At 68.2% G+C, this 53,072-nt stretch carries 64 protein-coding genes and 2 pseudogenes (1 of these 66 only partly in view); 39 read left to right on the top strand and 27 right to left on the bottom strand.

Features of this window, described 5'->3' with window-relative positions; genetic code table 11:
• Nucleotides 1-488: 488 nt before the first annotated feature.
• Entirely contained in the window at nt 489-815 is a 327-nt protein-coding gene (locus ACZ6DT_RS24230) for a hypothetical protein (protein WP_465599104.1), read from the bottom strand.
• A gap of 301 nt (nt 816-1,116) precedes the next feature.
• Between ACZ6DT_RS24230 and ACZ6DT_RS24225 the strand changes: the two genes are divergently transcribed.
• The 4 genes from ACZ6DT_RS24225 to ACZ6DT_RS24210 all read left to right on the top strand — a co-directional run bounded on the left by ACZ6DT_RS24225 (nt 1,117) and on the right by ACZ6DT_RS24210 (nt 3,873).
• Nucleotides 1,117-1,506, top strand: a complete 390-nt coding sequence (locus ACZ6DT_RS24225; RefSeq protein ID WP_465599102.1) for a hypothetical protein — start codon at nt 1,117-1,119, stop codon at nt 1,504-1,506.
• Nucleotides 1,503-2,087 carry a response regulator transcription factor gene (locus ACZ6DT_RS24220; RefSeq protein ID WP_465599100.1) on the top strand — a complete coding sequence of 195 codons (585 nt, stop codon included), beginning with the start codon at nt 1,503-1,505 and terminating at the stop codon, nt 2,085-2,087. Before ACZ6DT_RS24225 ends, ACZ6DT_RS24220 begins: the two co-directional genes overlap by 4 nt.
• Nucleotides 2,087-2,770, top strand: a complete 684-nt coding sequence (locus ACZ6DT_RS24215; protein WP_465599098.1) for a PAS and ANTAR domain-containing protein — start codon at nt 2,087-2,089, stop codon at nt 2,768-2,770. Before ACZ6DT_RS24220 ends, ACZ6DT_RS24215 begins: the two co-directional genes overlap by 1 nt.
• A gap of 110 nt (nt 2,771-2,880) precedes the next feature.
• Nucleotides 2,881-3,873 carry a phage baseplate protein gene (locus ACZ6DT_RS24210; RefSeq protein ID WP_465599096.1) on the top strand — a complete coding sequence of 331 codons (993 nt, stop codon included), beginning with the start codon at nt 2,881-2,883 and terminating at the stop codon, nt 3,871-3,873.
• Nucleotides 3,874-3,888: 15 nt separating this feature from the next.
• Here ACZ6DT_RS24210 and ACZ6DT_RS24205 read toward each other — a convergent pair whose 3' ends face one another.
• The gene (locus ACZ6DT_RS24205) at nt 3,889-4,521 is read right to left on the bottom strand and encodes an MBL fold metallo-hydrolase (protein ID WP_465599094.1); all 633 of its coding nucleotides are present in this window, start codon (nt 4,519-4,521) and stop codon (nt 3,889-3,891) included.
• Entirely contained in the window at nt 4,518-5,603 is a 1,086-nt protein-coding gene (locus ACZ6DT_RS24200) for an S-(hydroxymethyl)mycothiol dehydrogenase (protein WP_465599092.1), read from the bottom strand. Before ACZ6DT_RS24200 ends, ACZ6DT_RS24205 begins: the two co-directional genes overlap by 4 nt.
• A gap of 151 nt (nt 5,604-5,754) precedes the next feature.
• Here ACZ6DT_RS24200 and ACZ6DT_RS24195 point away from each other — a divergent pair, with 151 nt between their 5' ends.
• Together ACZ6DT_RS24195 and ACZ6DT_RS24190 are read left to right on the top strand one after the other, a co-directional pair.
• Entirely contained in the window at nt 5,755-7,005 is a 1,251-nt protein-coding gene (locus ACZ6DT_RS24195; protein WP_465599090.1) for a LuxR C-terminal-related transcriptional regulator, read from the top strand.
• A 211-nt stretch (nt 7,006-7,216) separates the two neighbouring features.
• Complete coding sequence (locus ACZ6DT_RS24190) at nt 7,217-7,984, top strand: AfsR/SARP family transcriptional regulator (RefSeq protein WP_465599088.1); 768 nt, start codon at nt 7,217-7,219, stop codon at nt 7,982-7,984.
• Between the two features lie 152 nt (nt 7,985-8,136).
• Here ACZ6DT_RS24190 and ACZ6DT_RS24185 read toward each other — a convergent pair whose 3' ends face one another.
• The 3 genes from ACZ6DT_RS24185 to ACZ6DT_RS24175 are packed head-to-tail and all read right to left on the bottom strand — an operon-like array spanning nt 8,137 to nt 10,084.
• Nucleotides 8,137-8,919: a hypothetical protein gene (locus ACZ6DT_RS24185; RefSeq protein WP_465599086.1), complete on the bottom strand. Its 783-nt coding sequence runs from the start codon at nt 8,917-8,919 to the stop codon at nt 8,137-8,139.
• 35 nt (nt 8,920-8,954) lie between these two features.
• A complete protein-coding gene (locus ACZ6DT_RS24180) occupies nt 8,955-9,356 on the bottom strand; it encodes a hypothetical protein (protein WP_465599084.1) in 402 nt (133 codons plus the stop codon).
• 5 nt (nt 9,357-9,361) lie between these two features.
• Nucleotides 9,362-10,084: a hypothetical protein gene (locus tag ACZ6DT_RS24175; protein WP_465599082.1), complete on the bottom strand. Its 723-nt coding sequence runs from the start codon at nt 10,082-10,084 to the stop codon at nt 9,362-9,364.
• Nucleotides 10,085-10,211: 127 nt separating this feature from the next.
• Here ACZ6DT_RS24175 and ACZ6DT_RS24170 point away from each other — a divergent pair, with 127 nt between their 5' ends.
• Nucleotides 10,212-11,447 (top strand): serine/threonine protein kinase, encoded by a 1,236-nt coding sequence (locus ACZ6DT_RS24170; protein WP_465599080.1) that lies wholly within the window; start codon nt 10,212-10,214, stop codon nt 11,445-11,447.
• A 54-nt stretch (nt 11,448-11,501) separates the two neighbouring features.
• Nucleotides 11,502-11,915 (top strand): annotated as a pseudogene (locus ACZ6DT_RS24165) (DUF58 domain-containing protein); the annotation flags it as partial.
• Nucleotides 11,916-12,047: 132 nt separating this feature from the next.
• Here the strand turns inward: ACZ6DT_RS24165 and ACZ6DT_RS24160 are convergent.
• The 3 genes from ACZ6DT_RS24160 to ACZ6DT_RS24150 are packed head-to-tail and all read right to left on the bottom strand — an operon-like array spanning nt 12,048 to nt 14,198.
• Nucleotides 12,048-12,203, bottom strand: a complete 156-nt coding sequence (locus tag ACZ6DT_RS24160) for a hypothetical protein (protein ID WP_465599182.1) — start codon at nt 12,201-12,203, stop codon at nt 12,048-12,050.
• Nucleotides 12,204-12,243: 40 nt separating this feature from the next.
• The gene (locus ACZ6DT_RS24155) at nt 12,244-13,530 is read right to left on the bottom strand and encodes a sensor histidine kinase (protein WP_465599078.1); all 1,287 of its coding nucleotides are present in this window, start codon (nt 13,528-13,530) and stop codon (nt 12,244-12,246) included.
• Complete coding sequence (locus ACZ6DT_RS24150) at nt 13,527-14,198, bottom strand: response regulator transcription factor (RefSeq protein ID WP_465599076.1); 672 nt, start codon at nt 14,196-14,198, stop codon at nt 13,527-13,529. The genes ACZ6DT_RS24155 and ACZ6DT_RS24150 overlap by 4 nt, the downstream gene beginning before the upstream one ends.
• Before the next feature lie 119 nt (nt 14,199-14,317).
• Here ACZ6DT_RS24150 and ACZ6DT_RS24145 point away from each other — a divergent pair, with 119 nt between their 5' ends.
• Both ACZ6DT_RS24145 and ACZ6DT_RS24140 read left to right on the top strand, forming a co-directional pair.
• Nucleotides 14,318-14,974: a response regulator transcription factor gene (locus tag ACZ6DT_RS24145; RefSeq protein WP_465599074.1), complete on the top strand. Its 657-nt coding sequence runs from the start codon at nt 14,318-14,320 to the stop codon at nt 14,972-14,974.
• Between the two features lie 335 nt (nt 14,975-15,309).
• Nucleotides 15,310-16,842, top strand: coding sequence for an MFS transporter (locus ACZ6DT_RS24140; protein ID WP_465599072.1), 1,533 nt, complete (start codon nt 15,310-15,312; stop codon nt 16,840-16,842).
• 29 nt (nt 16,843-16,871) lie between these two features.
• Here the strand turns inward: ACZ6DT_RS24140 and ACZ6DT_RS24135 are convergent, their stop codons facing one another.
• Nucleotides 16,872-18,059, bottom strand: coding sequence for a PP2C family protein-serine/threonine phosphatase (locus ACZ6DT_RS24135; RefSeq protein WP_465599070.1), 1,188 nt, complete (start codon nt 18,057-18,059; stop codon nt 16,872-16,874).
• A gap of 139 nt (nt 18,060-18,198) precedes the next feature.
• Here ACZ6DT_RS24135 and ACZ6DT_RS24130 point away from each other — a divergent pair, with 139 nt between their 5' ends.
• From ACZ6DT_RS24130 to ACZ6DT_RS24095, 8 genes are all read left to right on the top strand, one after another.
• On the top strand, nt 18,199-18,654 hold the full coding sequence (locus tag ACZ6DT_RS24130; RefSeq protein ID WP_465599068.1) for a MarR family winged helix-turn-helix transcriptional regulator: 456 nt from the start codon (nt 18,199-18,201) through the stop codon (nt 18,652-18,654).
• A 74-nt stretch (nt 18,655-18,728) separates the two neighbouring features.
• Nucleotides 18,729-19,619 carry an STAS domain-containing protein gene (locus ACZ6DT_RS24125; RefSeq protein WP_465599066.1) on the top strand — a complete coding sequence of 297 codons (891 nt, stop codon included), beginning with the start codon at nt 18,729-18,731 and terminating at the stop codon, nt 19,617-19,619.
• On the top strand, nt 19,616-20,014 hold the full coding sequence (locus ACZ6DT_RS24120) for an STAS domain-containing protein (RefSeq protein WP_465599064.1): 399 nt from the start codon (nt 19,616-19,618) through the stop codon (nt 20,012-20,014). The genes ACZ6DT_RS24125 and ACZ6DT_RS24120 overlap by 4 nt, the downstream gene beginning before the upstream one ends.
• Entirely contained in the window at nt 20,004-20,429 is a 426-nt protein-coding gene (locus tag ACZ6DT_RS24115) for an anti-sigma regulatory factor (RefSeq protein WP_465599062.1), read from the top strand. Before ACZ6DT_RS24120 ends, ACZ6DT_RS24115 begins: the two co-directional genes overlap by 11 nt.
• Nucleotides 20,426-21,424, top strand: coding sequence for an ATP-binding protein (locus tag ACZ6DT_RS24110; RefSeq protein ID WP_465599060.1), 999 nt, complete (start codon nt 20,426-20,428; stop codon nt 21,422-21,424). The genes ACZ6DT_RS24115 and ACZ6DT_RS24110 overlap by 4 nt, the downstream gene beginning before the upstream one ends.
• A complete protein-coding gene (locus ACZ6DT_RS24105; RefSeq protein WP_465599058.1) occupies nt 21,421-22,611 on the top strand; it encodes a PP2C family protein-serine/threonine phosphatase in 1,191 nt (396 codons plus the stop codon). The genes ACZ6DT_RS24110 and ACZ6DT_RS24105 overlap by 4 nt, the downstream gene beginning before the upstream one ends.
• 127 nt (nt 22,612-22,738) lie before the next feature.
• The gene (locus ACZ6DT_RS24100; RefSeq protein ID WP_465599056.1) at nt 22,739-23,212 is read left to right on the top strand and encodes an ATP-binding protein; all 474 of its coding nucleotides are present in this window, start codon (nt 22,739-22,741) and stop codon (nt 23,210-23,212) included.
• The gene (locus tag ACZ6DT_RS24095) at nt 23,209-23,685 is read left to right on the top strand and encodes an STAS domain-containing protein (RefSeq protein ID WP_465599054.1); all 477 of its coding nucleotides are present in this window, start codon (nt 23,209-23,211) and stop codon (nt 23,683-23,685) included. Before ACZ6DT_RS24100 ends, ACZ6DT_RS24095 begins: the two co-directional genes overlap by 4 nt.
• A gap of 22 nt (nt 23,686-23,707) precedes the next feature.
• Here ACZ6DT_RS24095 and ACZ6DT_RS24090 read toward each other — a convergent pair whose 3' ends face one another.
• Complete coding sequence (locus ACZ6DT_RS24090) at nt 23,708-23,854, bottom strand: alkaline phosphatase (protein WP_465599052.1); 147 nt, start codon at nt 23,852-23,854, stop codon at nt 23,708-23,710.
• A 212-nt stretch (nt 23,855-24,066) separates the two neighbouring features.
• On the opposite strand from ACZ6DT_RS24090, the gene ACZ6DT_RS24085 reads away from it, so the two are divergent.
• On the top strand, nt 24,067-24,531 hold the full coding sequence (locus tag ACZ6DT_RS24085; RefSeq protein ID WP_465599050.1) for an Asp23/Gls24 family envelope stress response protein: 465 nt from the start codon (nt 24,067-24,069) through the stop codon (nt 24,529-24,531).
• A 74-nt stretch (nt 24,532-24,605) separates the two neighbouring features.
• Here the strand turns inward: ACZ6DT_RS24085 and ACZ6DT_RS24080 are convergent, their stop codons facing one another.
• The 3 genes from ACZ6DT_RS24080 to ACZ6DT_RS24070 form a co-directional block, all read right to left on the bottom strand.
• Nucleotides 24,606-25,322 carry an anti-sigma factor gene (locus ACZ6DT_RS24080; RefSeq protein ID WP_465599048.1) on the bottom strand — a complete coding sequence of 239 codons (717 nt, stop codon included), beginning with the start codon at nt 25,320-25,322 and terminating at the stop codon, nt 24,606-24,608.
• Nucleotides 25,319-25,915, bottom strand: coding sequence for an ECF RNA polymerase sigma factor SigK (sigK, locus tag ACZ6DT_RS24075; protein WP_465599046.1), 597 nt, complete (start codon nt 25,913-25,915; stop codon nt 25,319-25,321). The genes ACZ6DT_RS24080 and sigK overlap by 4 nt, the downstream gene beginning before the upstream one ends.
• Nucleotides 25,916-26,031: 116 nt before the next feature.
• Entirely contained in the window at nt 26,032-26,487 is a 456-nt protein-coding gene (locus ACZ6DT_RS24070) for a MarR family winged helix-turn-helix transcriptional regulator (RefSeq protein ID WP_465599044.1), read from the bottom strand.
• 87 nt (nt 26,488-26,574) lie between these two features.
• Between ACZ6DT_RS24070 and ACZ6DT_RS24065 the strand changes: the two genes are divergently transcribed.
• On the top strand, nt 26,575-27,681 hold the full coding sequence (locus ACZ6DT_RS24065) for a cytochrome P450 family protein (protein ID WP_465599042.1): 1,107 nt from the start codon (nt 26,575-26,577) through the stop codon (nt 27,679-27,681).
• Between the two features lie 48 nt (nt 27,682-27,729).
• Here ACZ6DT_RS24065 and ACZ6DT_RS24060 read toward each other — a convergent pair whose 3' ends face one another.
• Genes ACZ6DT_RS24060 through ACZ6DT_RS24050 form a run of 3 tightly spaced genes read right to left on the bottom strand, consistent with a single transcriptional unit; the run spans nt 27,730 to nt 29,275 of the window.
• Complete coding sequence (locus tag ACZ6DT_RS24060; protein ID WP_465599040.1) at nt 27,730-27,894, bottom strand: CsbD family protein; 165 nt, start codon at nt 27,892-27,894, stop codon at nt 27,730-27,732.
• Nucleotides 27,891-28,775 carry an alpha/beta fold hydrolase gene (locus tag ACZ6DT_RS24055; protein WP_465599038.1) on the bottom strand — a complete coding sequence of 295 codons (885 nt, stop codon included), beginning with the start codon at nt 28,773-28,775 and terminating at the stop codon, nt 27,891-27,893. Before ACZ6DT_RS24055 ends, ACZ6DT_RS24060 begins: the two co-directional genes overlap by 4 nt.
• A complete protein-coding gene (locus tag ACZ6DT_RS24050; RefSeq protein WP_465599036.1) occupies nt 28,775-29,275 on the bottom strand; it encodes an ATP-binding protein in 501 nt (166 codons plus the stop codon). The genes ACZ6DT_RS24055 and ACZ6DT_RS24050 overlap by 1 nt, the downstream gene beginning before the upstream one ends.
• Nucleotides 29,276-29,424: 149 nt before the next feature.
• On the opposite strand from ACZ6DT_RS24050, the gene ACZ6DT_RS24045 reads away from it, so the two are divergent.
• Both ACZ6DT_RS24045 and ACZ6DT_RS24040 read left to right on the top strand, forming a co-directional pair.
• Nucleotides 29,425-30,036: a LysE family translocator gene (locus ACZ6DT_RS24045; protein WP_465599034.1), complete on the top strand. Its 612-nt coding sequence runs from the start codon at nt 29,425-29,427 to the stop codon at nt 30,034-30,036.
• Between the two features lie 10 nt (nt 30,037-30,046).
• On the top strand, nt 30,047-30,694 hold the full coding sequence (locus tag ACZ6DT_RS24040; RefSeq protein WP_465599032.1) for a B3/B4 domain-containing protein: 648 nt from the start codon (nt 30,047-30,049) through the stop codon (nt 30,692-30,694).
• Here ACZ6DT_RS24040 and ku read toward each other — a convergent pair.
• Nucleotides 30,681-31,625, bottom strand: a complete 945-nt coding sequence (gene ku / locus ACZ6DT_RS24035) for a non-homologous end joining protein Ku (RefSeq protein WP_465599030.1) — start codon at nt 31,623-31,625, stop codon at nt 30,681-30,683. The two genes, ACZ6DT_RS24040 and ku, sit on opposite strands and share 14 nt — an antisense overlap.
• A gap of 535 nt (nt 31,626-32,160) precedes the next feature.
• Between ku and ACZ6DT_RS24030 the strand changes: the two genes are divergently transcribed.
• From ACZ6DT_RS24030 to ACZ6DT_RS24020, 3 genes are all read left to right on the top strand, one after another.
• Nucleotides 32,161-35,073 carry an AfsR/SARP family transcriptional regulator gene (locus ACZ6DT_RS24030; protein WP_465599028.1) on the top strand — a complete coding sequence of 971 codons (2,913 nt, stop codon included), beginning with the start codon at nt 32,161-32,163 and terminating at the stop codon, nt 35,071-35,073.
• An 81-nt stretch (nt 35,074-35,154) separates the two neighbouring features.
• The gene (locus tag ACZ6DT_RS24025) at nt 35,155-35,277 is read left to right on the top strand and encodes a hypothetical protein (RefSeq protein WP_255431256.1); all 123 of its coding nucleotides are present in this window, start codon (nt 35,155-35,157) and stop codon (nt 35,275-35,277) included.
• 53 nt (nt 35,278-35,330) lie between these two features.
• Nucleotides 35,331-36,404 carry a SagB/ThcOx family dehydrogenase gene (locus tag ACZ6DT_RS24020; RefSeq protein WP_465599026.1) on the top strand — a complete coding sequence of 358 codons (1,074 nt, stop codon included), beginning with the start codon at nt 35,331-35,333 and terminating at the stop codon, nt 36,402-36,404.
• 106 nt (nt 36,405-36,510) lie between these two features.
• Here the strand turns inward: ACZ6DT_RS24020 and ACZ6DT_RS24015 are convergent.
• A pseudogene (locus ACZ6DT_RS24015) lies at nt 36,511-36,793 on the bottom strand (HNH endonuclease signature motif containing protein); the annotation flags it as partial.
• Nucleotides 36,794-36,842: 49 nt separating this feature from the next.
• Between ACZ6DT_RS24015 and ACZ6DT_RS24010 the strand changes: the two are divergent.
• Complete coding sequence (locus ACZ6DT_RS24010) at nt 36,843-37,058, top strand: hypothetical protein (protein ID WP_465599024.1); 216 nt, start codon at nt 36,843-36,845, stop codon at nt 37,056-37,058.
• 18 nt (nt 37,059-37,076) lie between these two features.
• Here the strand turns inward: ACZ6DT_RS24010 and ACZ6DT_RS24005 are convergent, their stop codons facing one another.
• The 3 genes from ACZ6DT_RS24005 to ACZ6DT_RS23995 are packed head-to-tail and all read right to left on the bottom strand — an operon-like array spanning nt 37,077 to nt 38,478.
• Complete coding sequence (locus ACZ6DT_RS24005) at nt 37,077-37,664, bottom strand: DUF305 domain-containing protein (protein ID WP_465599022.1); 588 nt, start codon at nt 37,662-37,664, stop codon at nt 37,077-37,079.
• Nucleotides 37,665-37,712: 48 nt separating this feature from the next.
• A complete protein-coding gene (locus tag ACZ6DT_RS24000; RefSeq protein ID WP_465599020.1) occupies nt 37,713-38,087 on the bottom strand; it encodes a DUF6153 family protein in 375 nt (124 codons plus the stop codon).
• Nucleotides 38,088-38,106: 19 nt separating this feature from the next.
• Nucleotides 38,107-38,478 (bottom strand): ArsR/SmtB family transcription factor, encoded by a 372-nt coding sequence (locus ACZ6DT_RS23995; RefSeq protein WP_192741235.1) that lies wholly within the window; start codon nt 38,476-38,478, stop codon nt 38,107-38,109.
• A gap of 75 nt (nt 38,479-38,553) precedes the next feature.
• On the opposite strand from ACZ6DT_RS23995, the gene ACZ6DT_RS23990 reads away from it, so the two are divergent.
• Both ACZ6DT_RS23990 and ACZ6DT_RS23985 read left to right on the top strand, forming a co-directional pair.
• Nucleotides 38,554-39,540, top strand: coding sequence for a cation diffusion facilitator family transporter (locus tag ACZ6DT_RS23990; protein WP_465599018.1), 987 nt, complete (start codon nt 38,554-38,556; stop codon nt 39,538-39,540).
• Complete coding sequence (locus ACZ6DT_RS23985) at nt 39,537-40,583, top strand: winged helix DNA-binding domain-containing protein (protein ID WP_465599016.1); 1,047 nt, start codon at nt 39,537-39,539, stop codon at nt 40,581-40,583. The genes ACZ6DT_RS23990 and ACZ6DT_RS23985 overlap by 4 nt, the downstream gene beginning before the upstream one ends.
• Here the strand turns inward: ACZ6DT_RS23985 and ACZ6DT_RS23980 are convergent.
• Entirely contained in the window at nt 40,576-41,733 is a 1,158-nt protein-coding gene (locus ACZ6DT_RS23980) for an epoxide hydrolase family protein (RefSeq protein ID WP_465599014.1), read from the bottom strand. The genes ACZ6DT_RS23985 and ACZ6DT_RS23980 overlap by 8 nt on opposite strands.
• Before the next feature lie 80 nt (nt 41,734-41,813).
• On the opposite strand from ACZ6DT_RS23980, the gene ACZ6DT_RS23975 reads away from it, so the two are divergent.
• The 5 genes from ACZ6DT_RS23975 (at nt 41,814) to ACZ6DT_RS23955 (ending at nt 45,017) form a co-directional block, all read left to right on the top strand.
• Nucleotides 41,814-42,206, top strand: coding sequence for an NUDIX hydrolase (locus ACZ6DT_RS23975; protein ID WP_465599012.1), 393 nt, complete (start codon nt 41,814-41,816; stop codon nt 42,204-42,206).
• Between the two features lie 188 nt (nt 42,207-42,394).
• Nucleotides 42,395-42,838 (top strand): single-stranded DNA-binding protein, encoded by a 444-nt coding sequence (locus ACZ6DT_RS23970; protein ID WP_276362406.1) that lies wholly within the window; start codon nt 42,395-42,397, stop codon nt 42,836-42,838.
• A gap of 85 nt (nt 42,839-42,923) precedes the next feature.
• Entirely contained in the window at nt 42,924-43,952 is a 1,029-nt protein-coding gene (locus ACZ6DT_RS23965) for a polyprenyl synthetase family protein (protein ID WP_465599010.1), read from the top strand.
• 36 nt (nt 43,953-43,988) lie between these two features.
• The gene (locus ACZ6DT_RS23960) at nt 43,989-44,297 is read left to right on the top strand and encodes a cupin domain-containing protein (RefSeq protein ID WP_465599008.1); all 309 of its coding nucleotides are present in this window, start codon (nt 43,989-43,991) and stop codon (nt 44,295-44,297) included.
• Nucleotides 44,298-44,390: 93 nt separating this feature from the next.
• The gene (locus ACZ6DT_RS23955; RefSeq protein WP_465599006.1) at nt 44,391-45,017 is read left to right on the top strand and encodes a TetR/AcrR family transcriptional regulator; all 627 of its coding nucleotides are present in this window, start codon (nt 44,391-44,393) and stop codon (nt 45,015-45,017) included.
• Here the strand turns inward: ACZ6DT_RS23955 and ACZ6DT_RS23950 are convergent.
• On the bottom strand, nt 45,007-45,957 hold the full coding sequence (locus ACZ6DT_RS23950; protein WP_465599004.1) for a hypothetical protein: 951 nt from the start codon (nt 45,955-45,957) through the stop codon (nt 45,007-45,009). The genes ACZ6DT_RS23955 and ACZ6DT_RS23950 overlap by 11 nt on opposite strands.
• Nucleotides 45,958-46,191: 234 nt before the next feature.
• Here ACZ6DT_RS23950 and ACZ6DT_RS23945 point away from each other — a divergent pair, with 234 nt between their 5' ends.
• Complete coding sequence (locus tag ACZ6DT_RS23945) at nt 46,192-47,061, top strand: hypothetical protein (RefSeq protein ID WP_465599176.1); 870 nt, start codon at nt 46,192-46,194, stop codon at nt 47,059-47,061.
• On the opposite strand, the gene ACZ6DT_RS23940 is transcribed toward ACZ6DT_RS23945, so the two are convergent.
• Together ACZ6DT_RS23940 and ACZ6DT_RS23935 are read right to left on the bottom strand one after the other, a co-directional pair.
• A complete protein-coding gene (locus tag ACZ6DT_RS23940) occupies nt 47,058-47,621 on the bottom strand; it encodes a hypothetical protein (RefSeq protein WP_465599002.1) in 564 nt (187 codons plus the stop codon). The genes ACZ6DT_RS23945 and ACZ6DT_RS23940 overlap by 4 nt on opposite strands.
• Nucleotides 47,622-47,678: 57 nt before the next feature.
• Nucleotides 47,679-48,191 carry a mycothiol transferase gene (locus ACZ6DT_RS23935; RefSeq protein WP_465599000.1) on the bottom strand — a complete coding sequence of 171 codons (513 nt, stop codon included), beginning with the start codon at nt 48,189-48,191 and terminating at the stop codon, nt 47,679-47,681.
• Between the two features lie 115 nt (nt 48,192-48,306).
• Between ACZ6DT_RS23935 and ACZ6DT_RS23930 the strand changes: the two genes are divergently transcribed.
• Genes ACZ6DT_RS23930 through recQ form a run of 3 tightly spaced genes read left to right on the top strand, consistent with a single transcriptional unit; the run spans nt 48,307 to nt 51,375 of the window.
• On the top strand, nt 48,307-48,654 hold the full coding sequence (locus ACZ6DT_RS23930) for an ArsR/SmtB family transcription factor (protein ID WP_465598998.1): 348 nt from the start codon (nt 48,307-48,309) through the stop codon (nt 48,652-48,654).
• Between the two features lie 9 nt (nt 48,655-48,663).
• Nucleotides 48,664-49,494: an SMI1/KNR4 family protein gene (locus ACZ6DT_RS23925; protein ID WP_465598996.1), complete on the top strand. Its 831-nt coding sequence runs from the start codon at nt 48,664-48,666 to the stop codon at nt 49,492-49,494.
• A gap of 48 nt (nt 49,495-49,542) precedes the next feature.
• Complete coding sequence (gene recQ, locus ACZ6DT_RS23920; protein ID WP_465598994.1) at nt 49,543-51,375, top strand: DNA helicase RecQ; 1,833 nt, start codon at nt 49,543-49,545, stop codon at nt 51,373-51,375.
• 1 nt (nt 51,376) lies between these two features.
• On the opposite strand, the gene ACZ6DT_RS23915 is transcribed toward recQ, so the two are convergent.
• On the bottom strand, nt 51,377-51,592 hold the full coding sequence (locus ACZ6DT_RS23915) for an antitoxin (protein WP_465598993.1): 216 nt from the start codon (nt 51,590-51,592) through the stop codon (nt 51,377-51,379).
• A gap of 160 nt (nt 51,593-51,752) precedes the next feature.
• Here ACZ6DT_RS23915 and add point away from each other — a divergent pair, with 160 nt between their 5' ends.
• Together add and ACZ6DT_RS23905 are read left to right on the top strand one after the other, a co-directional pair.
• Entirely contained in the window at nt 51,753-52,727 is a 975-nt protein-coding gene (gene add, locus ACZ6DT_RS23910; protein WP_465598991.1) for an adenosine deaminase, read from the top strand.
• A 134-nt stretch (nt 52,728-52,861) separates the two neighbouring features.
• A protein-coding gene (locus tag ACZ6DT_RS23905) for a lytic transglycosylase domain-containing protein (protein ID WP_465598989.1) crosses the window boundary here: on the top strand, nt 52,862-53,072 show its 5' portion. 611 nt of this gene lie beyond the right edge of the window; only the first 211 of its 822 coding nucleotides appear in the window; the start codon lies at nt 52,862-52,864; the stop codon falls past the right edge of the window.

Here is a 53,072-nt window from a genome sequence, read left to right as displayed (position 1 = left end):
TCAAACCAACAAGGGGGGGGGGGGGGGGGGCGGAACGGACGGTTGGGGTAGACCACAGCCAACCCCCCTGAACCACGTGGCACCACGGTGGGGAAACGGGGGGCGGGGACCGCGTGGGCGGCCCGCCCCACGTCGCGGGCCCCGCGTTCGCGGTGCCCGCTCAGTCGTGCCGGCTCGGACCACCGTCCAGCACGCTGCCGGCGGCACGGTGATACGGAGACTCCCCGCCGTCGGCCATGACCGCGGCGACGAGCCCGATCCTCCCTCACGTGCTTTGCCGGGAGCAGGACGACGGCCAAGATTCGTCCTGCGTGGGGGAACGTACTGACGGGGCCTCGGTGTTTCCACCCGGTTCCACCATCGTGTAGGTACCGCGGACCCGTGAGCGCACAACGCGTGGCCGATCGAGTCAGCGCGTTCTAGCCGGCAAGCATGCGAAACGCCATGGAAGCCCCGCGCCTGGCGAAGGACGGCCGGGCTTCGCGTGGTCAGTCGGGCCAGGCTTCGGCTTCCGCGGTCAAAGCCGTCGAGACCTCGACCTCTCCCGAGCGCACTTGCCACGCCAGCGAGCCCGGCCGAGGTTCGAGAAGCAGCCAGCCGGCGACATCTTCGTCCGCGTAACAAGGACTTTCGATGTCACCGATGCCGAGCGCCTCGAAGTACTGCCGGGCGGCCCAGGTCTCGGCAACCCATCTTCGAGCCCAGCGGACGACGATGCGGGCGAGGTCGTTGCGACCGTCGGCCGGATGAATGAGACGATCGCCTGCCAGACAGACCAGGCGCGAGGTGAAAGCCGCGCCCACGGGCGCGGCCATTAGTTGATCTTTCACGTTTTCCCTGGCTCCACCGGCGTGGGCCATATCTCCTTCCGGAGAATATGTCGGTGCGCGGACACGGAAGGCCGACCGGGTGACGGACCCGCATACGCGGCCCGCACTTCCACGGCTCCTGGCTGAACCGGTGCACACTTTAGGGAAGAAGGGCTTCACAGAGAACCCCCAACCCGCAGGATGTGGCGGTTCGAGCACCGATCCATTCTTATGGGTGTATTTTCGGTACGGAAGAACCCTATGTCCACCCAGTGAACCTGTCGAGAAACAACACTAACGAGTGGCGTTGCCGCGGCACGAGCCGCAGATCGACACTTTCCGTAGCGCCTCGGGCGGCAAGCGCGCCGTGTGGACAGAGAAACCGCCCGATACCCACACCGTCGAAGTCGCGGACGACGGCACGGGGCTCCGCCGGACGACGGCGTTGCGCGAAGTCGTCGATCGGCGTGCCGGAACAGGCCACGTGGCGGTAGGCCCACCGAACGAGATCATCCGTCTCTTCGGTACCTGCATCGTGCTCACCCGTCAGGATTGCTTTACCGGTAACGCGTTACCCGACCAGGCCCTGGTCTCCTACGATAGGACCATTCTGTGGTCGAGTACCGGGCCTCGCTTCTTCGAGTTGTCCGGGTCCATGGCGACCCATCACTTCGGCCCGCGGGGGACATCGCGATGAACATCCTGGTCTTGGACAGTCGACGCGAGCCGCGTGACCGCATGGCCCGCCTGCTCATGACCGTGCCGGGAGTGGCGCGTGTCGGTGCCGCCGCGAGCAGTACGGACCTCGTGGGCAAATTTCGCTTCCTGCCCGCGGACATGGTCTTCCTGAGCGTTCACATGCCATCCGAGGTGCTGGTGGAGACGATCCGGAAGCTGTCGACGACCCGACACGGGACAAGAGTGGTCGTGTACGGTCCGCCGGAGTCCGAGAATCTCGTCGCCACCGCGATCAAAGAGGGAGCCGTCGGATTCTTGTCCTGCGAAGCGAGCGCCACGAACGCGCTCGGCTTCGGCCGCGGACCGCATTCCCTGCCACTTCCGCGAGCCGCGTCGGAGCAGGGGTTCAGCTTGTCGAAACGCGAACTGGAAGTACTTCGTGGAATGAGTCTTGGAAAGACCAACGGCCAGATCGGCGGCGATCTGAAATTGTCCGAGGACACGGTGAAGACACATGCCCAGCGGTTGTTCCGCAAGCTTTCCGCGACCGACCGCGCCCACGCGGTCGTCCAAGGCATGCGACAGAACCTCATCGACTGATGAGTTTCGCCTCCTCGTGTCCGCCGGGCGCTTCGGGGGACACGTCACCTCCCGTACTGGACCAGATCATGGCCGGACGCCCGCACACCATCGGCACTTTCCGCTTCCACTTCGACGACCACTCGTGGGAATGGTCCGACGAAGTCGCTCTGCTCCACGGCTACCGGCCGGGAACCGTCAAGCCCACGACCGAATTGGTGTTGTCGCACAAACACCCCGAAGACCGTGCCGCGGTCGCCGGCACGCTCCGCGACGGCACTCCGTTCTGCAACCGCCACCGCGTCATCGACACCTACGGTATCGAGCACCATGTGCTGGTCGTCGGTGATCACCTCCACGACGACACCGGCGCCACCGTCGGCATCACCGGCTACTACGTCGACCTCGACGCCGACCGGGACGAGCACCGGCGGCAGATCCTCGCCGAAGCCCTCCCGGAATTCCTCGAGACCCGCGCGAGCATCGAGCAGGCCAAGGGAGCGCTCATGTTCGTCTACAACATCACTGACGAGCAGGCCTTCCACGTCCTGCAGTGGCGGTCCCAGGAGACCAACACCAAACTGCGTGTCCTCGCCGCGAGACTCACCGCCGCGTTCACCACCCTCGGCGGCAGCTCCGTGCGACAACGCGCCCGGTTCGACCGCCTCCTGTTCACCGTCCACCGACACCCCGACCCGGAGTGAAGGCCTGCCACCGACCGTCGGCCAGGTTGATCGCGGGCGCTTTGTACGGATCTTGTACGACCTCGGAGAATTTTCGTTCGGACCGCGAAACTCAACGAAGGTGAGCGTTCATGTCCGAGCAAGTGCCCCGGGATCTCGTTTCTCGACGTTCACTGCTGCGCATCGGCGGGGGTCTCGCCGCGTCGACGGCACTGCTCGGCGCCGGCGCGATATTCGCCGGACCGGCTTCGGCCGCGATCACCGCGCTGCCGGTGTCCCGGCGTTTCGACCTCACCGAGCCGTCTTACGACGAGTTCCGCGGCAAGCTCCTGCACGAATCGCACCACGTGATGCAGAGCTTCGCCTTCGACAACCAGAACGTGCGTATTTTCGTCGTGAACGCCCGCAACGGCGGCACCGGGGACGATCTGTGCATCACGCAAGTCAACTTTGCCGGGGAGATCCAGGGGTCGATGCATCTCGACAACGCCGGGCACGGTGTGTCGATCGGCGTCGAACCGGTGGGCACCGACTCCTACATCTGGATGGAATGCGACTCGGACGGGCCCACCGGTGCCGGTCGCGGGACGGCGCTGGCCAGGTTCAAGTTCGTCAACGGTGGCACGCCGTCGGTGAAGAAGTTCCTCACCGGCAGTGACACGATCACCTGTGCCACCGACCCGATCAACAAACGGATCGCGGTACGGCGCAAGGAAGGCGGCAGGATGTTCATCAGCGTGTACCCGCTGGCGTCCGCCGCCGCCGGCGACTTCGGCGCACCGATGGCGCACTTCCCGCAGCCCGCACTGGCCGCCGAGCCGGTGACATTCCAGGGGTACACCATCCACGGCCAGTATCTGTACACGTTGGACGGTACGGGCCACGCGGACCCCGCCGACATCAATTCCTACGTCACGTGCATCGACATGAACACCGGCAAGGTGAAGAGCCGAGCGCTGACCAGGGCGGGGAAGTCGCTGGTGTTCCGCGAGCCGGAGGGGCTCGGGATCTACCGGAGCCTGGCCGGGGAGACCCGGTTGTATCTGGGCTTCGGTTCGCGCAGCAGCATGGACAACGCCAACCGCTACGCGAACCTGTTCTACAAGAACGTCCTCATCGACTGAGTCCTCGTAACGGACTCAGTGTCCGCGGGCGATCCATTCGGCCAGATGGGGCGCTTCGGTACCGATGGTGGTGGGGTCGCCGTGCCCGGTGTGGACCTTGGTGTCCTCCGGCAACGCGAAGAGCCGTTCCCTGATCGAGGAAATGATCGTCGGGAAGTCGGAGAACGAGCGCCCCGTCGCGCCGGGGCCGCCCGCGAAGAGCGTGTCCCCGGAGAACAGCGCTTTGGCCTCGGGAAGATGCAGGCAGACCGATCCGGGCGAATGTCCCGGTGTGTGGATGACCACGAGCTCCGTGCCGGCGACGGCGATCCGCTCACCGTCCTCCGTGCGCCGGAAACGGCTGCCGGGGTGGGTCATCTCCCACAGTTCCCGATCCCCCGGATGCAGAACGGCCGGGGCGTGCAGGTGCTCGCTCAGCCGCGGAGCGACGGTGACGTGGTCGTTGTGCCCGTGGGTGCAGACGACGGCGACCACGTCCCGGCCGCCCACGGCCTCGGTGATGGTCTTCTCGTCGTGCGCGGCGTCCACGATCACGACCTCGTCGTCGTCCCCGACGAGCCAGACGTTGTTGTCGACGTCCCAGCTCCCGCCGTCGAGCTCGAAGACCCCGGCGGTGACGACGCGTTCGATCCGCAGGTTCCCGCTCACAGGATCACCACCGAGCGCAGCACCTCGCCGGCGTGCATGGCGTGGAAGGCCTGCTCGACACCGTCGAGCGTGATCCTCTCGGTCACGAACCGTTCCAGCGGCAACCTGCCCTGAAGGTAGAGGTCGATCAGCATCGGGAAGTCCCGCTCCGGCAGGCAATCGCCGTACCAGGACGACTTCAGCGCGCCACCGCGGGAGAAGAAGTCGATCAACGGCATCTCCAGGCGCATGTCCGGCGTCGGGACGCCGACCAGGACCACGGTGCCCGCCAGGTCACGTGCGTAGAAGGCCGCTTTCCACGTCTCCGGACGGCCGACCGCGTCGATGACGACGTCGGCGCCGAAACCGCCGGTCAGCTCCTGGATCGCGGTGACCGTGTCGGTGTCGGAGGCGTTGACGGTGTGGGTCGCGCCGAGTTCACGTGCCCACACGAGCTTCCGCTCGTCGCGGTCGACCGCGATGATCGTGCCCGCACCGGCCAGCCGGGCCCCGACGACGGCGGCGTCGCCGACTCCCCCGCAGCCGATGACCGCGACCGAATCCCCGCGGCCGACGGCGCCGGTGTTGACCGCCGCGCCGAGACCGGCCATCACGCCACAGCCGAGCAGGCCCGCGACGGCCGGGTCCGCGGCGGAGTCGACCTTGGTGCACTGTCCGGCGTGGACGAGTGTCTTGTCCGCGAACGCGCCGATGCCCAGGGCCGGGGTCAGCGTGGTCCCGTCGGTCAGCGTCATCTTCTGTGTCGCGTTGAAGGTGTCGAAGCAGTACTGCGGGCGTCCGTGCTTGCAGGCCCGGCACCGCCCGCACACCGCACGCCAGTTGAGGACGACGAAATCCCCTGGTCGCACGGAATCCACGCCGTCTCCGACGCTTTCCACGGTGCCCGCGGCCTCGTGACCGAGCAGGAACGGGAACTCGTCGTTGACGCCGCCGTCGCGGTAGGTCAGATCGGTGTGGCAGACCCCGCAGGCCGCGATCGACACGACGACCTCGCCGGGGCCCGGATCCGGGATCACGATGTCCGTCAGCTCCACCGGAGCGTTCCGGGACCGGGCGATCACTCCGCGCACCTGCTGTGGCATTCCCTGTTTCCTCCGCCGGTTGGCAACACAGGCATGCACATCAACGCATGCTTCCCCTGAGGCTAAGCCAGGAGGCCGTGTCAGCGACCTGGTCATCGGTCCAGTGGATCCTGTCCTTTAGACCAGGTAAGCCGGCGGCTAGGCTCGCCGGATGCCCGACTCCGCCGACCTGACCGCACTGCGCGACGTCATCGAGGGCCCGCTGCGCGAAATCGCCGACCGGTTCTCGCGCTTCCTCGCCGACGACTGGCCGCACCAGGCCCTGGTCATCTTCACCCGGGAGTGCACCGGGCGACCGCGCAAGGTCACCGGCGCCCGGGAGATCACCGACAAGATCACCATCGCCGAACTCGAAACGCTCAAAGCGAGCGTGCCGCCCGGCCATCAGCTGACCACGACGGCCACTCTCGGCGGCACCACCCGGACGGTCTGGGCCGTGCAGGATCCGATCGGCACCCTGCTCGCGCTCGTCCCCCGGTCGAGCCGGACCCGTTTTCCGCATCCCGCTCCCCTGGCCGAGATCTTCGGTATCGTCGCGACCTCGATCCGCCAACAGGTGACCCAGGCCAGCCCCGACTACCTCGCCGAATCCCGCGCGGCCTCCAGCGAACGCGCCCGGACGATCGCCGAAATGGCCGCCGCGCACGAGACCGCGCTCGTCACCATCCTCACCACACTGCGGTCCTCCCGACTGGACGACCACCGCGCCCGGCTCGCCGCGACCGACTCCGCCTCGGCCGCGCTGGTGGCGCTCCGGTCGGCCCAGAAGACCGATCTCGCTCAGTCCGAGGAGCCCGTGCACACCGCGTTCGGCAGGCTGCGGCGGGAAATCCGGCAGCTGCTGCGCCACCACGACGCGCGACTGGAATTCGTCGCCCCGCCGAAGAACGGACCGCCGATACCCGGCGAGATCGCCCACGCCGCCCACGCGATGACCTGCACGGCCGTGCTGACCTTCACCAGCCAACCCGAGCTGGCCCGGCTCCGGATCGCCTGGTCGAGCGACAGCACCGCACTGCACCTCGACGTCCGCGATCAAGGGTCGGGCGGTCTCGACAGCGCCGGCCTGCGCCTGCGACTCGACGGGCGCGCGAAAACCCTCGGCGCCACCGTCCGGATCGACGCACTCCCCGACTGGGGAAGCCACGTCGCCATCAGCGTCCCGTTCGCCCCCGCCGCGGGCCGGACCGACGAGACGCTGCCGTCGAATCTCAACCGCCGTGAAGTCGAAGTGCTGCGGCTGGTCGCTCAAGGGCAGCGCAACAAGTCCATCGCCGACGCGCTCGGGATCACCGAGAGCACGGTCAAGTTCCATGTCACCGGCCTGCTGAAGAAGCTGGACGTCACTTCACGCGGTGAAGCCGCGGCCTTGGCCCTGAGCGCCGGAATCACGAACCTCTGAGTCGCTCCGGCGGCACCGACCTGTCCACGGACCACCCGTCCCGCGGGCGCTGAATCCGTCGGTGAGGGCGGCCTTGTCGGTGGAGCCCTTCGTGTCGGGGTCCTGCGACCGCGACCAGGTCGTCCGCACCCGATGACTGTCATAAAATCCTAATACCGTGTCGGGCACGCTGTCCCCAGACCGCACAAGCACGCCACGGGGAGGACATCCGATGCTCTTCCAGCTCCTCGGACCGATCGAGGTCACCGTACCCGGACACCCGCCTCTCGCGATCAAGCCGGGCAAGCCGACCACTGTGCTGACCTCGCTGCTGCTAGACCGCGGCAAGTGGGTCGGCGTGGACCGGCTGGTCGACGCGGCCTGGCATGGCCGCGCCGTTCCGGCGTCGGCCGGGGGCAACTTGAAATCCTATATCTGCGGACTGCGCCGCGCACTGGCACCCGCGGCGGACAGGACCCGTATCGAGAGCAGGCCCGGCGCGTATCGGATCGTCGTCGACCGCGACGAGACCGACATCGACCATGTCGGCCGCAACTTCGCCGAGGGCCGCGACGCGCTCCGCGAAGGCGACTGCGAGCGGGCGGCCAAGCTGCTCACCGACGCGCTGGATCTGTGGCGCGGTACGCCGTTCGAGGGCCTGCGGACCCCGGACGCCCTTGCCGAAGTCGCCCGGCTGGAACGTCTTCACACGCAGATTCGCGAAGACCTGGCCGAAACCGGTCACGCGCTCGGCAGGCACCTCGACGCGATCTCGCTCCTGCACGGCCTGATCGACGAAGACCCGCTGCGCGAGCACGCGTGGGCACGGCTTGTGCTGGTGCTGAACGAAACCGGTCAGCGCAGCGAAGCGCTCGCCGCGTTCCGCCGAGCCCGCGCGATCATCGTGCGGGAACTCGGCGTCGAACCGGGGTCCGCCCTCACCGATGCCCACCGGACCGCGTTGCTCGGCTGCGCCACCGGATGGCGCCCGGCCGCCTGACCACACCGAAAGGCCTCCGTCTCCCCCTCACGGTGACGGAGGCCTTTCGCGACGTCCGCCCGGAACATGACCCCGCCCCGCGGGCACTGGGTACACCCGGTCGTGAGCGGCGATCCGGGGCCGAACCCGAATCGCCGCTCACGAGCTTGACGTTATTTGACCGCGACCTTGGCGCTCGACCAGGACGTACCGTCCGGGCTGGACGTGGAGACCGTGCGGGTCTGGCCGGGCTTCAGGCCCTTGCTGTCCACCGAAACGTGCCCGGTGCCGGCCCGCTTGGCAGGATCGGGCTTGGTCTGCTTCCGGTTCTCGCAGTCCTTCCGCTTCTCCTTGTCGTGCCTGGCCTTCTCGGACGAATCCTGGTGCTTGCCGGGCTTGATCTTCTTCAGCTCACTCTTCACCTTGTCCAGCTCGTCCTTGGCCTTCTTGACCTCGTCCCCCGCCTTGTCGATGAGCTTCTTGGCCGTGTCCAGCGAGCCGTTGGCCTTGGCGACCGACTCGATGATCTTCTTCGAGCCGTCCGTCACGACGGGAGCGGGCTTCTCGACGGCGATCACCCGGGGTGCGAGCTGGACGTGGCTGTCCTTGGCGACGGCCGCCTTGGCCACTGGAGTCTTCGTCTTCTGACGTTGCACCTTCTTCGCCGTCGTCGCGGCGGGTTTGATCTCGGCCACCTTCTTGACCGGAATCGGTTGCGCGGCCGGAGCCGCGGCGACCGCGGCGGGTGGAGCGACCTGCTGCACGAGCGGGTTGACGGGGGCGGCCTGCTGCTGCGGGGCGACGGCCGGTTTCGGCGCGGCGGCCGCGATGGGGCCCGCGGGGACGGCGGACGCGGCCGCTTCGTCGGTACCCTCGAAGGCGCCGAAGGTCCACGCGCCGACGGCGGCGGTCGTCAGGCCCGCGACGCCGAGCACGCCTACACGCTTGATGTTCATGGGATACCTCGATTTCCTGTTGCCCGCCGTGACGTTCACAGCCGGGATTCGTCTTCGTGACGGCGTTCGTAGAACTCTTCGGCCAGCGAACGGCCCATCAGGCCGCCGAAGATGCCGGCGGCCACGCCGACGGCTATTCCGACCGGGGTGGCGATGACCAGTCCGGTCGTCACCCCGAAGACCAGTGACGCGGTCCCACCGCCGAAGCCGGTGACCGCGCTCTTGCTGAGCGGCTTTTCTTCGTGCTCCAGGTAATAGTCGTACTCGACGTGATCGACCTCTTCGGTGTCCGGAATGGACGGTCGCTCGTTCAACCACACTTCGTCCGGAACCACGAGATACCGGGGTTGCGGGACGACAGGGCCGCGGGGAACGGAAAACTTCCGGAAGGCCGCCCACAGCGACAGCGCCGGTCGTTCGGCAAGGGTCGTGGTCATGGCACTCAGTCCCGGTCGCCCGTCATGATCTTGACCGGCTTGTCGTGGTCCTTGATCTTCTTGACGGTCTCGTGGAGCTTCTTCAGATCGCCTTTGGCCTTTTTCAGGTCGTCCTTGGCCTTGTCCAGCACCTTGCTCGCACGCTCCACCGCTTCGTTCGCGGTGTCGACGGCCTTGGCCTTGTCCTGCAGCTGCTCGCGGATCGTCCGCGGCGCGGTCTCGGCGACCGCGGCGCGAACGACGAACTTCCTCTCCGGGAGGACGCTCGACAGTTTCGGCGCGGCCGTCTTCACCACACGCGGTTTGACGGCCGCCGCCTTCTTCACCACCGGCACCGAGTGGGCGACCTTCTTGACCGTCTGTGCGGGCTTCACCGTCCGCTGTTCCGCGGCGGCCCGCTTGACCACGGGAACGACAGGCATCCGGGCCGGCACGACGGGGGTCACCGCCGGTGACGGGGCCACCTGCCGCGGCGCGGGCGGCGCGGCTTCGGTCCGTGGCTCCGGTTTGGTCTGCGGTGCGGCCCGGTCCGCCTGCTTCACCGCGGCGGGCGCCGTCTCCGGGACCTGAACGTGCTGCGGTTTGGCCGCCTGCGCGATGTCCTGTACCGGTTTCTCGTCGGGCCGGTCGTCCACCATCGCGTTCGCGGTGGAGGCGCCGATGGCCGCGGTGGCTAGACCGGCGACGCCGTAGACGGCCGCCCGCCGGAGATTGTTCTTCTGCTTCATACGTCCCACCTCGCTGTTCCCGTCGCGTCGCTGCTGAGAAGCAGCGTGGCGCGCGACGGTTCAGTACCGGTACATCGGCGGTTCATCCGCACTCCCGCGATCGCACTCTCCGCACTACCCTGGGGTCATGCGACCGGAGGACGGGGAAGCGCTCGGAAGCGGATCGGCCGGCGCCGTCTTCGCCCTTCCGACGGACGAAGGCGAAGTCGCGCTCAAAGTGTTCCCCGGCAGGCTGTACCAGCGCACCCGCCTCCGGCTGGAGCGTGAGCTGGAGCGGCTTTCCGCACTGGACGGGCAGTTTCTGGTGCCCGAAGCCATCGAGGAACTGCCCGACGGCCGGTGCGCGCTCCGCGGCGAACGCTGCGCCCGATCGCTGCTCGATCTGGTCGAGAACACCGGTCCGCTGTCGGTCGCGGACACCCTCGTCCTCGGCTCCGCGATCGCGTCGACGCTCGCGAGCGCGCACGAAGCCGGGATCGTCCACGGCAGGCTCACTCCCGCCAACGTGCTGTTCCGCGCGTCGGGCGAACCCGTGATCAACGACTTCGAACGCACCCTGCGCCCGGTGTTCGTCCGCGATCCGGACCACGGATGCGACTTCCTCGCCCCGGAAGGAACCGACGGCGAAAGCGCGGACCTCTACGGACTCGGTGCCGTGCTCCATTTCGCGCTGACCGGTCTGCCGCCCCGGCCCGACCGGCCGGAACTGCACCGGGCGGACGCGCCGATCGATCTCCTCGCCCTCATCGAGAACCTCCTCACCGACGACCCCGGTTCTCGTCCGGCCAGTGCGGCCGTCGTCGAAGAGCTCCTCACTGGCCTGGCGGCGGGGCACAGCATCCCCGAAAAGTCCACTATGGACGAAGAGGCACCCGTCGTGGTGTCACGGGGGATCCAGGGCTTCCCGCTTCTGACCATCGAACCGGAACCGGAACCGGCACCCGAGCGCCGCAAGAAGTCCGTCTGGCCGGTACTCGCCATCGGCGCGGCCACCGTGTTCTCCGCCACCGTCTGGTTCCTTCTCCCTGGTTCGACCGAACCGGCGCCGAGCGCTCAGGCACAGCCGGGCCCGTCGAAGGCGAGCACCAGCCCGAAACCCGCGCCGCGGGTGGAGCTGGCCGCGCCGGTCGACCACGGCTCGACGGTCGAGCTGACGTGGCGGGCACCGGAGGGCTTCGACTCCGCTGTCGTCGTCGCGGATGGCACCGGTGCGGCCAAGACCACGATCGTCCGGCAGCAGCGGACGATGAAGGTCCCCGTCGACCCTGGCCGGAAGTACTGCTTCCTGATCCAGATCACCGACGGCGGTGGGGTGCAGGAAAGCGCACCACAACCCATCCGGGGCGCGGTCTGCCGGAAATGAACCGGGCCCTGTTGTACCTTGGACGAGTCCGCGGTGGAGAGGGGATCCGGTCCCATGCGCGCGCTCGCGACCGGGCATCCGCGTCACCATCACGACGGCCCGACGACCGACGATTCGCTGCACGATTCGGCGGACCTCCGGGAGGTCCGTCACCTGCACTGGAAGGCCACGGCCCGGACGGGGCAGCTGATGGTCAGGGACTACGTCGATCCCGACCACCCCCGGTTCACGCTGCTGCTCGACACCCGGGCGAAAGTGTTGTCCGAGAACGAATTCGAAGAGGCCGCCGAGTTGGCGGCGTCACTGGTGAACGCGGCGGCGATGGCCGGGCACCGCTGCCGCCTGCTCACCTCGACCGGCGAGGACCTGACGACCTTCGGCGGTGCACAGGCGGCACGGCGGTCGCTGGACGTGCTGTGCGAAGTCCGCCAGGACCCGGCGGGCGACCGGCCGATGATCCCGATCTCGCTGTCCCGCAAGGATGTCCGTGGTGGCTGCCTGGTCGTCGTGACCGGCAGGATACGTGCTCGGCACTTCGGCGTCCGCCCGCTTACCCGCCCCGTCGATATGGAACGCCTTGCCGAGCACGGAATTGTAGATTCAGTGCCCGGTCGGCGACAGATCCAAACCGGGCAGCGGCTTCGCGGCACCACTCACGGCGAGACCCGCCACCGCGACACAGCCCGCCACGATCAACGCGATCGGAGCCCTTGCCCGCCAGCGCGTCCCGGCGGTCTCCTTACCTGCACGGATCACATCCGGCAGAGTAACGCGCTCGTTCGGCGTCATGACCTGCTCACCCGCTCCCCATCGGCAAGGCGAACTCGAAGATCGCTCCGCCCTCGTCGCGGTTGTAGATACGCAGCGTGCCGCCATGGATGTCGGCGACCCACTTGACGACGGCAAGGCCGATCCCGGTCGATCCGCCGCCGCTGACGAATCGTTCGAACAGTTCGGCCGCCCCTTCCGGATCGACACCGGGACCGCGGTCGGCGATGATCACCCTGCCGTCGAGCACGGTGACCTGGATGTCGGCCTCCTCACCCGGTGCGCGGCCGTGGTTCAAGGCGTTCCCGATCAGGTTCGCGACGGCACGCCGCAGCAACGTCGCGTCGCCCTCGACACGGGTCGGCACGGACGTGATCGAGATCCGGGCACCGTCGGCAGGCATGTCCTCGACGACCATCTCGACCAGTTGATCGAGCATCAGCGGCCCCATGGCCGGTTTCTCGACACCGGCGGTGACCCTGGCACGGCTCGGCCAAAGATCGATGATGTCGCCCATCATCGAAGCGAGCCGGATGGTCCTCGGCAACATCTCGGCCTGTGCGGCGGGGTTCCGCGACGCCGTCTCGGCCAGCGCGCGTAACCCGGCCACCGGTGTCTTGAGATCGTGCACGACGCCGTCGAGGAGCTGGGAAACACCGTCCAGCAACGACTTCTGCTGTTCCAGCGCCGCGGTCGCCGGGCGCATGGCGCGTCCCGCGATCAAGTACCCGACGGCGCCGAGCCCGAGCACCAGGAGCGCACAGCCGCCGATCACCAGCAAGGTCCACTCGTCGTGCCGCCCGCCGACGACTTCGGCATCGGCCACCACGACGACGGCGCCGACGATCTGCTTCGAGGGGTCCGTGATCGGATCGGCGGCGACGTAGACGGACCGGCCGGTGGCCGTCCGCTCATAGCCGGTCTTCGAGAGGTTCGTGCCGGTGGCCTCGGTCGCGAGCCGGTTCAGCAGGTCGTCGTCGACGGGGACGCACTCGCGCTTGCCGCGGTAGGGCTCGAAGCGCGGGGCGGTGCCAGGGAGGACGGCGAACTGCGGGCACTGCTCGTTCACGGTGTCGGTGCCGATGTAGGCGGTGACGATCGCGCCGCCGTCCGCCGAGATCAGCCTGGCCAGCGTCGCGGAGACCTGGCGGACGTCGCTGTCGAGCCGCTGCCTGCCCTGGTCGGCGTCCGCCTCGATCAGCAGCCACGCCAGCACCACCAGGCCGAGCGCGTTCATCGCGGTGAACAGCAACGTCAGCAGACGGCGGAGCCGTCGCAGCCGCCAGGTCGAGGTCTCGGTCGAGGTGTCGGTCACGAGAGCCGGAACCCGACTCCGCGTACCGTCTCCACCGGATCGGGCTCGCCCAGTTTGCGGCGCAGCCGTTTGACGACGGCGTCGACGACATTGGCCATGGGTTCGTTCTCGAGGTCCCAGCAGTGCTCGACGAGGTCCGCTCGGGACACCACCATCCCGGGGCGGGTCGCCAGATATTCGAGGATCGCGAATTCCCGGTTGCTCAGGGAGAGCAGCACACCGCCCCGGCGGACTTCGCAGCGCGCGAAGTCGACTTCGAGGCCGGCGTGGCGCAACACCGGCGGCCTGCCGTCGCGGCGGCGGCACAGGTTCATCACCCGCGCCAGCAGTTCCGCCATCACGAAGGGTTTGACCAGGTAATCGTCCCCGCCGTGTTCGAATCCCTCGATCCGGGCACTGCTCGAATCCAGCGCGGTCAGGAACAGCACCGGCACGGCCCAGCCCAGCCGTCTGCGCGCGTCGACGAACCCGATGGCGTCTCCGTCGGGCAGCATCCGGTCGAAGACCACGCAGTCGTGCGCCCCGCCGGGCACGTCGAGCGCTTCGGCCGCGGCCGCCAGCGAGCCGGCCGCGTCCACGGCGAACGAGGCGGCCCGCAACTCGGCGGACACCGCCATCCGAATGTCCTCGTCGTCCTCGACGATCAGCACCCTCGCGTTCATCGGCATCGGATCCTCGCACCAAAGAGGGAGGTCATGGGGTCTCCGTGAAAGATTAGCGTCCCGAACACCGCGGAACGGCCGATCACCCGAATCCGCCCTTCCGGTGACTCGGCTACCTTGGCCGAGTGCGGATACTGGTCATCGAAGACGACGAAGCACTCCGGTCGTCGGTCCATTCGTCCCTGCGCGCCGCCGGGTTCGCCGTCGACGCCGTCGGCGATCTCCGGCCCGCGGACGAAGCGCTGTTCGTCAACTCCTACGACTGTGCGGTGTTCGACCGGATGCTGCCCAGCGGAGATTCGCTGGATTACGTCGAGCAGAAACGCGGCACCGGCTGGATGACCCCGGTGCTGTTCCTGACCGCGCTGGGCGATCCCGATCAGCGCGTCGCCGGTTTGCGGCGCGGCGGCGACGACTACCTCGAAAAGCCTTTCGCCATCGCGGAAATGGTGGCACGAGTACGCAGCCTTTGCCGCCGCGGCCGGGTCCCGCCGCCGTCGGTGCTGCGGGCCGCGGACCTCGAACTCGACACCGGACGGCACGAGGTCCGGCGCGGCGGGGTCCTGCTCGGCCTGACCCGCACGGAGTTCGCCGTGCTGCGATGCCTGCTGGAAAACGCGGGACAGCCGGTTTCCCGTGATCGGCTCACGAGAGCGGGCTGGGACGAGGTGGTCGATCCGACCTCCAACGTTCTCGACGTCGTGTTGACGAACCTCAGGCGGAAGCTGCTGAAACCGCCGCTGATCACCAGGGTGCCGAAAGCCGGCTACCGCATCGGCTGACCTCGCGGTCCGGACATCATCGCTGAGCAACTCGCCACCTGTCTCACACACCCTGGGCCGATACCGCCATCACCGGCGGCGATCCGTCCTGATGATGGCGGACACCGGTTCATCGCCGGTTCATTCACCGCGACGACGCCGGGTTCGAGACACCTCGAAATCCACCGAATCGCAAATCATCCGAGGGCACAGAATCGGCCGATCCGCAAATCCCGCAGAGGGCATACAATTCATTCGGCCGCAACAGTATCGGACAATAAAACAAAGTTTGACAGCGTCGCGAGGTTTGCTTATTGTCGCTCGAGTTCCCGCCGATCGATATCCGAAGGTGTTCCTTGACCACGCCTCCGCCGCTGCCGAAAATCAGGCAGCAATTGATTCTCGCCGTTCTCATGTTGTGTTCGCTGCTGATTTGGCTGGACAACACCGTCCTGAGTACCACATTGGAGACCCTCGCGGACCCGGTCCGCGGCCTGGGGGCCGATCCCGGTGAGCTGCAATGGGCGACCGGTTCGTACACGCTGGCCTTCGCCACTTTGATGTTCACCGCAGGCGCTTTGGGCGATCGCTTCGGTCACCGGACCGTGTTTTCCGGCGGGTTGGTGATCTTCGCCGGATCCTCGCTGTGGGCGGCATACGCGAGCGATGCGGGACAATTGATCGCGGCTCGAGCTGTGATGGGGGTCGGCAGCGCCCTGATCACACCCGCCATGCTGGCCATCCTCATGTGGACCTTCACCGGACCCGCCCGCGCTGCCGCCATCGGCGTTTTCTCGACGTCGGCCGGTGTCGGAATGGCCGCCGGACCGGTGCTGGCGGGCTTCCTGCTCGATCATTTCCACTGGGGCTCGGTCTTTCTGATCAATGTCCCGGTCTCGGTGGTGGCGTTCGCCGGGCTCGCCGTACTGGTTCCGAATTTCCGCAGCCCTACTCCGCGGCCTTTGGACCCCGCTGGGATGTTGCTGTCGGCCGGTGGTCTCGTGGCCTTGTCCTACGGGCTGATCCGGGCGGGGCAGGCGGCCGCGTGGAGTCGTACCGACGTCTGGGCGCCGGTCGTCGCCGGTCTGGTTCTGCTGGCCGTTTTCGTGCTCGTCGAACTGCGCGCCAAGGTGCCCGGCTTCGATCCGCGGCTGCTCGCGCGACGGGCGTTCGGTGGCGGCAATGTGGCGCTCGGGCTGCTGCTCTTCGCCGTGGCCGCCATCACCTTCTACAACGCGTTCTACCTGCAAGGCGCCCTCGGATTCTCACCGATGGAAGCGGGTTTGGCCACTCTCCCGACCGCACTCGGCGCGCTCGCGGGGGCACCCCTCGCCACACGCCTGGTCCGCCGCCTGTCACTACGCCTCGTCACCGTCCCGGCGCTGACCATGGCCGCGCTGACCATGGGCGGGTACGGATTCCTCGGACTGGACACCCCACTCGGCTGGATCGAGGCCCTGTTGCTGGTGCAGGGTCTCTCGATCGGCATGGTGATCGGCCCCGTCACGGCCGCGTTGATCGGCGACCTCCCGTTGGCACAGGCCGGCGCGGGCTCGGCCGTCACCAACACCGTGCGGCAAACCGGCAGCGTGATCGGAATCGCGGTCGGCGGCACGATCATGTCGATCGTGTACCGGCGTGCGATCGAACCTTCGCTGGCGGATGCACCCGGTCCGGTGCGGGATCAGGCGCTGATTTCCGCCGAGCAGGCCCGCCACGTCGCCACCGCTGCCGACCAGCCCGCTCTCGCGGAGGCCGCGGACAACGCGTTCATCCATGCCATGCACGTCGGCGCGGGCTGGATCGCGGTCATCACCCTCCTCGGAGCGGCCGTCCTGCTGGCCACCTTGCCCGCCACCGAAAAGAAGAAGGGCCGGCCGAATCGATGACACCGGTACCCGTGCGAGCCGACTGACCGTCAGGATCTCGTCGACGCGACATCGGCGCTGGGATTGGGCCCGAACCAGTCGAGACAGACGATCATGGCGTCGTCGGTGGCCAGGTCGCCTTCACGGCGGTCGCGCAGTTCGTCGAGGACGGCACCGGGGACATGGGCGGCGGGGAGACTCGCGGTCGCGACGACGGCCTGGTTGAGATCGCGATCGCCGTAGAGTTCCCCGTGCGCCCCAGGCAAGTCGTACACGCCGTCGCTGACGAAGACGAAGCGGTCGCCGGGCAAGGCCTGGAGGCGTTCGATGGTGTAGGTGGTGTCTTCGAACGTGCCGAGCGGGAGTTGCTCGTCGAAGACGACGCGTTCGACCTTGCTGTCGCGCAGCCGCCACAGGCGAGGCGAACCGGCGTCGACCGCGGCGATCTCACCGGTCGAGAGGTCGAATTCCAGCAGGAGGGCGGCGACATGTTCCTGGCCGCGATATTGGGCGTAGAGGGCTTGGTCGGCGAGTTCGGCCTGGGCGTCGAGGCCGATGCCCGCTCGCCGGGCGTTGCGCAGCGCGTTGATCGCGAGGTTGGTCAGCAACGCCGCGCTGGTGCCCTCACCCATGCCGTTGATCAGCGTGACCGCCAGTTTGCGGGCGGAAGCCGACCAGTCGAAGCAGTCGCCGTAGATGGCGTACGCGGGTTCGAGCTGACCTCCGAGGGCGAACTCGGGACGGGCACAGGCACGGCCGGGGAGCAGCTGCCATTGCATCTCGGCGGCGAGGGTGAGCCGGGAAGACCGGCGTGCTTGCACGTAGAGGTCGGTGTCGCGGTCGGCGACGAACACCTCGTGCCCGAGTACCTCGGCGAACCGGCTCAACTCGGCCCATACGGGCGGCTCCGGCTCTTCGGGCAGGGTGACGACCAGGACACCGATGCCGTCGCCCCGGACGGTGACCGGGAGATACGCCCGCACGCCGTTCTCGTCCGTGTCGAACGTCGCCTGCTGGGCGGTGAAGGCTTTGCCCGCCGTGGTGCCGGCGACCGGCATCGGCTCCGCGGTGTAGGGCAACATCGTCACCCGTCGTAGTTCGGTGAGGCTGTAGTCGGCCATCAGCAGATCGACGGACCTGGCTCCGAAATGCTCCTGCAACGCCGAACGCAGCCCGTCGAGCAGTGCGTGGGGCTGGACGCCGCGCAGAACGCGTTCGACTGCCAGGGATCTGTCCACCGAACTGCCTCCTGCTCACCGGAACCGATGCCTGACCTGGGCACTCGGTATTTGTCGGCGCTGCTCCGTCGAACCTGTGCAGGGACGCGTCTCAGTGAGCTGGGCTGACAGCTCAGCATAAGGATGCGAGAGTGGCGGTGTGAACCGGTCCCCTGAGCAGTCCGACACCGAGACGGTGGCGGCCGTGGCCGATACGGCCGAGCTGCTCGAGTTCATGTTCGAACGAGCCCGCGAGGTCTCTCCCCGCCCGCTCTCGACGTCCCAGGTCCGCGCGGTCGTCGCGCTCGACCACCACGACGGGCTGAACCTGCGCGCACTCGCCGATCTGCTCGGCTCGACGCCTCCGCTGGTGAGCCGCCTGTGTGACCGGCTCGAGGCCGTCGGCTTCCTCGAACGGCTGCCCAGCAGCCGAAGCCGCCGCGAACTCACCCTGAGACTCAGCGACCAGGGCAAGGCCTACCTGCGGAATCTCCGCGACCGGCGCCGCGAAAGCCTCCAGACCGCGCTGGTGAAAATGTCGCCGGAAGCCAGGGCGGCGCTCGCCACCGGTCTACTCGAGTTCCAAGAGGCCGCTGGACAGCGCACGCCGCGCTGAACCGTCGGAACCGCTCCAGTAGGGTTACTGTTGTCATATGACAACAGTTGCGGACGCGCTGGAGCTTCGCGACGGTGATCGGCTGGGAGGTCGCGTTGCACGGCACGGAAGAACTTGTTGCCCGGGACCTGCTGTCGCGGATCTTCGAGGTGGACCAAGACGTCTTGATAGACGATTGGGTGCGCCGGCAGCTGGCCGATTCGTCGGCACAGCTCGGCGAGGACGGGCTACGGCGCGAAGCCAAGGAACTGCTGGGAGCGCTCGGCGGCGCACTGGGCACTGACATACCGTCGGCCCAGGTCATCGAGCTGGACGAAGCGGTCCGCTCCGCCCTGCGAGGGCTGTCCGAGCGACGATCCCGCGCGGGCGCGGCTCCCTCCGCCACGGCACAAGCGATCTTCGCGCTGAAGCGCACCACGTTGACGGCGCTCGAACGGCACACCGACGACAGCGCCGTGCGCTACGCCGCCTCGTTGGAGGTCAACCGTCTTTTCGACGCCGCGGGACTTTTGACGTTCTCGGTCTACGTCGAAGGCCGCGAGGAGATCATCCGCCGCCAGCACCAGCAGATGCTGGAGCTGTCCACCCCGGTGGTCCGGCTGTGGCGGCAGGTACTGGCCGTGCCCCTGATCGGCACCCTCGACAGCGCCCGCACGCAGATCGTGATGCACAACCTCCTGGAGGCGATCCAGACCCACGAGGCACGTGTGGCGATCATCGACATCACCGGCGTGTCCACAGTGGACACAGCGGTGGCGCAACATCTGCTGCAGACCGTCAGCGCCGTCCGGCTGATGGGCGCGGAATGCCTGATCAGCGGCGTCCGCCCGTCGATCGCGCAGACCGTCACCCAGCTCGGCATCGATCTGTCGCACATCGTGACCCGCGGTTCGCTGGCCGACGCGCTCGCCACGGCGATGAGACTGCTCGACGACCACATCCGCCCCGGCGCGGTGACCGGGTGAACGCCCGCGCCGGCCTGCCGATCCTGCGGCTCGGGGACATCCTGATCAGCGGCCTGCTCAGCGATCTCGACGACACGACCGCGCTCCAGTTCACCGACGAACTCACCTCGCGGATCTCCGACGAGGGGATTCGAGGGGTCATCCTCGACATCTCCCGGCTGGAGATCATCGACTCCTTCGTCGCCCGGGTGCTGATGGAACTCGCCGCCACCGGACGGCTCCTCGGCGCCCGCATGATCGTCGCCGGAATGCGCCCCGCCGTCGCGATCACCCTGTCCGAACTGGGGTTGCGGCTCACCGGCGTGCAGACCGCGCTCAACGCCGAACAGGCCATGGAACTGCTGGGGTGGCGTCGTGCGAGCAAGGCCGCCGAAGAGGCGCCTCATGCTTCCTGACGAATTGACCGACCAAGGCCCGCGCGAACACTCCGTCCGCGCCGAAGAGGATCTGCTCAGCGCCCGCCACGCGGTACGGGCCGACGCGGTCGCGGCCGGGTTCTCGATCGTCGACCAGACCAAGATCGTGACCGCGGCCAGCGAACTGGTGCGCAACGCCTACATCCACGGTGGTGGCGGCGTCATGACGATCGCCGTCGTGCGAGACGGCCGGGGACGGATGGGGCTGAAGTTGTCCGTCCGCGACGAAGGTCCCGGTATCGCCGACGTCGAGCAGGCCATGGCCGACGGCTTCTCCACCGGCGCCGGCCTCGGACACGGCCTCGGCGGCACTCGGCGGCTGGTCGACGAATTCACCCTCGACACGGCGCCGGGCGAGGGCACCACGGTCACGATCGTGCGCTGGAAACCATGACCGTCACAGTCGCGCATGCCACGACGCTGATCCGCATCGACCACGCGAGCGCGGTCTACACCGCGGTACGCGCGGCCCGCGAGGTCGCGGCCCGGATCGGGCTACCCGAGGTGCTCGCCGAACGCGCCGCCGTCATCGCCTCCGAACTGGCCGGCAACATCGACAAACACGCCAGCGACGGATGCGTGTTCGTTCAGCGCTCCCTTGCCGGACACGGGATCGACCTCTACGCCACCGACGCCGGGCCGGGTATGGCGAACTTGGATCACTGGCGAATCGACGGCCACACCACGACCGACACGCTCGGCACGGGACTCGGCGCCGTCGGCAGGCTGGCCACGGAATTCCGTATCCGGTCGACGCCCGGAGCCGGCACCATCGCGGCGGCCAGGGTGCTCACTCCCGGTCTGCCACCGACCGGGGTCGCTCACCTTCGCCTGGCCCGTGAGGGCGAAGAGCGTTGCGGCGACGCACTCGCGCTGTCGACGGGGCCCGGCGTCCGCACGATCGCCATCGTGGACGGGCTCGGCCACGGCCCCGAAGCGAGCGACGCCGCCGAAGCCGCGATCGACGTCTTCCGCCAAAGACCGGGCCGCTCCCTGCCCGAACATCTGACCGCCATGCACCGCACACTGCGACAGACCCGCGGTGCCGCGGTCGCCTTGGCGCGCCTTTCCGGGGAACTCCTGGAGTTCTGCGGTGTCGGCAACATCAGCGGCCTGGTGCTGACACCCGGACGGAGCCGGCCGCTCCTGAGCCTGCCCGGTGTGGTCGGTTTCAGCCTGCCGCCGACGCAGGTGCGCTCCCTCGACCTGGGTGGGCACCACGTCGTCGTGCTGCACACCGACGGAATCGGCACCACGTGGCGCGGCCCCGCGCCACTCGGCCCGCTCCCGGTACCCGCGCTGCTGGCCGCGGACCTCGCCCAGCACCACCGTGATCCCCGCGATGACGCCACGCTGATCGCGGTCGGCCCGAGCGGTGACACGGCATGACGCATCCTCACGTGGCGCGATTGCGCCGCGAACTACGCCAGATCTGCGCGGCCGCGGGAGTCCCGGCCGCGGACCGGGCGCGACTGGTCCTCGCCGTGACCCTGCTCGCCGAGCCCGCGCCGGATACCGGACTTTCCTCGTCGATGGTGGACAACAGGCTGGCCGTGACCCTGCGGTTGCCCCGCCCCGTCGGGCAACGGCAACGCAACGCACTGCCACTCCTGCCTGACGCCGGGGACAGCGCGACCCTGACCTGGCACCTCAGTGCCGGTCACTCCGCCGCGACCGTGCCGGACGACGACGAGCCTGCCACCCGGGAGGAGATGCTGGCGCTGATCGCCCGCACCGACGTGATCACCAAGGAGCAACGCGAACTCAAACACGAACTGGCGGAGACGAACAGCGGCGTGCTCGCCATGTACGTCGAACTCGAGGAACGGGACGAACAACTGCGCCGTGCGCACTCGGTGATCTTTCGTGAACTGGAAGACGCGCTGCGGCCCCCGCCGCCGCACGTCGCCGGGTTCGAACTGGCCGTCCACTACGCGCCCAGCGAGCCGGACTCCCCCGCCGGCGGCGATCTCTACGACTGGTTCGTCCTGCCCGACGGGAACGTGCACATCACCCTCGTCGACGCCGTCGGGCACGGCGTCACCTCGACCCGGCACGCGCTGACCGTCACCCACGCCATCCGCACCCTTGCCCTGGAAGGCCATCCCTTCCCGGACCTGATCGCGCACGCCGCCCGCACCCTCGCGACCATCGAACCCGACCTGATGGCGACCGTGCTGCTGGCCCGGCTCGACCCGGCGACCGGCGACGTCGCCTTCGCCAACGGCAGCCACCCCCGTCCGGTGCTGGTCACCACCACCGGGGACACCGAACTCCTGGTGCCGTCCCAGGTCGGGAGAGGGGTCGGATTTCCCGATCCCGGCACCGGAAGCCTGGTCCACCGCACCCTCGCACCGGGCGATCTGATCCTCCTGTACACCGACGGACTGATCGAAAGCCGCAAGAACTACCAGGAGGGCGAAGCCCGGCTGCTGGCCATCGCACCACACCACACCGGAGAACCCACAGCGGCGATCCCCGGCACCCTCGCCGCGAAGATGCACGACGTCGTCCTGCATGCCGACGACACCGTCGTCATCGTGATCCGGCGAGAAGCGGCGGAACGAAATCCTTGACGGACAATGACCATCGGCGGCCGGATAGGACGCGTCGGCGACAGAGTTTGCTTTCGCCGAGCACGGGGTAATGAATTCAGTACGCGATGTTTCCAGTCAATCGTCGAGAACGAGGCGGGTGGGACGGATGTCGACACAGCCGGGGAATAGTGAGTGCACCGAGCTGAATGCCGGCGACGTGACCTACGACCTGGACACGACCGCGACCAAGGACATCCGGCACGGCGTACGTCAAGCGTTGGCACGTTATCGCGGGCTCACCGTGGACGACGCGGTCCTGGTGGCCGACGAACTGATCAGCAACGCCCACCGGCACGGTGACGCTCCGCGCGCCTGCCGGCTCGAGCTCACCCACCAAGGCCGGTATCTGCGGATCGAGGTGGACGACGCCTCGCCGCGTCAACCGCGACGGCGGGCCCCGGACGGTTCCGGCGGGCGCGGGCTGATGCTGATCGACCGGCTTTCTTCCCGTTGGGGTGTGCGAAACCACGCCCGGCACAAGACCGTGTGGGCCGAGCTGGCACTGGACCGCGAAGGAAGCAGCGGTCACGCACCACACCTGACCGCGGCTCGCGACTGGAGCAGCGGTAGCCCGCGGTGATCCGCACCGAAACCGGCGGGATCCGGACCGGCGACGCGTCCTACCGCGTCGCCGGTCCGCTACCGTCCACCACTGTGAGCCAACCCCCGCAGGCCGAGCCACCGCCCCCGGACTTGGGCATCGTCAGCCGTCCGGTGAAGGGTGACGTCGTCATCGCGGTGACCGGTGAGATCGACACCGAAGCCGCGCCGAAGCTGCGAACGGTTCTCATCGCGGCACTGGACGAAACCGCCAGTGCGTGTGTTCTCGATCTGACCACGGTGAACTTCCTGGACTCCGCGGGCCTCGCCACCCTGGTCGCCGCCGACAGCCACGCGAAAGCACACCGGAAGTCCCTGCGCATCGCCGTGGACTCCAACAGCACCGTCATCCGGCCCATGGAGATCACCGGACTCGACACTGTTTTGCGGCTCTATCACACCGTGGACGAAGCGCTCGATGCCTCCGGCCACCCCGGTGAACCTCCACGGTGAGAGACCGGCGCGGCCCTGACCGTCAAAGGCCGCTCGCCGCCCGCGTCACCCAGTGGACGTCGGTGTTCTCGACCGTGCCGCCCAGCCGGGTGGCGCCGGGGCCTTCGGCGGTGACCGGAGTGTCGGAGCCGGTGTGGTCGTGGGTCGTCCAGTCCCCGCCCGCCCACATCGCCTCCCGATAGTTAGGAACTGTTGCTAACAGAGAAGGCGCGCGAAAACCAGGGCCCGGCCAGCTGAGCGGACCGGAAGACATACCCGCGGACCGTGAGATCCAGACCACACGATCAGGTCGTGACGTTCTTCGCGCCGCTGGGTCTATGGAGTGGTGAAGGGAAGAACTTCCCCCGCAGGCAAACGGAAACCGAACTTCAGGAGAGCGCGATGACGAACGCCGTCACCACCACCAGGCCGAACTCGAACTCCGCCGCCCCCACCGAGAACAGCGCCCTCGTCTCCACGCAGGGCGTGACCACGATCGCCGACACCGTCGTGCAGAAGGTCGCGGGCCTCGCGACCAGCGAGATCAGCGGTGTCCACGCGCTCGGCGGCGGCGCCGTGCGGGCGTTCAACGCGTTGCGCGAGCGCATCCCGGGCGCCACCGCGTCCGCCGGGCAGGGCGTGTCGGTCGAGGTCGGCGAACGTCAGGCCGCGGTCGACCTGCAGATCGTCGTCGAATACGGCGTCGCGATCGCGGATCTCGCCAAATCGGTGCGCCGCAACGTGATCGGCGCGGTCGAGCAGATGACCGGGCTCGAGGTCGTCGAGGTCAACATCAACGTGTCCGACGTGCACGTCCCGGGCGACGACGACGCCGACGAGACCACCGAATCCGGCCGCGTCCTGTGATCGCCTTCCCAACACGCGAGTTCGCCTTCCGATCACGCGAGTTCGCCTTCCGATCACGCATGATCCCCCTCCGCTCACACCCCGAGGGGGATCATCGCGACGGCCGGGGCGGACGGCGCCCGTGAACCTCCGGCGGGTTCCGCGGTGATGCCGACCCGGTCGATCCCACCGGGCAGATCCGCGAGGACCGGAAGAGTCCGCTGTGGACCGTCCGGTGCCAGCAGTCCGGCCGAATGCACGCCGCTCGCTCCGAGAAGCCAGACCTGATAAGCCTTACCCGGCGCCAACGGCGGCAGGTCGCCCGCCAGCACGACGATCTTGCCGTGGCTCCGCGAAGTCACGACCGTGGTCGTCCCGCTCTCGGTGCCCTTGACCGTCGAGGCGTCGGGCGCGGTGAGCACCGCGTTCACCGAGGCGAGCCGCTGTGGCGCGGGATCGGTCACCGGCTCGATGTTCGTGGTGACCAGGCCGAACACCAGCGCTCCGGCGGCGGCCGCCGCGGCACCCCACAGGGCGATCCGCGTCTTCAGTGGTCCGTCTCGACGCGCCACAGCGACCAGCGGCGGCCACTGGCGGGTTCCGGCGACCTGCCTGAGCGTCGCTTCCCTCAGCCTCGCCGGCGGCGCGGTGGCGATCGCCGCCCCCAAACGCGCCGCGGTCTCCCGGAGTTCCCGGACTTCCTGGCCGCATGAGGGACAACCCCGCAGGTGCCGCTTGAACGCCGCGGCCTCCTCCTCGGGGACGGCGTCCAGGGCGTAGGCCCCGGTCAGCGTGTGCAGTTCCGCCGTCATTGCCCGACCCCCAAGCAGTCACGCAACCGGATCAGGCCGTCGCGGATGCGGGTCTTCACCGTGCCGGGCGCGGTCTTGAGCACTTCCGCGACTTCCGGGTAGGTGTAACCGTTGTAGTAGGCCAGCACCACCGATTCCCGTTGCAGGTCGGTCAGCGCGGACAGGCATTGGCGCACCCGTTGCTGCTCGAGATTGCTGATCGTCGACTCGGCGACCTCGTCGAACGGACGCCGGAAATCGAGTCTGCCCGCACGGTCGTCCCGGTCGAGCGAGGCCTGATGCGAACGCACCCTGTCCACCGCCCGCCGGTGCGCGATGGTGAGCACCCAGGCCAGCGTGCTCCCCTTGCCCGGTTTGAACCGCGCGGCGGTCCGCCACACCTCCACCAGGACCTCTTGAGTGACCTCCTCGGCGAACGTGCCGTTACGAAGGACCCTGTTCACCACTCCCCACACCGGTCCCGCCACGACGTCGTACAGGTCGGCGAACGCCTGTTCGTCACCGGCCGCGACCCGCTGCATCAAGCTCGTTTCGGCAGGCTCCGTCCCGGCGCCGCCGCTTCCGCGCGGACTCGTCCGCACACCCTCGACCATCAAGCTGCCTCCACCTCACCCGACGCCCGGCTACGCGGTTCCCCGGCGTCAAGGAGGGATTCGGCGCCGAGGGCGTGGCGGACTGGTCAGGTGGGTGAGAACACTCGAACGGAGTCTCAACCCTGTTCTTCGAGCACTTTGTCCATTGTGGACCGAAGATGCCGCAGAAAGGACTCGAACCGTTCGATCTCCTCCGCCGGGTACTCCGCGACCAGCGCCGCGAGCCCGGCGCTGAACGGGCCGAAGAATTCCCGCGCGGGTCCTCGGATGTCGGGGCCGCTGCGCAAGGTCACCACGCGCCGGTCGGTGTTCTCCCGGGTGCGCACCACGTAGCCGAGGTTCTCCAGCCGGTTCAGCAGATTCGTGGTCGCGCCGGAGGTCAGCGAGATGCGTCCGCCGAGCCGGGACGGGGACAGCGGCGAACCGGCGTCTTCGGCGTAGAGGATCTCCACCAGCGCGGCGGCGTCGGTGGCGGGCAGGCCGAGCCAGTTCGCGAAACGCCGGGTGAACTCGGTGTAGTTCGCCCCGAAGCTCCGGAGGCCGTCCAGCAGCGACGTGATCCGATCCTCCATCACCCCTCCTCGACTCGAGTGCATTGACAACCTACCGGTCGCAAATATATCTTCACACTGAAGCTACTTTCTCATGAAGGAGTTCCTGTGCTCCCCGATCCGTTCGCCGCGAAGACCCGCGGCATCACCGAGCCCGATCCTGTCCGACCCGCGCTGCGAGCCGCCGGCCCTCTCGTCGAAGTGGCCGCGCCCGAGGGCGGCAGCGCGTGGATCGTGACCGAGGAGAAGCTGGCCCGCGAGGTCCTGTCGGACCCGCGCGTCGCCAAGGACCCCGCGCTGGCCCCCGAGGAGTGGACCGGACTCGAACGAACCGCCGCCGAACAGCCGTCACTCACCACATTGGACGGTCCCGATCACACGCTCTTGCGGCGAGCGCACGCTCCGCTCCTGAGCGCCAAACGGATCCAGGCGCAGTCGGACCGCATCCACCGGATCGCGCAAGCGCTACTGACGGAACTCGGCGACGGGACCGTCGACCTCATGGACGGCTTCTCCACTCGTTTCCCGCTCACCGTGCTGCTCGACCTGCTCGGCATCCCGCTCCGGCTGCTCGACGCCGCCGTCGACGCCTGCCGCCGCATGTCCGACCCCGCACCGGGCGCCCAGGGCGAGGCCATCGCCGCGATCGCGGACCTCGCCGCCGCGGGGCTGACGCCGAACCGGAACGGGCTCGCGAAGGAACTCCGCGACAACCTCCCGCCCGAGACGTCCGAAGAGGATTTGCGGTACCACCTGTTCGCGTTGATCTTCGCCGGGCAACTGACCACCGACGCTTCAATCGGTTTCCTGATCTCACGGCTGTTGAACGGGGACACCGCCCCCGAGGGCGACCTGGTCCGCGAAACCCTCCGGGAGCACCCACCAGCACCGTTCACCCTTTGGCGGTTCACGACCGTGGAGCTCGACCTCGCCGGGATCCGGCTCCCCGCCAAAGCCCCGGTGCTCATCGACATCCAGGGCATCAACACCGACCCGGCCAGGAAACCCGGTCCGGATCTGACCTTCGGCGCGGGTCCGCATTTCTGCGTCGGCGCCCAGCTCGCGCAGCTCGAACTGCGGGCGGTCGCGACCGTCCTGCGCACGGACTTCCCCCGAGCCCGGCTCGCCGTGCCCTACGCCGAACTCCGCCAGACGTTCCTCGGCGGGATCCAGGGCACGCGGCTCACGAGTCTGCCGGTAACGCTGCACGGCTGAAAGCGGGCCGGGGCGCGGAAATCCGCCACCCCGGCCCGCGAGAGCCCGCTACTTCTCGAAGGTGTCGCGGAGCTTGTCCGCCGCGTCGCCGACGGCGTCCTTCACGTTTTCGACGGCACCCATGAGACCGGCCTTCGCCTGGTCCGTCTGACCTTCCGCACGCAGTTCCTCGTCGCCGGTGGCGCCGCCCGCGGCTTCGGTGATCACCCTCATTTGAGCAGTGAAGCCACAGCGGCGGCGAAAGCCTCGGGCGCCTCTTGAGGAACATTGTGGCCGACACCAGGCAGAACGCGGTGGTCGTACGGTCCGGTGAAGTACTCGCGGTCACCCGCGGCACTCGGCCCGCCGATGCCGTCGTCCCCGCTTTCCAGTACGACCGTCGGCACCGTGATCGCCGGTTCCTCCGCGAGCAGGTCTTCGAGCGCCTGGTACCGCGGATCCCCTTCCGCGAGACCGAATCGATGCCGGTAGGAATGGATGACGACGTCGACGAAGTCCGGGTTGTGGAGGCTCGGGGCGCTGGCAGGGAACGCCGCGTCGGCACCCGTCCAGGTCGGCGACCAGGTGCGCCACAACAAGGCGCACAACTCGTCACGGTTCTCCGCCAGCCCGCGGCGGCCGCGCTCGGAATGGAAATAAAACTGGTACCAGTAGGTGCGTTCCCATTCCGGCGGCGCCGGTTTTCCGACGTAGGCGAGATTCTGGACGTTGTAGCCGTCCACCGAGACCAGCCCGCGTACGCGTTCGGGCCGGAGCGCCGCCGTGATGCACGCCGCGCGGCCACCCCAGTCGTATCCGGCGACGACGGCGTTTTCCAGCCCCAGCGCGTCCATGAACTCGATCAGGTCCTGCGCGAGCGCGGCCTGCTGTCCGGAGCGGGGTGTGGCGTCGTCGAGGAACCGCGTCCCGCCGAACCCGCGCAGATACGGGACGTACACCGAGGCGCCGCCGTCCGCGAGGATCCGGGCGACCTCGTCGTAGGCCCGGACGTCGTACGGGAACCCGTGGAGCAGGACCACCGGCGGTCCACCGGAGGCACCGGCGTGTTCGTACGCGATCTCCAGAACCGGTGTGGTGACGCGCTTCGTGCCCATCAGCCGGACCATCCGCTCAGCCGCGTCAGAAGTCGTTCCAGGACTTCGGGATCGGCGCCGACGGGGGCACCGGAGACCGGCTCGTCCACCAGGGTGCGGCGGTCGCCCCGCCGCGGCAGCTGGACCTGTCCGGCCGACAGGCCACCGGGCAGCGGCAGCTCGCACCACGTGGTCACGCCCCCTGTCTCGCCCGGCGCCACCCCGGTCCGCTCACCGGGCGCGGGCGTGGGCGCGGGAAGCCCGTCCAGGTCGTGGTCGACCTCGATGACCAGGACGTCCGAGCGCAACCGCAGCCTGAGCGTGAGGAACGGCGGTTCCTTCGGGTCGGCCACGTCGACGAGCGCGCCCACCATTCTGGCGGCGGCGGTCTTCGCCTGATCGAGCAACGGCCGCAAGGACCAATCCGACAGGATGAGACGGACGAAAAGCTCGGAGCACAACACGGCATTCGGTTGTGCCACCAGCCGGAGGTCGTCCATCTGGGAAGTGCGCGCGCTCAAACCAAGGCCTTCCTCGTCGACGTGCGAGCGTGCATCATGCCACCCCATCCGGTGAAGCCGTCAGGCCGCCTCACGCAAGCCTTTGGTCCAGTGGGTCGAGCGGGCTTTGGCTCTGTCCACGGGGCCAAACCGCGCGCACAGTGATCGGCGTGAGCATCGCCTTCCTGATCACCACGCTGGTCGTGGTCGCCACGCCCGGTACCGGTGTGGTCTACACGCTTTCCGCCGGACTGGCTCGCGGGAGACGCGCGAGCGTCATCGCCGCGACCGCCTGCACCCTCGGCATCATCCCGCATATGGTCGCCGCGATCACCGGTCTCGCGGCGCTGTTGCACGCGAGCACGCTGGCGTTCGAGATCCTCAAGTACCTCGGTGTCGCCTACCTGCTCTACATGGCGTGGGCGACGCTGAAGGACCGGGAAGCGATCGTCGTGGAGGGCGATCCCGAACCCGCGTCGACCCTGCGGACGATCACCTCCGGCGTGTTGATCAACTTCCTGAACCCGAAGCTGACCCTGTTCTTCTTCGCGTTCCTGCCCCAATTCGTGCCGGCGGGCGAACCCGGCTCGGTCCCCCGGATGCTGCTGCTGAGCGGGGTGTTCATGCTGGCGACGTTCGTGGTGTTCAGCGGGTACGGCGTCCTCGCCGCCGGCGTGCGGCACCACGTTCTTTCCCGGCCGCGTGTCCTCGCCTGGCTCCGGCGGATCTTCGCCGGTTCCTTCGCCGCGCTCGGCGCCAAACTCGCGTTCACCACCCAATAGAAGGTCCAGCATGCGACTCCAGCACCACCCAGAGATCCACGCCGCCCACCCCGGCCTCGCCGTCGGCACGCTCCAGGCCGTCGGTGTCACCCCGGAAACGCCGGTCGACCTGCAGAAGTTCGTCGAGCGGGCGACACGACGGCTAGCTGATGGCCCGGAATCGGAGTTCCCCGAGATCCAAGCCTGGCGCCGGGCGTTCGCCAAGATGGGCCTGAAGCCGACGCAGTACCGCTGCGCGTCGGAGTCCTTGCTGCGCCGGTTGCGGAAAGAAGGTTCACTCCCCCGGATCCACCCGGTGATCGACCTCTGCAACGCGGTTTCGGTCGCCTACGCCATTCCCGTCGCGGTACTGGACGTCGCGAAGATCAGCGGTTCGCTGGAGGTCCGCCACGCTCGAGGCGACGAGAAATACGTGACTTTCGCCGGGACTGTCGAACAACCGAACCCCGGCGAGGTGATCTTCGCGGACGAGGAGGGTCAGGCCCACGCGCGGCGGTGGACGAACCGGCAGAGCGGGCACTCGGCGGTTTCCGCCACGACGTCCGAGGTGATCATCGTTTCCGAAGGGCTGCACGCGACCGCGGCCGAGGACATCCGGCTGCTGGTCGAGGCCATCGCGGGCGAACTGGCGACGGCGGGCATCGTCACGAGGCCTTGAGCGCCTTCTCCAGACCGGCGCGCGTCATCTTCGACCGCCCCTTGATGTCCCGTTCCCGAGCCAGTTTCTCCAGATCCGCCTTCGACAACGAGGACAAGTCCTTCTTGGGCGCGGTCTTCTTCGCAGGAGGCTTCTTCGTCCCGGATTTCTTCTTGGCCTTCCCGCTCTCCACGCTCTTCGAAAGCGCTTCGAAAAGGTCGAGGACCTTCGTCGGCTCACCGGGTTCGGTGGCGGGCGTGATGGTGTCGCCCTTCTTCTTGGCCTTGATCAGCTCTCGCACACGGTCGGTGTAGGTGTCGCGGTACCCCTCGGGCCGCCAGTCGTCGCTCATCGCGTCGATCAGGTTGACGGCCATGTCGAGTTCCTTGCCGCGTGCTTTCACCTTGCCGGGGAGGTCCGGCAGCTGCTCGGCGGGATCCCGCAGGTCGGCGGCGAAATGCAGGGTGTTGAGCACCATGACGCCGTCGCCGGAACGGACCAGCGCCAGGTATTCGCGACCGCGCATGACGAACTTCGCGATCCCGGCCTTGCCCGACGAACGCATCGCTTCGAGCAGCAGCGCGTACGGACGCTCGAAGTCGTCTTTCGCGGGCGCGAGCCAATACGTCTTGTCGAAGAACATCGGGTCGATGGCCTCCAGCTCGACGAAGCTTTCGATGTCGAGCGACTTCGACCGCCCGGGGGCGATCTCGTCGAGTTCCTCGGGTTCGACGACCACGTAGTCGCCGCCGTCGAGCTCGTAACCCTTGACGATGTCCTCGTAACCGACTTCCTTGCCGGTGCGCTCGTTCACCCGCCGGTACCGGATGCGGTCTTCGGTGCCGCGCTGGAACTGGCGGAAGTGCACCGTGTGGTCCTCGACCGCGCTGTACAACCGGACCGGCACCGTCACCAGACCGAGTGAAAGCGAACCACTCCAGACCGGGCGCATGGGCACACACTCCTCTCCTCCAGCCACCTGGTACCCGCGACGGCGGCGGATCACACCTGGTCAGCGACTGAAAGCGAGGGACTGCGGGAGAACGACGCCGAGGAACACCAGCGTGAAGGCGAGATCGAACGCCACCCCGTACCGGAGGAAGCAACCTGCGCCGGGAAAGGGCTACCAGGGCGGTTGGCCACCCCCAGTTCGAAGGCCAACCGCCGCGGAGCCCCTACACACGGTTCGGCGCGCTGCCCCGTCGCGCCGAGCCGCCAGCTGATGTCTTCAGCTTTCCAAGGCCCTGCATCGGAATTACATCGGCTCTTCACCGCCGGGCATCCGCGCAGATCAGGGGTCACCGGGCGTAGAATCGAACCCGTTCCAGGGCAGCCACGAGCGCGCCCGTTAGGCCGAATGCCGTACGGCGTGCCCCCGCGCTGACCTGGCTGGAGGCCGAAGCGGTGGGTTAGGGTGCCGATCAGCCGGCGAACGGACTGGAGGTAGTGCGTGAGCACGCTCACGGTCTCGGACGACATAGTCGCATATGACCGCTGATCGTTTACCCGATTCGGCGAGATCTCCCCGGACCGCCGCCCACGGCTCCCAACTCGGCTTCTCCGTTCTCGGCCCGCTCGAAGTCGAAGTCGACGGCGTGCCCGTCCGGCTCGGCGGACGCCGTGAGCAGCGTCTTCTCGCCGCCCTGCTGATCAACGCCGGCAGGCTGGTCCCGGTTTCGTACCTGATCGGCACGATGTGGCCGGAGAACCCGCCGAAGACGGCGGTCCGCCAGGTCAGCAACGCGATCGCGCGGCTGCGGCACGACCTCGGCGTGGCCCGGTCCGCCGTGGTCACCACCGGCTCGGCGTACCGCGTCGTCATCAGCAGCGCTTCGCTCGACTCGGCCCGATTCGAAGCGGACTACAACCAGGGCGCCGAACTTTTGGCGGCTGGGCTGATCTCGCAGGCGGCCGTCAAACTCGCGGACGCGCTGTCGCTCTGGCGCGGCCCGGCCTTCGACGGTCTCGAAGGCGACGCCATCGAGCAGACGGCACGGCGTCTCGACGAAGAACGCCTCGCCGCCTGCGAACTCCTGATCGGCGCCAGGCTCCGGCTCGGCGAGACCGAGGCGGCGGCCCGCGAGGCGTTCGACCTCGCCGCCTGGCATCCCACCCGCGAAACCCTGCAGTGCCTCACCATGCTGGCGCTCTACCGGGCGGGCCGCGGCGCCGACGCGCTCCGGACGTTCGACCGGACCAGGATCGCGCTCGCCGAAGAGCTCGGCGTCGACCCGAGCAGCGAACTGAGCGCGCTGCACCAGCAGATCCTGCGCGCCGACGCCGAACTGATGGAGGACGGCGCCCTCGTCCGGTACGGCGTCGGCGGGCTCCGGGCCGGAATGGACACCGTCGGGCGACGTGCGGACGCGGACGCGCAGAAGGCGCTCTTCCCCCGCCCCGCGCAGCTTCCCGCGGATCTTCCCGCGTTCGGCGGCCGCGCCGCGGAACTGCGGGCCGTCCTCGAAATCGGCCAGGACGGCTCCTCCGCGGGGCCACGGCTGATCGCGATCGACGGGATGCCCGGTGTCGGCAAGACCGCGCTGGCCGTCCACGCCGCGCACCGGCTCGCCTCGCTGTTCCCCGACGGGCAGCTGTTCGTGAACCTCGAAGGGTTCTCGCCGGCGGGTGACCCGGTCGATCCGGGGTCCGCGCTCGAAGCGCTGCTGAGGTCGCTCGGCATCCAGGGTTCGGACATCCCCGCCGGGACCGACCAGCGCGCGGCGTTGTTCCGCAGCTGCCTCGCCGGCAAACGCGTACTTCTGGTGCTGGACAACGCCATCGGGGCGACGCAGGTGAACCCGCTGCTGCCCGGTTCGGCGAGCTGCTGCGTGCTGATCACCAGCCGCACCCGGCTCGTGGACCTCGACGGCGCCGAACTGCTGTCCCTGGAACCGTTCAGCCGGGCCGACGCGGTGGACCTGCTCGGCCGCATCGTCGGACCTTCCCGGCTGAAGCGGGAATCCCCGGACGCGGCCGACCAGGTCGCGAGCCTGTGCGGCGATCTCCCGCTCGCGCTGGCCGTCACGGCGAGCAGGCTGCGCGCGCGGGCGTCATGGACGCTCGACTTCGTCGCCCGGCAGCTGCGCGACGAACGGAACCGGTTCGGCGAGCTCACCGCGGGGGAACGCGACGTCGCGGGTGCGTTCCGGGTGTCCTATCTGAACTTGAGCGAAACCGAACGCCGGGTGTTCCGCCGGTTGAGCCATCATCCCGGCGCCGCTTTCGATCTCCATTCGACGGCGGCGCTGGCGGAAGTGGACCTCGGCGAGGCCCGTCGTCTCGCCGAACGCCTCGTCGACGTGAATCTCCTGCGCCAGCCGTCGATGAACCGGTACGAGATGCACGACCTCCTCCGCAGCTACGGCCGCGAACTCCTGCTCGCCGAGGAGCCCGAACACCAGCGCGAGGCGATGATGCGGCGGCTGTTCGACTACTACCGCAGCACCGTCGCGGCCGCGATGGACTTCATCGACCCGGATTCCGAAGAGGAACCGGGCGGCCTCGAGGTCCCGAAGAGCGAGTACGGACAGTCCTTCGCGGACTACGACCAGGCCGCGCACTGGATGGACGCCCAATGGCAGAACGTCCTGCCGGTGGCCGTCGCGATGAACAACCACCAGCATTATTCGGACCTCGTGCCGTTCTGCTCGGCGGTGTGGCGCTACTTCGACAACCGCGGCTACTACCGGCAGGCCAGGGAGCTGGAGACCCTCGCCCTGTCCGCCGCGCGGGTCACGGGGAACGTGGTCCTCGAGTACCAGGCCCTGCACATGTACGCGCTGACCCTGTGGCGGCTCAACGAGTTCACCGAAGCGAACCGGCTGTTCAACGAGGTCTTCGAATTGGCCGCGACCACCGGCGACATCCGGATGCAATGCCGGGCCAGGGGCAATTCGGGGGTCACCCACTGGCTGAAAGGCGAGTCGGACGAGGCGATCGAGCACCTCGGCTGGGTCCGCGAGACCGCTCATGCCCACGGCAGCGTGCTCATCGAAGCCCGCGCCAGGCATCGGATCGGGCTGATCCACACCGAGAACAGGCGCTATCCCGAAGCCGCCGAGGAACTCGACGAGGCGCTGAGACTCGCGCACGAGAACGAATCACCCGATCTCGAGGCGGAATGTTTTCTCGCTCTCGGTATCAATTCGCGTGCGCTCGGCGATGCCGCACTCGCGGTCGCCCAGTTCACCACCGCGGTGGAAGTGCTCGAATCGACCGGGAATCGCAGCATGCTGCCCATCGCCCACAAGGAGATGGCGGCGGCGTTCGACATTCTCGGTAAGCGACTGAATGCGGAACGTCATCGCCGCTTCGCTTTGCGTTTGTACACCGATCTCGGCATTTCCGAGTCGGCAGAGGTGCGCGAACTCAAGCAGCACCTGACTGATTACTCGGCGTAATTAGCCGTTCTGCTCCGGTACTCTGTTGGCGTAGGTATATTCGCTTGACCGGAGTAACCGCTCACGGAGAGGATCGGCGGCATGCACGACGAAGACGACGACGAGTTCTTGTACGAACTCGAAGCGGAGTACAAGGCGCAGAGCACCTGGGGTGGATTCGAGCCGCCGCCGAACGGCGGACCCCCTTTCCGTTCGCGACGCTGAATGACCTGACGTATTCGGAAAGTATAACTGGGGACTGGGGCGCAAGACATTCGATGCTGGTAAGGGTTTCCTCTTGTGGAACGCTCTATTGGTCCGATGGTGAGGTCGTCTGGGACGACCACCTCGGACATCGCCAGCTCAAACTCGCCGAAGGAACCGAACGCGTCCTGCGATGGTTCGGTTCTTGGCGAGAACCGGAATCGGTCCGCGCGGCGGACGAGAATCCCGAGATCGGGGAAAGGCTCGTCCGTATCGCGCGAGCGATGATCCGGTACGACGTGCTGGTGGTCAAAGGTTCTTCCCGGCACCAGCGGGAAGAAGAGATCCTTCGGGATTGGGGCCCTTGGGGAACGTCCGCGAGGGCTTTCCACTTTGGCACCCGCTCGTTGCGTGATACCGAGTTCACGACCAGCGAAATGACGGCGAAATCCTTGCTGGAGAAGGCGAAGGGCAGCCCTCCGCCTTCTCCGGTGAGACCTTCGGGCGAGTACGAGGCGATAGCGCTGCCCGAACCGGCACCGGAAGAACTGAACACGATCGGACTCGGCGACGCGCTGAACCAGCGCAGAAGCGTCCGCGAGTTCGGTGAAGAACCCTTACGGCTGCGCGATTTGAGCGCACTCCTCACCGCCGCCCGGCTGACGAGACCGGAAACGCATTCCGACATCCCCGCCACCGGCAACGTCTTCAAGACGAGCCCGTCCGGCGGAGCCAGGCACCCCACAGAGGTGTACGTCTACACGAGGAACGTCGAAGGCCTCGATCAAGGCATCTACCACTACGACGGTTTCCGGCACGGCCTCACGCCACTGGACGGTAAGATCGACGACGACGAACTGATCGCGCTCGCCGGCGACCAGCACTGGACCGGGAACGCCGGCGCGCTGCTGATCTACACCAGCGTCATCGAGCGGAACCAGTGGAAGTACTCGGTGAGCCGTACTTACCGGGTCCTGCTGATGGACGTCGGCCATCTCAGCCAGACCGTGTACCTGCTGGCGACCGCGCTCGGCCTGAACGTCACGTTCACCGCGGCGCTCCGCGACGAACTGGTCGAAGACCTCCTCGGCTGCGATCCCGCGAACGAACTGGTGCTCGGCATGTCGGTGCTCGGTACCCGGGTTTGAAGGTCGCTTTGCTTTGCGCCGCAGTGGGTCGGTGGTGGGATGCCCGGTCGCGGCCGTCCATGTTCTTTCCTGGGTCAGCTCGCCGTTGCCGTTTCCATCCACAAGCTCAGGACGGCGGGGGTTCCTCGGCCACGCGGGGTTCGTGCGGGGGCGGTGGTGAGCTGTCGTGGGTTTGTCTTGTCGGTGTGGTGACCGTGAGGGTGCCGTCCGAGGCGAGCCGGTAGGTCCAGCCGGGTTCGTCTTTGAGCCGGTGGTCGCGGCGGCAGAGGTCGATCAGCTCGTCGGCGTTGGTGTGGCCGCCGAACTGCCCATGGCATCACATGGTCGAGATCGCGGGCCTGGGCGGGACGCCGGCAGCCGGGTCTTCGGCACTCACGGTCCCGTACCCGCGACGAACTCACCCCCTGGACCTGTTGCTCGGCGGTCAGGGCGGGAAAAGTGAAAGAGGCAGGACTGAGCCTCGACGGCATCCGCGAGATGTATCAGGAGCTTGGCGAACGCGAGACGGTACTCAAACAACACAAGAAAGCCCTCGAGCAACGTATCGCGGCCGCTCGGGCGTCGCTCGCGATCGTCGACTGCGCTCTCGGGTGTGAGCACGAAGACTTCGCCCAGTGCGCGCATTTTCGGGAGGCGGTGGCGCGGGCCGGCTGACCCGCGCCACCGTCCGGCTCAGCCGAGCAGTGCGCGCATCTCGGTGATCTCGGCCTGCTGACCGTCGATCACCTTCTGCGCCAAGGCCTTCACCTCGGCGTTGCTGCCCTGCCGCAGCGCGGCCTTCGCCATCTCGAGCGCGCCTTCGTGATGTTTGACCATCATCTCCAGCCATTGCTTGTCGAAGGCCGCGTCCTTGGCTTGGCCGAGTTTCCCGAGATCTTCCTCGGTCATCATGCCGGACGCCGAGCCGTGTCCGGAGTGCTCGCCCGACGGCGACACTCCCCAGCCTTTCAGCAATCCGTTCAACTGCTGGATCTCCGGATCCTGCGCCTTCTGGATCCGCGCGGCGAGGTCGACGACCTTCGCGTTACGGGTGCGGCCGTCGACGAGTTTCGCCATCGCGAGCGCCTGTTCGTGGTGCGGGATCATCCCTTGCGCGAAGGTGACGTCGGCCTGATTGTGGCCGGCCTGCTGGGGATCCGGCGCCTTCACCGTGGACATGTGGTGCCCGGTGGAGGCGGTGTCGGAGCTGGCGCAGCCGGTGAGCACGGCGAAGGAGGCCAGGGCGGCGAGTGCCGCCCCGACCAGTTTGCTGCTGGTCATGGTTCTTTCCTCAACTCGGTTTCGGGGAGGGCGGGACGAGCCCGCCTGTCACACCCGCAACACGCAAAGGAAGGACAATCTCTCGGGCACCGGTCTCCAGCGCGGAGGATCACGGCCCGACGCCGTACCGCCACCCCGCCGCGATTTCCACGCCGCCCCCGCCGTCCGTCCTTTTCGGACGAGCAGCCAGGTGACGATCAGCAGCACGGCCGCGGCGAGCACCGCGAGACACAGGTGCAGTCCATTGTGCCCGCCGTCGTCGTGCGACGGCCTGTCCGCGCAACACGGATCCGCCATCGCGACAGCGGAGTGCCCCGCGCCGTGGCCGGACTCGCCGACGACGTGATGCATGCCGACCAGCCCCAGCGCCACCACGCACAACAGCAGCCATCGCAGGGCGGCCGGGTACGAGGACTGGGTCACGGTTTCACCGTAGCCGGATTCAGCGCGCCGCCGGACGGTGGGGTTTCCCCGCCGAATGCAGCGCCGGGATGTCGCGATCGATGTGGTCGGCGTGGAACAACGCCTGCGCGAGCAGGCCGCGGACGTGGTCGTTGGCCGCCGAGTAATAGACGAACGTCCCCTCGCGACGCCCCTTGACCAGTCCGGCGAGCCGTAGTTTCGCGAGATGCTGACTGACCGCCGTCGGCGCGGCGCCCGCCAGTTCCGCGAGACAGGCGACCGAGGACTCGCCCTGTAAGAGCGCCCAGAGCACCTTGACCCGCGTCGGATCCGCGAGCAGCCGGAACGTCTCCGCGGCCAGGTGGACCTGCTCCTCGGTGGGCATCTCGAAATCCGGGACCGACTCGTGCATGCCAGGAGGATAGCCGCTACCCTTCTATCTGCGTATCTGCATGACTGCGCAGGTATCAGAAGGGTGAGGTGAGGAATGACCGGCCACGGACACGGTCACGGCCACGGGCGGAAGAAGAGCCGCCTCCGCCATCTGCTGACCCCGCACAGCCACGACAGCGCCGACCGCGTCGACACCGCGCTGGAGACCAGCAAACGCGGCGTCCGGACGCTGATCTGGTCGTTCGCCGCCCTGTTCGTCACCGCCGTCGCCCAACTCGTGCTCGTGCTGATCACCGGTTCGGTGGCCTTGCTCGGTGACACGATCCACAACTTCGCCGACGCGCTGACCGCGGTCCCGCTCGGCATCGCCTTCCTGCTCGGTCGCCGCGCCGCCACCCGCCGCTACACCTACGGGCTGGGGCGCGCCGAAGACCTCGCCGGCGTGCTCATCGTCCTGCTCATCGCCGCGTCGGCCTTCCTCGCGGGGTACGAGTCGATCCAGCGACTGCTCGATCCGCGCCCGGTCCAGCATCTGTGGGTGGTCGCCGCGGCGGGGGTCATCGGTTTCGCGGGCAACGAAATCGTGGCCAGGTACCGGATCACCGTCGGCCGGGAAATCGGGTCCGCCGCGCTGGTCGCCGACGGGTTGCACGCGCGCACGGACGGCTTCACCTCCCTCGCCGTCGTGCTCGGCGCGGCCGGTGTCGCGTTCGGTTTCCCGCGGGCCGATCCGATCATCGGTCTCGCCATCACGGTCGCGATCCTGTTCGTCCTGCGCGACGCGGCCAAGGAGGTCTTCCGCCGCCTGATGGACGCCGTCGACCCGGCCGACGTCGATCGCGCCGAACGCGCGGCCGCCGAGGTACCCGGGGTGCTCGGCACGCGGGACCTGCGGATGCGCTGGCTCGGTCACAGCCTGCGCGCGGAACTGGCGGTGTCGGTCGAGTCCGGGCTGACCGTCACCGAGGCACACCACCTCGCCCATCGCGTCGAGCAACGATTACGCGAGGTCCTCCCGCGGCTCGCGGAGGCCGTCGTGCACACCGAACCGGCGAACGCCCATGAGATCGTCACCGGATGACGCTGTCCGGCAACGACATCCGCGCCGTCCGCGCCCACGCGCAACTGCTGACCGCCCCGGTCGAGGACGTGCTCGCCGTGGCCAGGTCCGTCGCCGCGATCCAGGCGCAGTCGACGCCCGCCGCCCGGCTCGCGATCCGGGCCCGCAGCCGGGGCCTGACCGCGCCGGACGTCGACGCGTCCCGCGCCGTGGCGCGCACCTGGCTGATGCGCAAGACGCTCCACTTGGTGCCGACGGCGGATCTCCGCTGGCTGAACCGGCTGTTCGGCCCACGCAACGCCCAGGCGGGGCAGGGCCGCCGCACGCAACTGGGACTCACGGACGAACTCTGCGAACGCGCACTGGAGACGCTCCAGGATCTCTTGCCGGGCAGAGCACTCACCCGGCAACAGATCCTGGACGGTTTGGCCGCCGACGGCATCGTTCTCGACGCGAGGTCTCAGGCGCCGGCCCATCTCCTGGCGTACGCGGCGAATCGCGGTCTGCTCTGCCGAGGTCGAGACGACGGAACGGAACCGACGTACGTACTCCTCGACGAATGGGCCACCGAGGACCACACGCCGGACGAACCACACGCGGAACTCGCCCACCGGTACCTGACCGCGTATGGCGTCGTGACCACCGAGGACTTCGGCACTTGGTCCGGTCTCCCGCTCGGCCTCTGCCGCAAGGCTTTCGCCGCGCTGGATCTCGTGCCCGCCGGTCACGGTTTCGCGCTGTCGGAGACCGACCTCTCCGCTTCGTCGTGTCCCCCGCGCCTGCTCGGCGCCTTCGACACCTACCTGCTGGGCTATCGCGACCGCGAACTGCTCCTCGACGCGGCCGAGGCGAAGCGAGTCAACTCCGGCGGCGGGATGATCGCGCCGACCGTGCTGATCGACGACCGGATCGCCGGAACCTGGCACACCAAGCGGACCGCGAAGCAGACGAGGGTCGTCGTCGAGCCCTTCGCCACGCTTCCGCGGTCCGTCATCGTGGGCCTGGAGTCCGAAGTGGACGATTACGGCCGCTTCCTCGGGGAAGCGGCCGTAATCGTCATTTGAGGGACCGGAAGAATTCCCGCACGTCCGTGACCAGGATTTCGGGCTCTTCCAACGCCGCGAAGTGCCCGCCGCGATCGACATCGGTCCACCGCACGATCGTATGCGCGTCCTCCGAGTACCGCCGGATCCCGACGTCGTGCGCGAAGATCAGCGCCGCCGTCGGCACGCCGGAGTTCTTCTCGACGGCTCCCCAGGCCTCCGCCTGCGCGTAGCCGACGTACGCCGACGACGCAGCCGTGCCGGTGAGCCAGGTGAACATGACGTTGGTCAGCAACCGGTCGCGGCCGATGATCTCTTCCGGCAGCGTCGGGCGCGGATGCGTCCACTCCCGGAACTTGTCCATGATCCAGGCCAGCTGCGCGATCGGCGAGTCGACGAGCCCATAGCCGAGGGTCTGCGGCCGCGTCGACTGGATCGCGATGTACCCGAACTCCTCCTGCATGAAGGCGCCGATCCGCTGGAGGCGGTCGCGTTCGATGTCGGTGAGCGAAGCGAGTTCCTCCTCCGACAACGACGTCGGCGGCATCGGTGACAGTCCACCGTTGACGTGCACGCCGATCACCTTGTCCGGCGCGAACCTCGCCACCTCCGGCGACACGGAGGCGCCGAGGTCGCCGCCCTGTACGCCGTAGCGTTCGTAGCCGAGCCGGCGCATCAGCTCCGCCCAAGCGCGGCCGATCCGCGGCATGGTCCAGCCCGAATCCGAGACGGGGCCCGAAAAACCGAAGCCGGGCAGCGACGGGATCACGAGGTGGAACGCGTCCGCCGGATCGCCTCCGTACGCCTTCGGGTCGGTGAGCGGACCGATGACGTCGAGGAACTCCACCACCGAACCCGGCCAGCCGTGCGTGAGGATCAGCGGCGTCGCGTCGGCTTCGGGCGAGCGGACGTGCAGGAAGTGGATCCGCTGCCCGTCGATGACCGTGGTGAACTGCGGGTGGCCGTTGAGCTCGCGTTCGGCGGCGCGCCAGTCGTAACCGTGGCGCCAGTATTCGGCGAGTCCGCGCAGCCATTCCACCGGCACCCCGGTGTCCCAGCCGTCACCGGGAAGCGGAGCGGGCCAGCGCGCGCTGTCGATCTTCGCGTGCAGTTCGTCCAGCTGCTCCTGCGGGACATCGAGGCGGAAGGGGCGGATCTCGGTGTTTTCCATGGTGCCCACGTTAAACGCTATTGCGGACAGGTACGGTCCTCAATCGGGACGGGCTTTCCGGGTTACGGGAAGATGCGCTCGTGACGGACAAGTACTTGGCCTACGGCAGGCTCATCCGCGACGGGAAGATCCTGTTCATCCGGCGGCGGCCGGGGTCCTTCCTGGGCGGCCGCTGGGAACTGCCGGGTGGGACCGTCGAGCCGGGCGAGCGGCCCGCCGAGACCGTGGTCCGCGAGTTCGCCGAGGAGACCGGGCTGACCGTCCGCGTCACCGGCGAACGCGGCGCCCGCAGCTGGGACGACGTCGCGGGCACGCCGATGCGGATCCACGCCACGGTGTACACGCTCGCCGAAGAGGACACGGACGACGTCGTGCTCGATCCCGAGGAACACGACGCCCACGCCTGGTACACGCGGGACGAAGCCGCCGCGCTCGACCTCGCCGAGCACTTCCGCCACGCGCTCGAGGACTGATCGGTCCACATGGGACGGTCACCGAGATGTCATGAAAGGGTCGTTCAGGACACTTTTCGTCTTGAGCGACCCTTTCCTGACATCCGACCGCCACGGGCCGCCGGAAACTGTCGTACCCCGGTGGTCTCCTCTTCCCCGGCGACAGCGGGCCCGGCCGGGCCCGCGCGCGGAAGCGAGGAGAAAGTCCCATGGCCGGAGAAACGGTGCTCACGGTGATCGGAAACCTGACGACCGACCCGGAGCTGAGGTTCACCCCTTCGGGGGCGGCGGTCGCGAATTTCACGGTCGCGTCGACGCCGCGCGTACTGGACCGCGCGAGCGGGGAATGGCACGACGGCGACCCGCTGTTCCTGCGCTGCTCACTGTGGAAACAGGCCGCGGAGAACCTGACCGAATCACTCACCAGAGGGACCAGGGTGATCGTGCAGGGCAGGTTGAAACAGCGGTCGTTCGAGACAAAGGAAGGCGAGAAACGAACGGTGGTGGAACTCGACGTCGACGAGATCGGCCCGTCGCTGCGTTATGCCACGGCGAAGGTGAACAAGGCGGGCCGGAGCTCGGGAGGCACCCCGTCGGACGGCGCGTGGGAACGAACGCCCGTGACCGCCGGAAGTCCGGAGCCGCCCTTCTGACCCGGCGGTTTTCCCTCCAGGGAGGGAACGATCTCCCTCTCGGGCGCCATGCGGTCGCGGCCTTCCGGCTCGGATGCTGGAAGTCGTGAACACGACCACGATCGTCACCGAAATCGGGCTGGACCCGGCCGACGAGCGGCACGCGGAGTTCGCCGCCGAACTCCGCACCGGGTTGGCCCTGGTCGAAGACAGACTTCAGGAGGTGTTGCGCAGCCCGGGACAGCCGGATCTCACCCAAGCCGCCACCCATCTCGTCCGCGCGGGCGGGAAACGGCTGCGGCCGTTGATGGCGCTGGCCGGAGCGGCGTTCGGCGACGGACGAGGCGACGCGATCTCGGCGGCCGTACTCGCCGAACTCGTCCATGTGGCGACGCTCTACCACGACGACGTCATGGACGAGGCGCCGATGCGGCATGGGGTGACGAGTGCGAATTCGTTGTGGGGCAACAAGAAAGCCGTCCTGATCGGCGACTACGTGCTCGCCCGCGCGGCACACGTCGGTGCCGGGCTCGGCGACTACGCGTTGCGGTCGCAGGCGCAGACATTCGGCAGGCTCGTACGCGGCCAGTTCCTGGAAACGACGGGGCCGTTCGAGGACTGTGGCCGTCACGCGCCCTACGAGCACCACATCCAGGTGATGGCCGACAAATCCGCCTCGCTGATCGCGATGGCGGGGCGGCTCGGCGCCCAGGTGTCGGGAGCGGATGAGCGGACCATCGAAACGTTGGGCCAGTATGGCGAATTGATCGGCGTGGCGTTCCAGATCTCCGACGACGTCCTCGACATCTCCGCGTCCACCACCGACCTCGGCAAGTCCGCGGGCACCGATCTCCGCGAAGGCATCGTCACCCTGCCGATGCTGCACGCGCTCGACGACGACGGACCCGGCGCCGCACGGTTGCGCGCGATCATCGGCCACGGGCCGGTTTCCGATCCGGCGGTCCGCCAGGAGGCGCTCGGTCTCCTGCGCGGCTCCGCCGGTGTCGACCGCGCCCTCGCCGAAGCCCACGGATACGCCGCCAAGGCGAGGGACCTCGCACTAGGCCTCCCCGACCGTCCGGCGAGAGCGCTGCTCGTCGGCCTTTCGGCGTTCGTGGTCGACCGCGGCGAATAGGCCCTTGACGAGCGTGACCAGGTTTAAGGTGGCGGAATGACCACCGAAAACCTGGAGAACGTCGAAGGCCGCGACATCGGCTCCGGAGTCTCGATCATCCGCGAGCGGACCGGCGTCGACGGTTCCGGGCCGAGGCTGCACCAGCACCCGTACCGCGAGATGTTCGTCATCATCCGGGGCCGGGCCAGGTTCACCATCGGGGACGCCGAACGCGAAGGCGGTGCGGGCGAAGTCCTCGTCGTGCCCGCGGACACCCCGCACAAGTTCGCCGTGATCGGCCCGGAGACCTACGAAGCCGTCCACATCCACGAGAGCGACCATTTCATCACCGAGTGGCTCGAATGAATTCTGTCGGGCGCAAGAAAACCCTTTCCCGGGCTAGAATCCGACGACGTGCTCGTGTCCGGCGGGCACCCGAGGCGACGGGAACCGGGAACTGTGACCGACGTGGCGGACCGCAGCGGTGACGAAACCCGCCGGGTGGACAGCTTCGATCAGCGACGCGCGCAGCTGGCGATGTCGGCGCTGGTCACCTTGTCCGAACTGGGCTACGCGCGCACGAGCCTGCGGGAGATCGCGCAGAACTCCGAGTTCTCCCACGGGGTACTGCACTATTACTTCCGGAACAAGGCCGAGCTGATCACCTACTGCGTCAAACAGTACAAGGCCGAATGCGTCACCCGGTACGACCGGATGGTCGAGACCGCGGAAACGGCCGAAGAACTGAAACTGGCCTTCGGCGCCGCGACGGCGGCCACGCTGCGGGAAAACGCCCGCCTGCACCGGCTCTGGTACGACCTGCGTAACCAGAGCCTGTTCGAGAAGTTGTTCCAGGCGGAAGTCCTCGTCATCGACGAGACACTCGAACTGATGATCTGGCGGGTCGTCTCCCGCTATGCGGAACTGCTGGGAAAGCCGGCGGATTTCGCCCCGTCGACGACGTATGCGCTCTTCGACGGCCTGTTCCAGCAAGGCCTGCTGAAGCACCTCGCCGGCCGGGCGGACGCGGCGAGGTGCCTTCAGGAATCGGTCGAACAACTACTGGCGTGGCTCTTCACCACTTGATGGTCGGGTACCAGATGACGCCGGTCCTGCCCAGTACCCGCAGATCCCAGTACAGCAACGTGAACGTGCCGGCGACCAGCAACGCGGCTCCGGTCACCACGGCGATCCTGGTGGGCTTAGCGAACATCCATCGCTGAAGCCGCCCGCCCGTGCCGTGGGTGAGCAGCAGGAACAACAGCGCCATCACCAGGATGTTGCCGAGCGACTGGAGGGAGAACGCGGCGGCGCCGTAGAAGACGTTGTGGCTTTCGGCCGCGCTGCGGAACATCATCCGGAACAGCGGGAACGGCCTGCCGATCAGGAATCCGCCGATGAGCGCGCCCATCAGCACGAGCGGCGCGGACGGGAACCGCCGGGTGAGGCCGGCGATCGGGTTGCGGACGAGACCGACGGACGCCAGGCCCAGCACGATGAACACGATCCCGATCACGCCGTAGACGATCATCGACTGGATGTTCCGCGGCGTGAGCCCGCCCGGCGACGAAACGGTCGAGAACTGCGGCATCCTCGTACCGACGAGCGCGACGACGACGCCGTACGCGACGGAAACCGTCAGCATTCCCGCCGCGATCCAGCCCAGCGGCTTCAAGGTGTCGGTGAACTTCGGCCGCCCGGCGGCCCCTCCTCCGACAAGTGGGGCGACGGCGCCGAAGGCGGCGATATTGCACGCGGTGAACGTTCCGGCGAGCCCCGAGACGAACGCGAAGAACGTCCCGGCCAGCACTCCGCCGATCGGGGTCTCTTTGGCGTCGTGCCCGAGGAGGGTGTTGGCGACACTGTCGCCGATCACACTGTCCACAAAGGGCGCCGACCAGATCACCGTCAGCGCGAATCCGGCGAGGACGGACCAGAGCACCACCCGCCACCGCTGTTCCGGATAAGGTCCGGAGCCGAGGAAATGCGCCTGCGACGAAACGGGAGCGCGTTCGATGACGGACATTCGTGCCTCCAGCGGCCGGTGACTTCCCCTGCCGCTCATCGTTGTTGCGCCGGAGGGAGCGCACCACCTCCAAAATGCCGATCTGTCCTTGGGCCGACCGGCCCCGGGTAATCCGCGTGACCGAATACCACCGAAAAGGTGAAAGCTCCGGGGTCTCGTGGGATCATCGTCGGACGTATGCGGCAGCATGGCCACCTGATCGGCCTTGACCGGCCACTGATCCTGCGGAGGACGATGGACTTCGACCAGGTCGCGGACGAGCTCTACGCCGGCGATCCGGCCGAGTTCGTATCGGTGCGCAACCAACGGGCGAAAGAGGCCAAAGCGGCGGGCGAACCCGCCTTGGCCGAACGTATCCGCGCGTTGCGGAAGCCCACGCTCGCGGCCGCGATCCTCAATCGCCGGGCGGGCTCCCCCGAGCTCGCGGAGCTGGCCAGGCTGGGCGACGATCTGCGCAAGGCGCATTCGGCGCTGGCCGGCGCGGATCTGCGCAAGCTGACCCGGCGGCGTCAGGAACTGGTGAACCGGATCCTGCGGGACGAACGGTCGATGAGCGAGCCTGTCACCCGCGAAGTCGAGGCGACCCTCGAGGCCGTCGTGGCCGATCCCGAGGTGGCGGCGCTCGCGCTGGCCGGGCGGCTGAGCAGTGGCGCGGACAGCTCCGGAGACCAGTGGCTGACCAGCGGTTTCACCCCTCAACCGAAGCGAAAACCCGCCCCGGAGCGGAAGAAACCCGCCACCGTGTCGCATTTGGACGATCGGCGGAAGGCGAAACGGGAGGCCGCCGAGAAGGCCGACCAGGAGCGCATCGCCAAGGCCCGAGAAGAGGCCGAACGCGAAGAGAAACGGATGGCGGAGTTCAACCGGCTCCGGCGCGAGGCGGCCGATCTCGCGAAGGCACGCAAGCAGGCCGAGATCGACTTCTCCCGCGCCGAACGCCGGTCCGAGAAAGCCACCGAGAGGGCGGACGACCTCCGGCGGCGGCTCGCCGCCGCCGAACTCGAGGAAGAGACCGCGAACGGGGAGACCGCGGCCGCGCAGACCGTCTTGGACGATCTGCGCGCCGAAGCCGAGCGGGTCGACGAAGCCCTCGAAGAGTTCTAGGCGGGCTGACGTTCACGAATCCGCGTGGCGGTCACCCGGCGTCCATAGGGTGTCTTGCCGCCGGGCTTGTAGACCGACAGCACGGTCATGGTCACGTACATCGCCGTGGACACGATGATCGGGTAGAACCCGTCCACGCGCCGTCCCGCTTCCACGAATACACCGTCCATAGTGGACTCGGCCGCCACCGCCAGTTCCCGGATCCCCGGCAGCAGGGAGAACAGTGTCAGCCCGGCGGCGGCCAAGGTCAGCACCAGTTTGATCGCGACCCATTTGTACCGGATCAGCCCCCATTTCGTGCCCACGCTGAGCACGATCCCGCTGATCAGGGCGGTCAAGCTGACCGGCGGCAACAGGTAGCCGCCGATCTGGTCCATCATCAGGATGGCCGCGTGCTGGCGACGGACGTCTTCGGTGAACACGGAGGTGAAGGTCAGGACCGCGTTCACCATGGTGATCCCGAGCCAGCCGAGCGACGAAACGACATGAACGACGAGGACGAGTTTCCGCCACCGCGGGGTGAGCTTCGTCGGCGGTCGCCGCACTGTGGGAGTACTCATGTGCCCAGTGTTTCCGCGGGCGGGACCCCCGTCGTCCGTCGTGGAGCGGCACCTCGTCTACGTATCGCGCAGTACGAGCCCGCGGACGTACGCGGCCTGCCCGGCGTGTTGGAGATCGTCGGAAAGCACGCTGATCAGGCGAATCCCGAGGGTGACGGGCGGATCCCACGCCTCGTCGACGATACGGTCGAGGTCGGCTTCGGCGAGGCCGGCGGCCCAAGCGGTCGTCGCCTCGTGCACCGCGTCGTGGTATCCGGTCAGCAGTTCGGCGGAACCGACGCGGACCGCGGCGACGTCCTCCGGGCGGTGTCCGTATCCGATGTCCGACGCCGGGAAGGGCAGTTCGAACCGGCCCACCCAGTCCTGTGCGGTCCAGATCTGTTCGGTACCCATCAGATCGGCGATGTGATCGTCCTGCACCCTGGTCAGATGCCAGACCAGCCAGGCGATCGTGTTCCCGCCCGGAGCCGGGCTCTCGGCCAGCTGGTCGGCGTCCAACCCCTCGACGGCGTCGTGCACGACCTCTTGGACGCGGCCGAACCCGTCGGCCACCACTTCGGCCAGTTTCATCGAAGCCCCTTCCTTCGTCTCCCGCCACCTTGCCACCGTCTCCACGATGACACCGGCAGGTGACCCATGCCTTACAACCTTGACTTATATAAGCCCAGGCCTTGATAGTTGCCGGATGCACGCGTTCGACGTCCTGGGGGATCCGGTGCGCCGCCGGATCCTGGAACTGCTCGCGGGCGGGGAACAGAGCTCCGGCGACGTGACCACGGTGGTGCGCGCCGAGTTCGGGATCTCGCAACCCGCGGTCTCCCAGCATCTGCGTGTCCTGCGCGAGAACGGCTTCACCACGGTCCGGGCGGAGGGCGCGCGGCGGCTGTACTCCGTCGATCCCGGTCCGCTCAAGGAGATCGACGGCTGGCTGGACCAGTACCGGCGCTTCTGGACCGGACCGCTCGACGCGCTCGCCACCGAGATCGCCCGTGGCCGCCGCGAGCGTCGCAAGGCCGCGGAAGAGAACGACTAGGCTCGCGCCATGCGCAAGTCGTGGGGGCGCGCGGTGGTGGTCGCCGTCGCGAGCGTCGTCATCGTGCTGGGACTCGTTTTCGCGGTCACGGTACGCGGCGGCCGGCGCGAGGGAGCGCAGTGGCTCTCGTCCGCGCAGGCCTCGCGGACCACACCGCACCTGCCGTCCTATTCGACGGCCGCACCCGCGCCCACGACCCGGCCGACGTTGACCGTCGACAGTGGTTGCCGCCTGGGACAGGGCCCTGCCGAGCTCGCGCCGGTCCCCGAGGCGACCACCCGGCGGGTGAACGCCGCCTGGGACCGCGTGGAACGCTGGCTCACGGCCAACGCGCAGACGACGGCGGCGACCCTCCGCCCACCCGCGACGATCGCGCGGATCGTCGAGGCACAACGGAAGACCGGCGTCGCCTTCCCCGCCGAACTCGTCGCCTTCCTGCTGCGGCACGACGGCGTCTCGGGCATCGGCGACAGCTTCGCTTTACCCCCGTTCCACCGCCTCGCGTCCACGGAAACCGTCGCGAACGAGGCGAAGGTCCTGTGCGAAGTGCTGATTTCGAGCGGGCTGGACGACAACGTCGGTTCCTGGTGGCACGGACGGTTCGTGCCGGTCGCCGTCGACGGCGGCGGTGACGGGCTGTTCCTCGACCAGCGCACCGGCACCGGGCGGCTCGGCGACTGGAACCACGAGGGATCGGTGGGCTTCGACCGCTTGCCCGCGACCCTCACCGAACTGCTGGAGCAGACCGCGACGGCGCTGGAGACCGGCGGGACGGTCGTCGGCGGCTACCGGCCGGTCGTCACCGAAAACCGGGCGCTGGACTGGGACTTCCCGCGCTGAGGTGCGCGGGCGCGTCGACTGTCGGACCCCGCCCCTAGAATCGGCCGGGTGGCAGCCCCCGACATCGGTACCTCGGAAGCCCTCGTAACGCTGAACCGCGTCTTCGGCTACGACGACTTCCGCGGCGACCAGCACGCCATCGTCGAACACGTCATCGCAGGCGGTGACGCGCTCGTTCTCATGCCCACCGGCGGCGGCAAGTCGCTGTGCTACCAGATTCCCGCGCTGGTCCGGCCGGGCGTCGGGGTGGTGATCTCGCCGTTGATCGCCCTGATGCAGGACCAGGTCGACGCGCTGCGCAACCTCGGCGTACGCGCGGGTTTCCTGAACTCGACGCAGGATTATGCCGAGCGGAACAGGGTCGAGGCCGCCTTCGTCGCCGGTGAACTGGACCTGCTGTACCTGGCACCGGAGCGGCTCTCGGTCGAATCCACCGTGCGGCTGCTCGATCGCGGCAAGATCTCGCTGTTCGCGATCGACGAAGCGCACTGCGTCTCCCAGTGGGGGCACGATTTCCGGCCCGACTACCTGATGCTGTCCGCGGTGCACGAGCGCTGGCCGGACGTACCGAGGATCGCGCTCACCGCGACCGCCACCAAGACGACGCACGCCGAGATCGCGTCCCGGCTCAATCTGGAGGACGCGCGGCATTTCGTCGCGAGTTTCGACCGGCCGAACATCCAGTACCGGATCGTCGGCAAGAACTCGCCGCAGCGGCAGCTGCTGGAACTGCTGCGCACCGAGCACAAGGGCGACGCGGGCATCGTCTACTGCCTGTCGCGGAACTCGGTCGAGAAGACCGCTGACTTCCTGGTCGAGAACGGGATTCCGGCGGTGCCCTATCACGCCGGGCTGGACGGGCGGACGCGCGCGAAGCACCAGTCGCGGTTCCTGCGCGAAGACGGGCTGATCGTCGTCGCGACGATCGCGTTCGGCATGGGCATCGACAAGCCCGACGTACGGTTCGTCGCGCATCTGGACCTGCCGAAGTCCGTCGAGGGCTACTACCAGGAGACCGGGCGTGCCGGTCGTGACGGGCTGCCGTCGACGGCGTGGCTGGCGTACGGCCTCCAGGACGTGGTCCAGCAGCGCAAGATGATCGACATGTCGGAGGGGTCCGAGGCGCACAAGCGGCAGCTGAGCGCCCATCTCAACGCGATGCTGGCGCTGTGCGAGACGGTCGAATGCCGTCGCGTGCAGGTGCTGAACTACTTCGGGCAGCAGAGCGAGCCGTGCGGCAACTGCGACACCTGCCTGGCGCCGCCGGAGACCTGGGACGGGACGGTCCCGGCGCAGAAACTCCTCTCCACCATCGTCCGGCTGCAGAACGAGCGGCGGCAGAAGTTCGGCGCGGGCCAGATCATCGACATCCTGCTCGGCAAGTCGACGCCGAAGGTGACCCAGCACCGGCACGACTCACTGAAGGTGTTCGGGATCGGCACTGAGCTGAAGGAGCCCGAGTGGCGGGCCGTCGTGCGGCAGCTGCTGGCGCAGGGGCTCGCGGCGGTCGAGGGCGACTACGGCTCGCTCGTGCTGACCGAGGGCAGTGCCGAGGTGCTGAACGGGCAGCGGAAGGTCCAGCTGCGGCGTGAGCCGGAGCGGGCGGCCAAGGCCGCGGCCCGGTCGAGCGCGAAGAAGGCCGCGGTCGCCGACATGCCGGCCGAAGCGGCGCCGGTGTTCGAACTGCTGCGGTCGTGGCGAGCCGCGGCGGCGAAGGAGCAGGGAGTGCCCGCGTACGTGATCTTCCACGACGCGACCCTGCGCCAGATCGCCACCAAACGGCCCGCCACGCTGCAGGAGCTGGGTACGGTCAGCGGCGTCGGCGAGAACAAGCTCGCCAAGTACGGCGAGCAGATCCTCGACGCGCTGGCCGAGGCCTAGCTCAGTGGTCGTAGGGTCGGCGCGGCCGTCCGGTCATCCCGTCGACCTTGCGTACCGCGCCGTCGATCTTGCCGTGGTACTTGCCCTTCGTCTTGTGATCGACGAAGGTCGCGGCCTTGTTCACGACCTTCGAGACCTTCTCGGGGTTCTTCCGCACGTAGGCGCGCACGGCCCCGGCGGTGCCGGCCAGGGCGGTCAACTTCCGCAGTAGAGGCACTGTGGTCCCTTTCCTCGGGGTCGTCTGGTTCCTGCTCAACGACCGGTAGTGGTCACTGGGTTCCCCGAAGCGCGCCAAATCACTCATTTTGGAGACCCGTGCTGGTCAGCGGCCGGAAAATGAGGCGCGCGGCGCGGGTCGAGGCATTATGTTCGGGCCCATGCGGGATCTTTCGCTGTTGCCCAAGGCCCATCTGCACGTCCACCTCGAAAGCACGATCCGGCCGGACACGCTTCGTGACCTCGGTGAGGCGAACGGCGTCGCCGTACCCGCGGTACAACCCGTGTTCGACGGGTTCCGCGCGTTCGGTGACTACAACGGGCTGCTGCGGTCCTGCCTGCGGCGGCCGGAGGACTTCGAACGGGTGGCACGCGAGTTCTGCGAGGACCAGGTCGCGGACGGGGTCCGCTACGCCGAAGTCACCTTCACGGCGGCTGCGCACGGCGAACGACTGGGCGAGCCGGACATGCCGCTGGCATCCGTCCTCAAAGGACTCTCGGCGGGGGCGGCCGAATACGGGCTCCCTTGGCGGGTGCTCCTGGACCACTCACGCCGCCGGTCGGTCGAACGCGCCCGGCTCACCCTCGACCTGGCGCGCCGGTACGCCCCGGACGGGGTATTCGCGATCGGCCTGGCCGGGGAGGAGAAGTATCCGCTCGCGCCGTTCGCCGGGATCTGCGACGAGGCCGAGGAGGCCGGACTGCGCCTGATCCACCACGCGGGCGAGGACGCCGGACCGGCCAGCATCCGCGAAGCTCTCGAGGTCGGCCACAGCGAGCGGATCGGCCACGGAATCCGGATCCTGGAGGACGTCGCGCTGGTCGCCGAGGTGCGGGAACGCGGTATCGCGCTGGAGGTCTGCCCGTCGTCGAACGTGACGCTCGGGCTCGTGCCGTCGTTCGAGGAGCACCCGCTCCCCCGGCTGGTCGACGCCGGGCTCGTGGTCACGCTCAGCACCGACGTCCCGTCGATCACCGGGACGACGCTGACCGACGAGTTCCTGCGCACCCGCGAGGCGTTCGCCTACGACGACTTCGCGCTCGCCGGACTCGCCCGGGCGTCCGTCGACGCGTCCTTCGCGCCCGCCGAACTCAAGCGCGCGATCCACCAGGAGATCGACGCCTGGCTCTCCTGACGCGTTTAGTCCTCTGAATGCGGTAGTTGCACGCGCAAGGACCGCATTCAGAGGACGAAATGCGGGAGGTGGCCCGGCTCACCCGGACGGCGGGCCACACAAGTTCTCCACAACCGTCACGTACCGTGGAACCGGTGACCGCTTCGTCCCCTTCGGCACTGGATTTCATGGACCAGTGGCAACCACCGCCCAAGAGGCGCGGCCCGCGTGGCTGTGTGATGCTCGCGCTGCTGGTCGTGGGCGCCTTGGTGGCCGGCGCCGTATGGGTCGTGGTCAGCCTCACCGACCGCGAGCCGGTGCCGGTCAAACCGGCCTTCGTCGTCCCCGCGCTCAAACCCGCCCCGC

The sequence above is a fragment of the Amycolatopsis sp. NPDC041971 genome, assembly GCF_055588925.1.
Note: the sequence above shows the minus strand (reverse complement) of the source record. Positions and strands in the feature narration are given on the sequence as shown.

What these genes read in the sequence shown, in the direction of transcription:
- ACZ6DT_RS24230 (WP_465599104.1), bottom strand. Translation starts at nt 815, where the DNA reads ATGGCCGCGCCCGTGGGCGCGGCTTTCACCTCGCGCCTGGTCTGTCTG.
- ACZ6DT_RS24220 (WP_465599100.1), top strand. Translation starts at nt 1,503, where the DNA reads ATGAACATCCTGGTCTTGGACAGTCGACGCGAGCCGCGTGACCGCATG.
- ACZ6DT_RS24215 (WP_465599098.1), top strand. Translation starts at nt 2,087, where the DNA reads ATGAGTTTCGCCTCCTCGTGTCCGCCGGGCGCTTCGGGGGACACGTCA.
- ACZ6DT_RS24210 (WP_465599096.1), top strand. Translation starts at nt 2,881, where the DNA reads ATGTCCGAGCAAGTGCCCCGGGATCTCGTTTCTCGACGTTCACTGCTG.
- ACZ6DT_RS24200 (WP_465599092.1), bottom strand. Translation starts at nt 5,603, where the DNA reads ATGCCACAGCAGGTGCGCGGAGTGATCGCCCGGTCCCGGAACGCTCCG.
- ACZ6DT_RS24195 (WP_465599090.1), top strand. Translation starts at nt 5,755, where the DNA reads ATGCCCGACTCCGCCGACCTGACCGCACTGCGCGACGTCATCGAGGGC.
- ACZ6DT_RS24190 (WP_465599088.1), top strand. Translation starts at nt 7,217, where the DNA reads ATGCTCTTCCAGCTCCTCGGACCGATCGAGGTCACCGTACCCGGACAC.
- ACZ6DT_RS24185 (WP_465599086.1), bottom strand. Translation starts at nt 8,919, where the DNA reads ATGAACATCAAGCGTGTAGGCGTGCTCGGCGTCGCGGGCCTGACGACC.
- ACZ6DT_RS24180 (WP_465599084.1), bottom strand. Translation starts at nt 9,356, where the DNA reads ATGACCACGACCCTTGCCGAACGACCGGCGCTGTCGCTGTGGGCGGCC.
- ACZ6DT_RS24175 (WP_465599082.1), bottom strand. Translation starts at nt 10,084, where the DNA reads ATGAAGCAGAAGAACAATCTCCGGCGGGCGGCCGTCTACGGCGTCGCC.
- ACZ6DT_RS24170 (WP_465599080.1), top strand. Translation starts at nt 10,212, where the DNA reads ATGCGACCGGAGGACGGGGAAGCGCTCGGAAGCGGATCGGCCGGCGCC.
- ACZ6DT_RS24150 (WP_465599076.1), bottom strand. Translation starts at nt 14,198, where the DNA reads ATGCCGATGAACGCGAGGGTGCTGATCGTCGAGGACGACGAGGACATT.
- ACZ6DT_RS24115 (WP_465599062.1), top strand. Translation starts at nt 20,004, where the DNA reads ATGCTTCCTGACGAATTGACCGACCAAGGCCCGCGCGAACACTCCGTC.
- ACZ6DT_RS24110 (WP_465599060.1), top strand. Translation starts at nt 20,426, where the DNA reads ATGACCGTCACAGTCGCGCATGCCACGACGCTGATCCGCATCGACCAC.
- ACZ6DT_RS24105 (WP_465599058.1), top strand. Translation starts at nt 21,421, where the DNA reads ATGACGCATCCTCACGTGGCGCGATTGCGCCGCGAACTACGCCAGATC.
- ACZ6DT_RS24100 (WP_465599056.1), top strand. Translation starts at nt 22,739, where the DNA reads ATGTCGACACAGCCGGGGAATAGTGAGTGCACCGAGCTGAATGCCGGC.
- ACZ6DT_RS24090 (WP_465599052.1), bottom strand. Translation starts at nt 23,854, where the DNA reads ATGTGGGCGGGCGGGGACTGGACGACCCACGACCACACCGGCTCCGAC.
- ACZ6DT_RS24085 (WP_465599050.1), top strand. Translation starts at nt 24,067, where the DNA reads ATGACGAACGCCGTCACCACCACCAGGCCGAACTCGAACTCCGCCGCC.
- ACZ6DT_RS24080 (WP_465599048.1), bottom strand. Translation starts at nt 25,322, where the DNA reads ATGACGGCGGAACTGCACACGCTGACCGGGGCCTACGCCCTGGACGCC.
- sigK (WP_465599046.1), bottom strand. Translation starts at nt 25,915, where the DNA reads ATGGTCGAGGGTGTGCGGACGAGTCCGCGCGGAAGCGGCGGCGCCGGG.
- ACZ6DT_RS24070 (WP_465599044.1), bottom strand. Translation starts at nt 26,487, where the DNA reads ATGGAGGATCGGATCACGTCGCTGCTGGACGGCCTCCGGAGCTTCGGG.
- ACZ6DT_RS24060 (WP_465599040.1), bottom strand. Translation starts at nt 27,894, where the DNA reads ATGAGGGTGATCACCGAAGCCGCGGGCGGCGCCACCGGCGACGAGGAA.
- ACZ6DT_RS24055 (WP_465599038.1), bottom strand. Translation starts at nt 28,775, where the DNA reads ATGGGCACGAAGCGCGTCACCACACCGGTTCTGGAGATCGCGTACGAA.
- ACZ6DT_RS24040 (WP_465599032.1), top strand. Translation starts at nt 30,047, where the DNA reads ATGCGACTCCAGCACCACCCAGAGATCCACGCCGCCCACCCCGGCCTC.
- ku (WP_465599030.1), bottom strand. Translation starts at nt 31,625, where the DNA reads ATGCGCCCGGTCTGGAGTGGTTCGCTTTCACTCGGTCTGGTGACGGTG.
- ACZ6DT_RS24030 (WP_465599028.1), top strand. Translation starts at nt 32,161, where the DNA reads ATGACCGCTGATCGTTTACCCGATTCGGCGAGATCTCCCCGGACCGCC.
- ACZ6DT_RS24025 (WP_255431256.1), top strand. Translation starts at nt 35,155, where the DNA reads ATGCACGACGAAGACGACGACGAGTTCTTGTACGAACTCGAAGCGGAG.
- ACZ6DT_RS24020 (WP_465599026.1), top strand. Translation starts at nt 35,331, where the DNA reads ATGCTGGTAAGGGTTTCCTCTTGTGGAACGCTCTATTGGTCCGATGGT.
- ACZ6DT_RS24005 (WP_465599022.1), bottom strand. Translation starts at nt 37,664, where the DNA reads ATGACCAGCAGCAAACTGGTCGGGGCGGCACTCGCCGCCCTGGCCTCC.
- ACZ6DT_RS23995 (WP_192741235.1), bottom strand. Translation starts at nt 38,478, where the DNA reads ATGCACGAGTCGGTCCCGGATTTCGAGATGCCCACCGAGGAGCAGGTC.
- ACZ6DT_RS23990 (WP_465599018.1), top strand. Translation starts at nt 38,554, where the DNA reads ATGACCGGCCACGGACACGGTCACGGCCACGGGCGGAAGAAGAGCCGC.
- ACZ6DT_RS23985 (WP_465599016.1), top strand. Translation starts at nt 39,537, where the DNA reads ATGACGCTGTCCGGCAACGACATCCGCGCCGTCCGCGCCCACGCGCAA.
- ACZ6DT_RS23980 (WP_465599014.1), bottom strand. Translation starts at nt 41,733, where the DNA reads ATGGAAAACACCGAGATCCGCCCCTTCCGCCTCGATGTCCCGCAGGAG.
- ACZ6DT_RS23970 (WP_276362406.1), top strand. Translation starts at nt 42,395, where the DNA reads ATGGCCGGAGAAACGGTGCTCACGGTGATCGGAAACCTGACGACCGAC.
- ACZ6DT_RS23960 (WP_465599008.1), top strand. Translation starts at nt 43,989, where the DNA reads ATGACCACCGAAAACCTGGAGAACGTCGAAGGCCGCGACATCGGCTCC.
- ACZ6DT_RS23950 (WP_465599004.1), bottom strand. Translation starts at nt 45,957, where the DNA reads ATGTCCGTCATCGAACGCGCTCCCGTTTCGTCGCAGGCGCATTTCCTC.
- ACZ6DT_RS23945 (WP_465599176.1), top strand. Translation starts at nt 46,192, where the DNA reads ATGGACTTCGACCAGGTCGCGGACGAGCTCTACGCCGGCGATCCGGCC.
- ACZ6DT_RS23940 (WP_465599002.1), bottom strand. Translation starts at nt 47,621, where the DNA reads ATGAGTACTCCCACAGTGCGGCGACCGCCGACGAAGCTCACCCCGCGG.
- ACZ6DT_RS23935 (WP_465599000.1), bottom strand. Translation starts at nt 48,191, where the DNA reads ATGAAACTGGCCGAAGTGGTGGCCGACGGGTTCGGCCGCGTCCAAGAG.
- ACZ6DT_RS23930 (WP_465598998.1), top strand. Translation starts at nt 48,307, where the DNA reads ATGCACGCGTTCGACGTCCTGGGGGATCCGGTGCGCCGCCGGATCCTG.
- ACZ6DT_RS23925 (WP_465598996.1), top strand. Translation starts at nt 48,664, where the DNA reads ATGCGCAAGTCGTGGGGGCGCGCGGTGGTGGTCGCCGTCGCGAGCGTC.
- add (WP_465598991.1), top strand. Translation starts at nt 51,753, where the DNA reads ATGCGGGATCTTTCGCTGTTGCCCAAGGCCCATCTGCACGTCCACCTC.